The organism is Paenibacillus sp. FW101-FHT12H11 (assembly GCF_058790355.1).
This window is the reverse complement of record NZ_JBYTCO010000022.1, coordinates 1-55,741: the sequence shown is the minus strand read 5'-3', so window position 1 is coordinate 55,741 and position 55,741 is coordinate 1. Positions and strand designations below refer to the sequence as shown.

Sequence of the window (55,741 nt, the reverse complement as noted above, 5' to 3'; positions counted from 1 at the left end):
ATCCGGGATGCTAAAGCCGTAAATATCCGCATCGATGATGCCTACTTTTTTTCCTTGGCGTGCTAACGCAACAGCTAGATTCACCGTTACCGTTGATTTACCTACGCCCCCTTTACCACTGGCCACAGCAATAAACTGTACCTTGGACGCTTCACCCAATATGGGCTGGTCGATAGGAGGTTGTACGGGTTTAGTGTCATTAGGCTTATCAGAAGCACTTGAGTTTGGTTTATACAGCTCTTCAATCTGATTACGCTCGTAATCTGTCATCAGTCTAAATCGAATATGAACCTGAACGGCTCCTAGTTGTTCTATAGCTTCACGAATAAAATTCTTCGCCGTTTCTTTATAAGCTTCATCTTCCGTTGCAACAATCAAACTTAGTGAGACACTTTCTTCTTTTATTAAAATATCCCGAACCAAATTCAACTCGACAACACTTTGGTTATATCGAGGCTCTTGCAGAGGTTTTAAAGCTTCTAATAGCTGCTCTTTATTTATCATAGCCACTCACCTTTATTAAGAGATCGTAATTATATTAGTGGCCTTTATTATAACACATTATGATTCAGAACCCACTTTCTCACCGGCATAAAATCTAAGAACACCCTGATAAATGGCTGCCGCGACCATTTTCTGATATTTCTCGTCAGCAAGTAGTCTTGCTTCATCCGGATTAGAAAGGAAACCTACTTCTACGAGTGCACTTGGAATTTTTAATGTTTTTAACAAATAGACCGTTTTATCTGCAGGTTTGGCGATACGATCCGTATTTTCCAAATTTCTTTTTAGTTCGAGTTGAATTAACGTAGCAAGGTTGGAGTTATTAGGATTATTCGTGTAGTAGAACGTTTGTGCCCCTTTCCATTTGGGAGAAGGAATACTGTTCAAATGAACGCTCAGGAACATATCTGCATTTTTCTCATTAATCATATCCGCGCGATTGTGGAGATCTTCTGTTTTTCTTTTACTGTACCCTTTGGTACTTGGATCTGCTAAATCTGTATCTGTTTCTCTGGTCATTACAACGAGCGCCCCTGCTTGCTGTAAGTAGTCGCGCAATTGCAAAGTAATGGCTAAATTGATATCTTTCTCAATCACACCTTCTTTGCTTGAAGCCCCGCCGTCCGGACCACCGTGCCCGGCATCCAAAGCGATGGTTTTACCCGATAATGGCAAAGTCCAGTCTGACCATGTTTTCGTCGCCGGAAGCTCATAGGCATAGATAAAGACCACGAGCGCTACCAGTAAAGTCGAAAGTGCCAGCTTGAGGCTACTGTGAAAAGTCAGCCAGACAACCAACCGCTTCTTCCTTTTACGCATAAAAAATCCACCTCTGTTCCCCATAGACTCTGTATCATCTATATGGGACAGGGTGGACAAATATACCTTACTTACACGTGATAATCCGGATCGCGAAGCCCTTCAATTAAAACTTGAGCAACCTCTTGACGAGTAAACTCCGGCGGTGGACATTGACCATCTCTAAGAAGGCCGCGTACCTTAGTACCCGAGAGGTGCATGTGATATGACTTATCATGTGGGCAGGTTTTACTAGATGCCATGTTACCGCATTTGGAGCAGAAAAAGCTGTGCTCAAAAAATAGAGGGGTGATCCCCAATTCATCTGCCGTAAACCCGCTGAAAATCTCTTGCGCCTCATACGTACCATAGTAGTCGCCTACGCCCGCGTGGTCGCGTCCTACGATGAAATGAGTGCAGCCATAGTTTCTACGCACTATTGCGTGCAGAATCGCCTCACGGGGCCCTGCATAGCGCATAGCGGCCGGATAAACGCCAAGATGCGTGCGGTTCTTTGGATAGTAGTTCTCAAGGAGAACAAGGTAGCTTTTCATCCGAACATCAGCTGAAATGTCATCGGACTTTGTTTCACCAACAAGCGGGTTGAGAAATAAAGCGTCGACGATCTCCATCGCAGATTTCTGGATGTATTCATGTGCACGATGGACCGGATTACGTGTTTGGAAACCAACAACGGTTCTCCAGCCCTTTTCCTCAAAAATACGACGTGTCTCCGATGGATCATAGTAGAACTCTTCAAACTTCTTCGGCTTAGGACGGTTCAGCATCTGGATCGGTCCACCGATATTCGTAGAGGATCGAGAAAAAAGCTTATCTACTCCTGGATGTGCCATATCATCGGTTTTAAAAACTTTAACAGCTTCATTTACTTGGTCGACTTTGTAGATACTAGTCGTTTCTAATATAGCGTAAAGTACGCCATCTTCTTCGCCGACAAGCGCAACCTGCTCACCAATGGAGATGGAAGCAGCTACGTCTGGAGGAATGGACAATGTAATAGGAATGCTCCAAACCGTCCCATCTGTTAGACGCATAGTTTCTACAACCGTATTGTAATTTGCTTCATCAAGAAAACCGATTAGAGGGGAGAACGCACCTACTGCAATAAGATCAAGGTCAGAAATGGTCCATGAGTTTACACGAATTTGTTTCAAGGAAGCCGCGACTTTGAGAAATTCTTCTCTATGCTCTGCCGGTACCAAGCGGTTGATTAATTCGCCACCATGTGGTTTGATCCTCGTCATTGACGTAGTCCCCCCATCATCCCGCCATTCTTATTTATGGAGACCGCATTCCGTTTTCTCCGTATTTGCCCAACGGCCTGCGCGTGGATCTTCTCCTTCTGCTACTTGACGTGTGCAATGCGTGCAGCCAATGCTGGGATAGTTACGATCATGCAGCGGGTTATAAATTACATTATTCTCACGAATGTAATTCCATACATCTTCTGACGTCCAATTAGCTAACGGATTGAATTTTATCAAACCAAATTTCACATCATATTCTACTTTTTTAGCATTTGCACGAGTTGGAGCTTGATCGCGGCGGATTCCAGTAATCCAAGCATCATAGTTTTTTAGAATATCTGTGAGCGGATCGACCTTACGAATGTTGCAGCATTGGTTTGCATCGCTTTTCCAAAGCTCGTCGCCAAATTTCTCAGCTTGTTCTTCAAGCGTAAGTTTCGGCAGTACTTGAACGAATTTCGTTCCGTAATGCTGCTCAAGACGATCCCGAGTTTCATAGGTTTCTGGAAAATGAACATTCGTATCCAAGTAGAAAATATCTACGTTCGGATTGATCTTTTGAAGCATATCAACAAGCACAACATCTTCCGCTCCAAAGCTACATGCAAGTGTTAAACTAGGGAACTTTTCAACAGCTAATCTCAAAACAGCTTCAGCGGGCTGATTTTCAAATTCTTCAGCGGCTTTAGTAACAAAGGCTTCTTTTTCGAAAAGATTCATTGGTACGTTACCTCCATTTTTAATTCCGAGTTATATTGTATGATTTACACTTAATTATAGCTGAGTTATTCTTCCTGTCAATGACTTATCATCATTTTGGTATTAACTTTACCTTATTTACACACTTATATATATTTAAAACGGTAAAAATGGCGCGTATTGAGAATACTTTTCAACGAAAAAGATAAAAACCTGCGTAAAGACAGAAAAAACCTCCCCAGCAAGCTGCCAGGAAGGTTTCTTTCGAGCGCCAAAGCGCAAGATCTTAACGTTTGGAGAATTGAGGAGCGCGACGAGCCGCTTTCAATCCATATTTTTTACGCTCTTTCATACGGGAATCACGTGTTAGGAATCCAGCTTTTTTCAAGGATCCACGGTATTCAGGATCAGCTTTCAACAAAGCACGGGAGATACCGTGACGGATTGCTCCAGCTTGTCCGCTGATTCCACCACCATTAGCAAGAACCAAAACGTCGTATTTACCGACAGTTTCTGTCAAAGCCAAAGGTTGTTTAACGATAAGTTTCAAAGTTTCTAGACCAAAATACTCATCTAGATCACGTTTGTTGATAATGATGCGTCCTTCACCCGGTACTAGGCGCACACGCGCTACCGAATGTTTACGACGACCCGTTCCATAATATTGAACTTGTGCCACGAAACGTTCCTCCTTATATTAACCGCGAAGATTCCAAACTTCTGGTTGTTGTGCTAGATGTGGGTGTTCTGCTCCACCGTATACTTTAAGCTTTGTTTTCAAGCTGTCGCCAAGACGATTCTTGGGAAGCATACCGTGTACAGCGAATTCGATCATACGGTCAGGTTTGCTGTTAAGCAAGTCCTGAGCGGAAGTCACTTTCAAACCACCTTGGTACAAAGAGTGACGGTAGTACATTTTGTTTTGCATTTTTTTACCAGTAAGCTTAATTTGGGAAGCATTGATAACAACTACGAAATCACCAGTATCTACGTGTGGAGTAAACTCCGGTTTGTGCTTACCGCGGATAATGCTAGCAACTTCACTTGCAAGACGGCCAAGTGTTTGGCCTGCAGCGTCAACAATGTACCATTTACGCTCTACTTCATTTGGCTTCGCCATATATGTCGTGCGCATGCTGAATCCTCCTAAAAATATATCTCAAATACATATTTATTATAGTTAACTTACATAATCGATGGATGGTTGTGGCAGCTGCGGATCAGGGGCTGTGGGATAGCCGATCACGAAACGCCAAGTTATATTTTACACGAAACCTAGTGAAGAAGCAAGAAAAGTTTCAAGTTTTTTAATACTCTACTTTCCACAACATTAACCCCATCGCTTCGGCAGTAGGCCCTGCTTCAGACCGGTTTCTGGCCTCAAGAATGCGCTGCATATCACTGCTGGGTCTCTTACCTTCGCCAATCTGGATTAACGTGCCTACAATGATCCTAACCATGTTATAAAGGAAGCCGTTCCCCGTCACAATGATCCGAATCCTTTCAACCTGACCCCCACCGGTTAACTCATCGGTTTCAAGCACCATACGAGCCTCGTAGAGGGTTCTCACCTTTACTTCCTTATCCGTTCTCACCGTGCAAAACGAAGTGAAATCATGCTCTCCTAGCAAACAAGGGAGCGCCTCACTCATGGCTTCCACGTTTAAATGCGTAGGGTGATGGTATTCATAATTGCGGTGAAAGACATCAGGGAAGCGCACCGAACGAATCGTGTAACAGTAAGTCTTGCGTTTCGCGGCTTTGCGGGAGTGAAAAGATGGGGGGACCTCCTCCGCCGTATGAGCGACGATGTCCTTGGGTAGTCTAGCGTTTAGAGCTAAACACCAACGTTCCACAGGTATCTTGGAATTCGTGGTAAAATTAATAACTTGCGCTTTGGCGTGAACACCCGCGTCAGTGCGCCCCGAGGAGGCCACTTTCACTTGCTCACCAGTCAACAGATAAACAGCCTGTTCTAACCGCTGCTGGATCGTATCCGCATTGGGTTGAATCTGAAAGCCTGAGTATGCTGTGCCATCATAGCTTATGGTAAACCGTAGATTTCTCAAGGCTTGTTCCTCCATGAGTCATCCCTTCCTACCGTATAGGTCAGGTAAAAGACTGCAAAAAAAGGGCTTCACCAGAATCTATGATTCCGTCCACCCTTTCCCATCCGTCTTATGCGCGATCTACTAGCTCTAGGTATACCATTGGTGCTGCGTCACCGCGGCGTGGTCCCAGTTTAAGGATACGCGTGTATCCACCTGGACGCTCGGAGTAACGAGTAGCCAAATCGGAGAAAAGTTTTTGAATCGCATCTTGGTTTTCGTTTGCAGCCTCTCTACGAACAAAAGCAGCAACCTGACGGCGTGCATGAAGATCTCCGCGTTTCGCAAGAGTGATTAACTTCTCAGCGATGGAACGAATTTCTTTTGCTTTTGCTTCTGTAGTTTGAATGCGTTCATGTATGAACAAATCTGTAACCAGATCACGGAACAATGCTTTACGATTACTGGAATCGCGGTTCAACTTCCTGTAGTTCATTGAATTAACCTCCTTCTGACAAGACTATTCCTCGGTACGAAGACCCAAACCAAGCTCTTCGAGCTTTTCTTGAACTTCTTCAAGCGATTTGCGACCTAAGTTCCGAACTTTCATCATGTCTTCTTCTGTTTTGGTAATTAGCTCTTGTACGGTGTTAATCCCTGCACGCTTGAGGCAGTTGTAAGAACGAACAGATAGATCCAGCTCTTCGATAGTCATCTCCAGAACTTTCTCTTTCTTATCTTCTTCTTTCTCCACCATAATCTCAGCATCTTTGGCTTCGTCCGTCAAACCGACGAACAAGTTCAGATGTTCAGTTAAGATTTTGGCGCCCAAGCTTACTGCTTCTTCTGGTCTAATACTTCCATCGGTCCACACTTCGAGGGTCAACTTATCATAGTTCGTCACTTGGCCGACGCGAGTATTCTCGATACTGTAATTTACTCGGGTAATAGGCGTGTAGATCGAATCAATTGGAATCACACCAATTGGTTGCTCTTCATGCTTATTTTTGTCCGATTGGACGTAACCGCGTCCTCTGCCCGCATGAATCCTCATGTGAAGACGCGCATCCGGAGATAAGGTTGCAATATGCAGATCCGGGTTAAGAATCTCCACATCGCTATCACCGCGAATATCTGCCGCAGTAATATTACCTTCTCCTTCTGCATCAATTTCAAGCACTTTCTCCTCATCGGAGTGAATTTTCAACGAAAGTCCTTTAAGATTAAGGATAATTTCCGTTACATCCTCAAGCACGCCAGGAATCGTTGAAAACTCATGCAAAACGCCATCGATTTGGACAGAGGTTACTGCAGCCCCGGGTAAAGAGGACAGTAAGATACGACGTAGTGAGTTACCTAATGTTGTACCATAGCCACGCTCCAAAGGCTCTATGATAAATCTTCCATAAGCGCCGTCTTCACTTAATGCTACAGTTTCGATTTTTGGCTTTTCGATTTCGATCATGAAATGTACCCTCCATTCAATACGTCGTTTCCCTCTGGATACTTCGCTTCAAAATTTCATAGTATGCCTATCCTTCAAACCATTATTCACGTTTTTAAGATAATTATACTACAAAGTAATCCTGAATTATACGCGACGACGTTTTGGAGGACGGCAGCCATTGTGAGGAACCGGAGTCACGTCTTTAATCAGGTTTACTTCAAGACCTGCTGCTTGCAAAGAGCGGATTGCTGCTTCGCGGCCAGCGCCTGGACCTTTAACCATAACTTCAACAGTTTTCAAGCCGTGCTCCATAGCTGCTTTAGCTGCTTTTTCAGCTGCCATTTGTGCCGCAAAAGGTGTACTTTTACGGGAACCTTTAAATCCAAGGTTTCCTGAAGATGCCCAGGAAATTGCGTTGCCATGAGGATCCGTGATCGTTACGATCGTATTGTTAAATGTTGAACGGATGTGTGCAACTCCGGACTCAATATTTTTACGGTCACGACGTTTCGTACGGACTACTTTTTTAGGTTTTGCCATTAGCTCTAACCCCCTTTATTATTTCTTCTTATTAGCTACTGTACGACGAGGACCTTTACGTGTACGAGCATTAGTTTTAGTACGTTGACCACGAACAGGAAGACCACGGCGGTGACGAAGACCACGGTAGGATCCGATTTCGATTAGACGTTTGATGTTCAGGGAAATCTCACGGCGAAGGTCGCCTTCTACTTTAAGGGTTTTGTCAATTACATCACGGATTTTGCTCACTTCATCTTCCGTCAGGTCGCGAACGCGAGTGCTGCCGTCAATACCTGTTGAAGCGATGATTTTCTGAGCAGTTGTAGTGCCGATACCGAAAATGTAAGTCAACGCGATTACTACTCGTTTGTCACGAGGTAAGTCAACTCCAGCTAAACGTGCCATCTACAGATTGCACCTCCTTTTAACCTTGTTTTTGTTTGTGCTTTGGATTTTCGCAAATTACCATAATGTTACCTTTACGGCGAATAACTTTGCATTTCTCGCAAATCGGTTTAACCGATGGTCTAACTTTCATTTCTAAGCCCTCCTTATCATCGTAAGCAACCATGTTGCGTTTTCTGTTAGAAAACTTGCTTCGTAAGCATACGCCTTGAGAGAGTAACTTACATGTAAGCCGATCATTTATTTAAAGCGGTAGGTTATACGGCCTCTCGTTAAATCATAAGGCGATAATTCTACGGTAACCTTGTCTCCAGGTAAAATGCGGATAAAGTGCATTCTGATTTTACCAGATACATGGGCTAGGATTTTATGACCATTTTCCAATTCAACCTTAAACATTGCATTCGGAAGAGGTTCAATCACTGTACCTTCTACTTCAATTACATCTTCTTTGGCCACAGTCATTCTCCTTTCTCTTGTGCTTCAACTTGCTTGAGTTCAACGAATTTGGCAATTGCGAAGCGCAACTTTCCATTAGTAACACGACCTGTTTCCCTAATGCTTGACTCCACTTCACTACTAATCGTTTCTTGTATTTGAAGATGATTCAGGTTCTTCTTCTTCGGCTGATCGAATTTCCGATGTACGCCGTCTGCAAGCCAGACAAAGCGATCATCGACAATACCAATCACGACCGCATATTCTCCGGGGTCTCTACCGCGAAGCACCTTTACGATTTGACCCACCTTCGGCATCAACCTATCCATTCATCATCACCTACGATCTAGGCAAGGTTAATATTTCGTAACCAGAAGCCGTTATAGCAACCGTATGTTCAAAATGAGCGCATAATGTACGATCCGCGGTGACAACAGTCCAATCGTCTTCGAGTGTTTGGACGAATCTTTCGCCAACGACCACCATGGGTTCAATGGCTAGGACCATGCCTGGTTTGAGACGGGGACCTTTGTCAGGCACACCGTAATTCGGAATTTGTGGCTCTTCGTGAAGATCCGTTCCGATACCGTGACCGACATACTCTATAACCACGGAGAAGCCTGCGTCTTCAATACAAGTTTGGATTGCATGCGACAACGTGTAGAGTCTAGCATCCGGTTTAGCTTCTGCTATGCCTCGATACAGTGATTCTTCTGTTACGGCTAACAAACGTTTGGCTGTTTCAGATATCTCACCGACAGGATACGTCCAAGCAGAATCTCCATGATAACCTTTATACTGAGCGCCAATATCAATAGAGATAATATCGCCCTCAACCAGCTTTCTTGGACCAGGAATACCATGAACTAATTCTTCGTTGACTGAAGCACAAATGCTTCCAGGAAAACCGTTATAGCCTTTGAAAGATGGAATTGCTCCCTGACTGCGAATGTAATCCTCTGCGATCTGATCAAGTTCTTTCGTTGTAATGTTCGGACGAATTGCCCTTGCCAATAAGCGGTGCGTATCTGCTACGATACGACCTGCTTCTCGCATAAGGTCTAGTTCAACCTCGGACTTACAAATGATCATTACGCTAGACCTCGTAGCAGTGAACTAATTTGTTCGGTTACCGCATGAATGTCTTGTTCCCCGTTAACCTCACGCAATAATTCCCTCTTTTGGTAGTAATCCAGCAGCGGAGCGGTTTTGTTGATATACTCATCCAAACGCGTTCCGACTTTCTCTTCCGTATCATCAGATCGTTGGTACAACTCACCTGAACACTTATCGCATACGCCATCTTGCTTTGGTGGGTTGAAGATTACATGATACGTAGCACCACAGGATTTACAAATTCTTCGGCCGGTTAGTCGTGCGAGCAAAAAGCTGCGATCAACGGATAGATTGATTACTAATTCAATCTTCTTGCCTAAGGAATCTACAATTTCAGCCAAAGCATCTGCCTGAGCAACAGTTCTCGGGAACCCGTCAAGCAGGAAACCTTTATCGCAGTCCGGTTGAGCAAGACGCTCTCTTACAATACCGTTCGTGATTTCATCAGGAACAAGAAGACCCTTATCCACATAACCTTTGGCTTCAACACCAAGTGGTGTTCCTTGGCTCATCGCCAAGCGAAACGCATCTCCAGTTGAGATATGAGGAATTTGAAATTCACTTACGATCTTTTCAGCTTGCGTACCTTTGCCTGCACCAGGAGGCCCCATAAAAATTACGTTCAACTTTAAATCCTCCCATCGCACTCGGCATTACGAACAGCACAATAGGTGCCGATGTCGCATAATTTGCCCCATCAGAACCTATTTGCTATTTATTGATAAAACCTTTGTAATGCCGTTTAATCAATTGGCTCTCGATTTGTTTCATCGTTTCAAGACCAACGCCTACTACGATAAGTAAAGAAGTACCACCAATCCGAACCGAACTTGGCAAACCTGCAAGACCTCCAAAAAGCATAGGGAGAATCGAGATTGCTGAGAGAAACAGAGCTCCAGAAAGAGTAATTCTAGTCATTACACGAGTCAGATAAACAGAAGTTGTTTTACCAGGTCTGATCCCCGGTATGTAGCCGCCATTTTTCTTCATCTGATCAGCCATTTGAACTGGATTAATTTGTACGAAAGTGTAGAAGTATGTGAAACCGATAATCAACAGTACATACAGAACAATCGCTAACGGAGCAGTCTGGTTAATACTCAAGTTGTTAATAATCCATTCTGCAACGACATTACCTCTCCAGTAACTTGCAATGGTTGGAGGGAACATTAATAACGAAAGTGCAAAGATAACTGGGATTACACCAGCAGCATTCACTTTAAGTGGAATGTGCGTAGTTTGACCACCATACATTTTACGACCAACTACTCGCTTAGCATATTGTACAGGAATCTTACGAACCCCTTGTTGTACAAAGATGACACCAGCAATAATCAGCACAACAACGATAGCAATAATGATCAGTTTTACGATATTCAGGAACAAAGCTCCTTCGGTCGCAAACAGTGACTTGTAGATTTGCTGTATGCTTGTAGGAATCGCCGCGACGATACCTGCAAAGATGATAATGGAAATACCGTTGCCAATCCCAAATTCAGTGATTTGCTCCCCGAGCCACATCAAGAAAGCTGTACCAGCAGTCAGTACGATAGCAATCAAAGCAAATGTTGCGAAACCTGGATCAATAACGAGCCCGCTATATAAGCGGTTGAACCCGATTGAAAGACCGAATGCTTGCACAATACCTAGGATGATTGTACCGTAGCGAGTAACTTGCGTCATCTTCTTTCTTCCAACATCGCCTTCTTTCGCCCATTGCGCAAAGCGCGGGACTACATCCATGGACAAAAGCTGAACGATGATAGAAGCTGTGATGTAAGGCATAATTCCCATCGCAAAGATGGAGAACTGGAAGAGCGCACCGCCGGAAAACGTGTTAAGCAAACCAAAGACATCGCTCTGATTCGCTTGGTCTTGAAGTTTAAGAACATCTGTATTTATGTTAGGTACCGGAATGAAAGCACCTAAACGGTAGACGATTAACAAGATGAGTGTAAAAACAATCCTTCTACGCAAATCCTCTACCTTGAAGATGTTGGCTATGGTACTGAACATTAAATCACCTCGGTTTGACCGCCGGCAGCTTGGATTTTCTCAATCGCTGATTGAGAGAACTTATTCGCTTTAACGGTTAATTTTACTGTGATTTCACCGTTTCCTAAAATCTTGATGCCGTCTTTAGGAGCTTTAACAATACCAGACTCCATTAAAACTTCTGGAGTAACTTCGGTACCAGCTGCGAAATTGTTCAAATCTTCAAGGTTCACGATTGCGTACTCCGTACGGAAACGGTTCGTGAAACCACGTTTAGGTAAACGACGGTATAATGGATTTTGTCCACCCTCGAATCCAGGACGAACGCCACCACCGGAACGAGCGTTTTGACCTTTGTGTCCGCGAGTTGATGTTTTACCCATACCACTACTTGTTCCACGTCCAACACGTTTGCGAGTTTGACGAGCGCCTGTAGCAGAACTTAGTTCATGTAACTTCATCGTTGTACACCTCCTCTAGATCTTAATATCGTGCAATTATGCTTCGATTTCTTTAACTTCTACCAAATGGCTCACTTGATTAACCATACCTCTGATTGCTGCGTTATCTTGGTGAAGAACAGTTTGGTGCAGCTTGCGCAGACCAAGAGTTTTCACAGTAACACGTTGCGTTTCAGGGCGGCCAATCAGGCTGCGTTTTAGGGTAATTTGTAGTTGTTTCGCCATGTTTACCCCTCCTAACCTAGTAACTCTTGAACAGTTTTACCACGAAGCTTTGCAACTTCTTCCGCTTTTTTCAAACGGCTTAAGCCTTCAAGCGTTGCGTTAACCATGTTCATAGAGTTCGATGAACCCAGGGATTTTGTCAAAATATCGCCGATACCAGCAAGTTCAAGTACTGCACGAACTGGTCCGCCTGCGATAACTCCTGTACCTTGGGAAGCTGGTTTAAGCAGAACGCGTCCTGCTCCAAACTTACCAGTTACAAGGTGAGGAATAGAAGTGCCTACGATTGGAACATGAATCAAGTTCTTTTTCGCATCTTCAATTCCTTTGCGGATTGCATCAGGAACTTCGGAAGCTTTACCGATTCCTGCGCCAACCCAGCCATTGCCATCGCCAACGACAACAAGTGCGCTGAAGCTGAAACGACGTCCGCCTTTTACTACTTTAGCTACGCGATTAATATTAACAACTTTTTCTGTTAGCTCTAAAGTATTAGGATCTACACGCAAGTCTTTTACCTCCTTATATATCTATTTCCTAGAATTCTAGTCCAGCTTCACGAGCTGCATCAGCCAATGCTTGCACACGTCCATGATAAAGGTATCCACCGCGGTCAAATACCACTTGGTTTACACCTTTTTCTTTCGCACGTGCTGCGATCAATGCGCCAACTTTACGAGCAGCTTCTACGTTACCACCGTTACCGATATCGCTTTTCAGATCTTTATCTTGTGTAGATGCAGCAGCAATTGTAACACCAGTAGTGTCATCAATCAGTTGAGCATACATGTGTTTGGAAGAACGGAAAATGTTCAAACGTGGGCGAGCAGTAGTACCTTCAATTTTCTTACGAACGCGAAGGTGTCTTTTCAAACGTGCTTTGTTTTTATCGCCTTTAGTAATCATCTATACTTACACTCCTTTCATCACTTATGATGCGAGGCTTATGCTTAGATAGCAAGCTTTCTCACGAAAGCTCTTAGCTATTACCCGCGATCTAACGATCTTATTTCTTCTTACCAGCCTTACCTTCTTTACGAAGAATACGCTCGCCTTCATACTTGATACCTTTACCTTTATACGGCTCAGGCTCACGTACGGCACGAACTTTAGCTGCCATAGCACCAACGAGTTCTTTATCAATTCCGCGAACGATAATTTTAGTGTTCGAAGGAACTTCAAACTCAATACCGCCCTCTGGAGTGATTTCAACTGGGTGAGAGTACCCTACGTTAAGAACCAGTTTGTCACCGCTTTTGTTAGCACGGTAACCTACACCTACTAGATCCAAAGATTTCGCGAAACCTTCCGTTACACCACTTACCATGTTGGCAACAACACTACGTGTTGTACCATGCAAAGCACGGTGGAGTTTATTGTCGGAAGGGCGCTCAACGGAAATCTCGTTTTCTAGAACACTTACTTTCATATCTTTATGAAGTTCACGGGACAAAGAACCTTTAGGGCCTTTAACCGTGATTTGAGTATTCTCTAGTGTTACATTTACACCACTTGGAATGGTGATTGGTTTGCGACCAATACGAGACATGTTTGCACCTCCATTCAATTACAATTGTATTACCAAACGTAGCAGATAACCTCTCCGCCAGCTTTGGATTGACGAGCATCTTTATCCGTCATAACTCCTTTAGATGTGGAGATGATGGCAATCCCTAATCCGCCCAATACACGAGGGATTTCTTGTGATTTTGTGTAAACGCGTAGTCCTGGTTTGGAGATTCTCTTCAAACCGGAGATAACACGCTCATTGTTTGAACCGTATTTCAGGAACAAACGAATGATACCTTGTTTGCTATCTTCAACGTACTCAGCATCACGGATAAATCCTTCTTTTTTAAGGATTTCAGCGATTTCCCTTTTCACTTTTGATGCAGGGATTTCAACTGTTTCATGACGTACGATATTCGCATTACGAATGCGAGTTAGCATATCTGCAATTGGATCTGACATGACCATTTGTGTAAACCTCCTTCCCGAAAATAGGGTGATTACCAGCTTGCTTTTTTCACGCCTGGAATCTGACCTTTGTGTGCTAATTCGCGGAAACAAATCCGACAAATTTTGAACTTGCGAAGCACTGAATGCGGACGTCCGCAGCGCTCACAACGTGTGTATGCTTGCACTTTAAACTTCGGGGTACGTTGTTGTTTGACTTTCATCGAAGTTTTTGCCACTTAATATAACACCTCCTGATAGGTACGACCTGGAACCTATTTAACGAAAGGCGCTCCGAGTTGTGTTAAAAGCTCGCGAGCTTCCTCGTCGGACTTAGCCGTTGTTACGATAACGATATCCATACCACGAACTTTATCAACCTTATCATACTCAATTTCAGGGAAAATGAGTTGTTCTTTCAAACCTAGCGTGTAGTTCCCACGGCCATCAAAAGCCTTGTTGGAAATACCGCGGAAGTCACGTACACGTGGAAGTGATACGTTGAAAAGTTTATCCAAGAAATGATACATGCGCTCGCCGCGAAGTGTAACCTTCACACCGATTGGCATGTTCTCACGAAGTTTGAAACCCGCGATTGCTTTTTTGGATTTAGTTACAACTGGTTTTTGACCAGCGATTTTTTGAAGATCTTCTACTGCAGTATCAAGCACTTTGGAATTCGATACAGCCTCACCAACACCCATGTTGATAACGATCTTCTCGATTTTAGGAACTTGCATAACTGTTGAGTAGTTAAACTTTTGAATTAACGCTGGAGTAATTTCGTTCAAATAACGATCTTTCATTCTTACTGCCATGACTCAATTGCCTCCTTTCCATGCTTATTTGTATTAGTCGATAACTTCGCCGGATTTTTTCGCGATACGAACTTTCGTTCCGTTATCCAATACTTTGTATCCTACGCGAGTAGGTTTGCCGCTCTTAGGATCAATCAGCATCACGTTAGAAACGTGGATCGCAGCTTCTTGATTCAAGATACCGCCTTGTGGGTTTTGTTGGGATGGTTTCGCATGTTTCTTAACCATGTTTACACCTTCAACCAGTACACGGTTTTGACGAGGATAAGCAGCGATTACACGGCCCTTCTTACCTTTGTCTTTACCAGTGATTACAAAAACCGTATCGTCTTTTTTCACGTGCAGTTTATTGTTATGAGATTCTAATCTCTTTTTAGTTCTTGGCATTAGCTTCTACACCTCCTGAGGTTTCCCGTAAGGAAAACAGACTAACTGTTCTTAGATAACTTCTGGAGCCAAGGATACGATCTTCATGAAGTCTCTGTCACGAAGTTCGCGTGCAACTGGTCCAAAGATACGTGTACCACGTGGACTTTTATCTTCTTTCACGATAACAGCCGCATTCTCATCAAATGAGATATATGATCCGTCTTTACGGCGAGCACCGCTCTTCGTACGAACGATAACTGCTTTAACAACGTCACCTTTTTTGACAACGCCACCAGGTGTTGCTTCTTTTACTGAACATACGATCAAATCACCAATGTGACCAACGCGACGACCAGTACCACCCAAAACACGGATACACATCAATTGCTTAGCACCGGAGTTGTCAGCGACAGCCAAACGAGTAAATGGTTGAATCATCGTATTCCCTCCTTTCGGGGTTCATATCTAGATTATTAGATAACAACTGCTACTTCAAGAACTTCAACAAGTCTCCAAGATTTATCTTTGGACAATGGTCTAGTTTCGGAGATTTTCACAGTGTCACCGATTTTAGCTTGATTGTTTTCATCATGAGCTTTGAATTTCTTCGTATATTTGATTCTCTTGTGGTAGAGATCATGTTTTTTGTAAGTTTCAACAGCAACAACAATGGTTTTATCCATTTTATCGCTGACAACTTTACCGATCAGAACTTTACGATCGTTACGTTCAGCCATCTAAGGAAGCCTCCCTTCTAGATTTGGTTACCCAATACCCAATTCTCTTTCACGCAAAATAGTCTTGGCACGAGCGATCTCTTTACGCAAATCACGAATTTGAGTCGGATTGTCCAATTGACCAGTAGCTAGTTGAAAACGGAGGTTAAAGAGTTCTTCTTTAAAACCATTAACTTTTTGCTCGATTTCAGCAGTGGTTAAGTTCCGGAATTCACTACCCTTCATTTGCTTCACCGCCTACTTCTTCTCTTTTCACGAACTTCGTTTTGATTGGAAGCTTGTGAGCAGCAAGACGCATCGCTTCGCGAGCGACCTCTTCACTAACACCAGCAAGTTCAAACAAAATTTTGCCCGGTTTTACTACGGAAACCCATTTCTCCACGTTACCTTTACCGCTACCCATACGAACTTCAAGCGGTTTTTGTGTAACTGGTTTAGCTGGGAAAATTTTAATCCAAACTTTACCGCCACGTTTGATATAACGTGTCATGGCAATACGAGCTGCTTCGATTTGACGGTTGGTTACCCAAGCCGGTTCAACTGCTTGCAGACCATATTCGCCAAAAGCTACTTCCGTTCCGCCTTTAGCGCGACCTTTCATGCTACCGCGGTGTTCTTTACGGTGTTTTACACGTTTAGGTACTAACATGATTTAATTTCCTCCTTCCGGCTGAGCCTTTTTCTTAGCTGTCGGAAGCACTTCTCCACGATAGATCCATACTTTTACACCAATACGTCCGTAAGTAGTGTGCGCTTCTGCAGTACCGTAGTCGATATCAGCACGAAGCGTATGAAGTGGAACAGTTCCTTCGCTATATCCTTCCGTACGAGCGATCTCAGCGCCGCCAAGACGTCCGCTAGTTGCTACTTTGATACCTTTTGCTCCGGATCTCATTGTTCTTTGCATAGCTTGTTTCATTGCACGACGGAAAGAAACACGACGCTCCAATTGAAGTGCAACTGCCTCAGCTACTAGGATAGCATCAAGGTCAGGGCTTTTGATTTCAGAAATGTTGATGTGAACTTTTTTATTGGACAAGCCAGCGATGTAGTTGCGAATAACTTCAACTTCAGCTCCGCCTTTACCAATAACCATTCCTGGTTTTGCAGTATGAATCGTTACGTTCACACGGTTAGCCGCGCGTTCGATGTCGATATGGGAAACTGCAGAATCTTTAAGTTTATTTTTTAAGTATTCGCGGATTTTGACGTCTTCAAGCAACAGAGTTCCGAAATCTTTCTCTGCAAACCATTTGGACTCCCAATCACGAATAATACCAATTCTTAGGCCTACCGGGTTGACTTTCTGACCCACACGTTATCCCTCCTTATTTCTCAGATACCACGATTGTAATGTGGCTGGTACGTTTTTTGATCGCGCTAGCGCGGCCCATTGCACGTTGTTGGAACCTTTTCATTGTCGGTCCTTGGTTAACAAACGTCTCAGAAACCACTAGCTTATTAGGATCTAATGAGTAGTTATGCTCTGCATTGGCAATTGCGGAGTTTAGAAGTTTCTCCAGGATTGGAGAAGCTGCTTTAGGCGTATGACGCAGAATCGCGATCGCTTCACCTACCGCTTTTCCCCGAATCAAGTCAACAACTAGCTTTGCTTTACGAGGAGCAATCCGAGCGTGGTTCAATATTGCTTTAGCTTGCATGGTAGTACCTCCTCTCGGTTAAAAATTGAAATTAACGTTTACCGGTTTTCTTATCGTCATCGTGACCTTTGTAAGTACGTGTTGGAGCAAATTCACCAAGCTTATGTCCAACCATATCTTCTGTTACATATACAGGCACGTGTTTTCTTCCATCGTACACTCCGAAAGTGTGACCAACGAATTGCGGGTAAATCGTAGAACGACGGGACCACGTTTTGATAACCAACTTTTTGCTGGATGTGTTCAAGTCTTCTACTTTTTTCAGTAAGTATCCATCGATAAATGGACCTTTCTTTAAGCTGCGACCCATGGGTGTTCCTCCCTTCCTTGAACCTCAAGAAAATTCATATATCCTAGATTACTTCGTACGACGACGTACAATGTATTTATCGGATGCTTTACCTTTTTTACGAGTTTTGTAACCAAGCGTCGGTTTACCCCATGGAGACATAGGTGATTTACGTCCGATTGGTGCGCGTCCTTCACCACCACCGTGTGGGTGATCATTCGGGTTCATTACAACCCCACGAACTTGAGGACGATTGCCTTTCCAACGATTACGTCCTGCTTTACCGATTTTCACGAGTTCGTGATCTTCGTTACCAACAGAACCTACAGTTGCGCGGCAAACTTTAAGAACTTTACGAACTTCACCAGAGGATAGGCGAATTGTTACATAAGTTTCTTCTTTACCAAGAAGTTGAGCTTCCGTACCAGCAGCGCGCACTAGTTGTGCACCTTTACCCGGTTTCAACTCGATGTTGTGGATAACTGTACCTACTGGAATGTTTTCCAAAGGAAGAGCATTACCGATTTTGATATCGGATTGTGGTCCGGATACAATACGATCGTCCACTTTAAGACCTTTAGGAGCGATGATGTATCTTTTCTCACCATCAGCATAGTGGATCAATGCGATGTTTGCGGAACGGTTAGGATCGTACTCAATTGTAGCAACGCGTCCTGGTATTCCATCTTTAGTACGTTTGAAATCGATAATACGGTATTTACGTTTGTGTCCGCCGCCATGGTGACGAACTGTAATTTTACCTTGGTTATTACGACCAGCATGCTTGAACAAAGGAGCAAGCAATGATTTCTCCGGTGTTGATGTTGTGATTTCTTCAAAAGTAGAAACCGACATCGCACGACGAGCTGGTGAGGTTGGTTTATATTTTTTAATTGGCACTCTGATTTCCTCCTTACTTTAAGAAATGGTTTATACCGATTCAAAGAATTCCAATTCTTTGCTTTCTGCGCTTAGGGACACGATAGCTTTCTTCCAAATGGAAGTGTAACCAGAGTGACGACCATAACGTTTTGGCTTAGCTGGCATTCTGAGTGTGTTTACATTTGTAACCTTCACTTTGAAGATTGCTTCGATGGCTTGTTTGATTTCTGTTTTGTTAGCGCGAAGATCCACTTCGAAAACATACTTTTTATTAGCCATTAGGTCGCTTGTACGCTCAGTGATGATCGGGCGCTTGATAATGTCGCGTGGATTTTTCATTGTGCAAGCACCTCCTCAACTTTCTGTACAGCCTCTTGCGTAATGATCAATTTGTCATACAACATGACATCACGAACATTTACGCCATTAGCAGCAACGAATTTCACACCTGGGATGTTACGAGCAGACAAAGCTACGTTGGAGTCGTTATCTACGCCTACAACCAATACTTTGCGATCAACTTTCAGGTTGTTCAAGATTGCTACAAATTCTTTCGTTTTAGGAGCATTCAATTGAAGTTGATCCAATACGATCAAGTTGTTATCAAGAACTTTCGAGGACAAAGCGGATTTGATCGCTAAGCGACGAACTTTTCTTGGCAATTTGAAACCATAGCTACGAGGAGTTGGTCCGAATACGGTACCGCCGCCTTTCCACTGTGGAGCGCGGATACTACCTTGACGAGCACGGCCAGTTCCTTTTTGTTTCCAAGGTTTACGACCACCGCCGCGAACTTCCGAACGACCTTTTGTTTTGTGAGTTCCTTGGCGCACAGCTGCTTGTTGCAAAAGAACAGCTTCGTGAATCGCGTGAACGTGAGGCTCAATTCCGAAAACGACGTCAGACAGTTCAACTTCTCCTACCTGAGCACCTGTTACATTATATAAAGCTACTTTTGGCATCTGTCTTCCTCCTTTCTTACTTTTTAACAGCAGACTTCACGCTAACGTAGCTGTTTTTAGGACCCGGAATGGAACCTTTAACTAGCAATACATTACGCTCAGCATCTACTTTGATAATTTGAAGATTTTGTAAAGTAACAGTCTCGTTACCCATGTGTCCTGGCAACTTTTTACCTTTTGGAACGCGGTTCGCTTGAATGGAACCCATCGAACCTGGTCCGCGGTGGTAACGGGAGCCGTGAGCCATAGGGCCTGTTGACTGGTTATGTCTTTTGATATTACCTTGGAAACCTTTACCTTTGGAAGTACCCGTTACATCAACGAATTCGCCCTCTGTGAACAGATCTGCTTTCAATTCTTGGCCAACTTCATAGTCACCCAATTGAATGCCGCGAATTTCTTTAACGTAGCGCTTAGGCGTTGCCCCTGCTTTTTTCGCATGGCCAAGCTCTGGTTTAATGATACGGCTAGCTTTCACATCATCAAAACCGATTTGGATTGACTCATATCCGTCGTTATCCACATCTTTCTTTTGTAGAACCACACATGGTCCCGCTTGAATGACAGTTACCGGAACTACATTACCCTCCGGAGTAAACAACTGAGTCATCCCTAGTTTTTTTCCTAAGATACCTTTCATCGTTGACACCTCTTTTCCTTCCTAAACGTTCATTCTATAGTTGTTTTACAGTTTGATCTCGATGTCTACGCCAGACGGTAAGTCCAAACGCATTAGAGCATCAACTGTTTGTGGTGTTGGATTCACAATATCGATTAGACGCTTATGCGTACGCATTTCGAATTGCTCACGCGAATCCTTGTACTTGTGCACCGCACGAAGAATCGTGATGATTTGCTTCTCTGTCGGAAGCGGAATCGGACCGGATACACCTGCACCGGAACGCTTGGCAGTTTCCACGATTTTCTCAGCTGATTGATCAATGATTCTGTGATCATAAGCTTTCAAACGGATACGAATTTTTTGCTTTGCCATATAAGTCCCTCCTTCTATCGCCCAATTTAGTATCGGACATACTCCGCGAAAATTCTCCAACAACCTTTCCCATGGCAAAGGGTCCGGGTGTGTCGGCAACCTTTCGCATCATCGCAACGTCACAGACCAACGTTTTATATTATATAAAATTAACAAAGGAAATGCAAGCAAAACTTTAGGCATTCGCATAAAAAAACACTCATCGCCTAAACGATGAGTGTTTCTTCTATATAAAGGAATTACTTTTGAATTGTAGCAACCGCGCCCGCACCAACAGTACGTCCGCCTTCACGAATTGCGAAACGAGTTCCTTCTTCGATAGCGATTGGGTTGATCAGTTCAACTGTAACTGTGATGTTATCACCTGGCATAACCATTTCAGTACCTTCTGGAAGGTTGATGATACCTGTTACGTCAGTTGTACGGAAGTAGAACTGTGGACGGTAACCAGTGAAGAAAGGCTTGTGACGGCCACCCTCTTCTTTAGTTAGTACGTAGATTTGAGCTGTGAAGTTCGTGTGTGGTTTAACAGAACCTGGTTTCGCAAGTACTTGTCCACGCTCGATATCTTTACGGTCAACACCACGAAGAAGGGCACCGATGTTGTCACCAGCTTGAGCGGAGTCAAGCAATTTGCGGAACATCTCTACGCCTGTTACTACGCATTTGCGAGTTTCTTCAGCGATACCAACAATTTCAACTTCTTCTTGAACTTTAACAGTTCCACGCTCAACACGGCCAGTAGCAACTGTTCCACGACCAGTGATGGAGAATACATCCTCAACAGGCATAAGGAACGGTTTGTCAGTTTGACGCTCAGGAGTTGGGATGTAAGTGTCAACTTGTTCAAACAACTCAACAATTTTATCAGCCCATGCGCCATCTGGGTTTTGAAGAGCTTCACGAGCAGCACCGCGGATGATTGGAGTATCATCGCCTGGGAACTCGTATTCGTTAAGAAGGTCGCGAACTTCCATCTCAACCAATTCAAGCAACTCTTCGTCTTCAACCATGTCACATTTGTTAAGGAATACTACGATGTAAGGTACGCCTACTTGACGGGAAAGAAGGATGTGCTCACGAGTTTGCGGCATAGGGCCGTCGGCTGCGGATACAACCAAGATAGCTCCGTCCATTTGAGCAGCACCAGTGATCATGTTTTTAACATAGTCAGCATGTCCTGGGCAGTCAACGTGTGCGTAGTGACGGTTAGGAGTTTCGTACTCAACGTGAGCTGTAGAGATTGTGATACCGCGCTCGCGCTCTTCTGGTGCTTTATCGATTTGGTCGAAAGCTACTGCAGCTCCACCGTATCTTTTGGACAATACAGTTGTGATAGCAGCTGTCAAAGTTGTTTTACCATGGTCAACGTGACCGATAGTACCGATGTTAACATGCGGTTTATTACGTTCAAATTTAGCCTTTGCCATTTTAAACGATTCCTCCTTAGAGTGACTATTAGTTTTATATTAAGCGCCTTTGCCTTTTGCAATGATTTCTTCTGCAATGGACTTAGGTACTTCTTCATAATGTGAAAGTTCCATGGAGTAAACACCACGGCCTTGTGTTCTCGAACGAAGTGTTGTGGAATATCCAAACATTTCGGAAAGAGGTACCTTAGCACGGATGATTTGAGCGCCATGACGGTTATCCATACCTTCAATACGTCCACGACGGGAGTTAAGGTCACCCATAACATCGCCCATGTACTCTTCTGGCACAGTAACTTCAACCTTCATGATTGGTTCAAGAAGAACCGGTTTACATTTTTCTTTCGCAGCCTTAAGTGCCATGGAACCCGCAATTTTGAACGCCATTTCATTGGAGTCAACATCATGGTAAGATCCATCAACAACTGTAGCTTTAATGTCCACAAGCGGGAATCCTGCGATTACACCGTTTTTCATGGACTCTTCGATACCAGCTTGAATAGGTGCGATGTATTCTCTTGGAATAGAACCGCCCACTACTTTGCTTTCGAAAATGAAACCTGCACCCGCTTCTTGAGGTTCGAACTCAACCCAACAATGTCCGTATTGACCACGACCACCGGATTGACGAACGAATTTACCTTCAACTTTAGCCGCAGCGCGGAATGTTTCACGATAAGCAACTTGTGGTTTACCTACGTTGGTTTCTACTTTGAACTCGCGAAGCATACGGTCAACGAGGATTTCAAGGTGAAGCTCACCCATACCTGCGATGATCGTTTGTCCTGTTTCTTCGTCTGTGGAAGCACGGAAAGTAGGATCTTCTTCAGCAAGCTTTTGCAATGCGATACCCATTTTGTCTTGGTCGGCTTTCGTCTTCGGTTCAACAGCAAGCTGGATAACCGGTTCAGGGAAGACCATTTTCTCAAGAATAACTGGGTTTTTCTCATCACATAGTGTATCACCAGTCGTTGTATCTTTCAATCCAACGGCCGCGGCGATGTCACCAGCATATACAATGCTGATCTCTTGACGGCTGTTCGCATGCATTTGCAGAATACGACCAACGCGCTCACGTTTGCCTTTAGTCGCGTTAACGACATAGGAACCGGAGTTCAAGGTACCAGAGTACACACGGAAGAATGTAAGACGACCAACGAAAGGATCTGTCATGATTTTGAATGCAAGTGCTGAGAACGGTTGATCGTCAGCAGACTTACGAGTCACTTCAGTACCATCGTCAAGTACACCTTTAATGTCAGGTACATCAAGTGGGGATGGCAGGTAGTTAATAACTGCATCCAACATCAATTGAACACCCTTGTTTCTGTAAGAAGACCCTACGATAACTGGGAAGATTTTCACTTCACAGACACCTTTGCGTAGAGCTGCTTTGATCTCGTCGATAGTCAGTTCTTCACCTTCGAGATATTTCATTGTAAGCTCTTCATCAAGCTCAGCAACTTTCTCGATTAGTTCCAAACGAAGTTCTGCAACTTGATCTTTGAACTCAGCAGGAATTTCGACTTTCTCGATATCCTTGCCAAGATCGTCTTTGTACATATACGCCACTTCTTCAACCAAATCGATGATACCTTTGAAATCACTTTCAGCACCGATTGGAAGTTGAATAGCAACAGCATTTGCACCAAGTTTTTGACGCATGGAATCAACTACTTGCAGGAAGTCTGCGCCGATGATATCCATTTTGTTTACGTAAGCAATACGAGGAACGTTGTATTTATCAGCTTGTCTCCAAACTGTTTCCGATTGAGGCTCAACGCCCTCTTTCGCACTAAATACACCAACTGCTCCATCTAACACACGAAGGGAACGCTCTACCTCAACGGTAAAGTCAACGTGCCCCGGGGTATCGATAATATTGATGCGGTGACCTTCCCATTGCGCAGTTGTAGCGGCGGAAGTAATCGTGATTCCACGCTCTTGTTCTTGCTCCATCCAGTCCATCGTAGCAGCACCTTCGTGCACCTCTCCGATTTTGTGAACTTTACCAGTGTAGTACAGAATGCGCTCTGTAGTAGTAGTCTTACCAGCATCAATATGAGCCATGATCCCGATATTACGCGTGTTTGCTAAGGAGAACTCTCTAGCCATAGGTCGTTATGTCTCCTTTCTATAATCTGTTTTATTATTCTACCAACGATAGTGAGCGAACGCTTTGTTAGCTTCAGCCATCTTGTGTGTATCTTCACGTTTCTTAACGGAAGAACCTGTGCTATTGCTAGCATCGATAATTTCATAAGCCAATCTTTCTTCCATCGTCTTCTCACCGCGAAGACGGGAATAGTTGACCAACCAACGCAAACCAAGTGTCGTACGACGCTCTGGTTTAACTTCGATCGGCACTTGATAGTTCGCTCCACCTACACGGCGAGCTTTAACTTCAAGAACTGGCATGATGTTTTTGATAGCAGCTTCGAACACTTCCATCGGCTCTTTACCTGTACGATCTTTCACGAGGTTAAAAGCGTTATATAGAATGGACTGTGCTACCCCTCTTTTTCCATCGATCATAATACGATTGATAAGACGAGTAACAAGTTTGCTATTATAAATCGGATCTGGCAATACGTCTCTGCGAGTAACTGGACCTTTACGAGGCATAGTTATCCCCCTTTCTTATAAGAATCATCCCTGATTATTATTTCTTATTTTTTAACTTTCGGACGTTTAGTACCGTATTTGGAACGGGATTGCTTACGGTTGTTAACACCGGAAGTATCCAGCGCGCCACGCACGATGTGATAACGTACCCCTGGAAGATCTTTAATTCTACCTCCACGGATCAATACAACGCTGTGCTCTTGCAGGTTGTGACCGATACCTGGAATGTATGCTGTCACCTCTACACGGTTCGTTAAACGAACACGAGCATATTTACGAAGTGCGGAGTTAGGCTTCTTAGGAGTCATAGTACCTACACGCGTGCAGACACCACGTTTTTGAGGTGCACTCAAATCCGTTGCTTCTCTTTTCAAAGCGTTAAAACCTTTTTGCAAAGCTGGTGATTTAGATTTATCCACCTTCGCTTGACGACCTTTACGTACTAGTTGGTTAATTGTTGGCATATCGCCACCTCCTCCCTACATTCATAACATGATAAACTTCTTGCAAGCCCACAGATCCAGGCGAGTCATAAATGAGCAAAGAGAAAGTCTTTGCCAAGGGCAGCAGCAAAAAGTTACGAAAACTTATGTACGCCATCCCACTAACAAAAACGTCTTGAGCGTTTATTCATTTACAACAGCTGCTACCGCAGCTCCAACTTCAATTCCACATGCTTTACCTAGCATCTTCATAGAATCTACGTAGGTTATTGGCACACCCTTTTGATTACAGAGAGCTACCAGCTTTATCGTCAATCGCGGATCTGCATCTTTAGAAACAAAAACTTCAACAGCCCTGTCTTGCTCGACCGTCTTAGTAACTTTCTTCGTCCCTACACTTATATTCTTCGCCTGTTTGACTTTATCATAAGACATAAGGCACCCCCTCCAGAGAAAGGAAAGAATATCAACTTAGGCACACTACGATATATTAGCATTTTGGTGTTCCAGTGTCAAGGAAGAACTTCTTATCTTTTGGCATAATCATAGATTCGCAAGAAAAACCAAGAGGGACAGCGCATGTGGCCATCCCTCTTAGATAAATAGTCGTTATTCCACGGCTACTGTTTCTTTTTCGAGATCCTCATCTTGCACGATCACTTCGTTAGGATCCGTAATACGGATGTTCCGGTATCGAGGCATACCCGTTCCTGCAGGAATGAGCTTACCGATAATAACGTTCTCTTTCAGACCAAGCAATTGGTCGACCTTACCTTTGATGGCTGCATCCGTCAAGACACGCGTTGTTTCTTGGAAGGACGCCGCCGACAAGAAGGAATCAGTTTCAAGAGACGCTTTGGTGATACCGAGCAAGATAGGTCTTGCAACGGCTGGCTCATTGCCGGCGAACAAGGCTACTTTGTTGGCTGCTTCATATTCATGAATGTCTACGAAGGAACCTGGAAGCAGAGTTGTGTCTCCAGCATCAACGATGCGGATTTTACGCAACATTTGACGAACCATAACTTCAATATGCTTATCGTTAATTTCTACCCCTTGGTTACGGTAAACACGTTGAACCTCTTGCAGAATGTAGTTCTGCACGCCGCGGATACCTTTGATGCGAAGCATTTCTTTCGGATCGATTGATCCGTCTGTCAGCTCGTCTCCGGCTTCCACTTGTTGGTTCAGGGATACACGTACACGGGAACCGTAAGGAACTGCATATACTTTGGATTCCGCTTCACCTTGGACTTCAATTTCACGACGATCTTTGGCTTCGCGGATTTCTTTGACGACACCGTCGATTTCGGAAATGATCGCTTGACCTTTCGGATTCCGAGCTTCGAAAAGCTCTTGAATACGCGGCAAACCTTGCGTAATATCGTCTCCGGCAACACCACCGGTATGGAACGTACGCATTGTCAACTGTGTTCCTGGCTCACCGATGGATTGAGCGGCAATAATACCAACAGCCTCACCGATCTCAACGAATTGGCCAGTCGCCAAGTTGCGTCCATAACATTTCTTACAAACGCCGTGGTTCGTACGGCAGCTAAGAACAGAACGAATTTGAAGTCTTTCAATGCCAGCATCGATAATCGCATCCGCAATTTCAGACTCGATCAATTCGTTGCGTTGAACGATAACTTCGCCTGTTTGAGGATGACGAACAGTTTCAAATGCATAGCGCCCTTCAATACGGTCGTAGAGATCCTCAATGACCTCTTTGCCATCTTGGATTTTGCTAACCATGAAACCTTTGTCCGTACCGCAATCGTCTTCACGAACGATAACGTCCTGTGCTACGTCTACGAGACGACGAGTCAAGTAGCCCGAGTCAGCTGTACGAAGCGCTGTATCGGCAAGACCTTTACGCGCACCGTGCGTGGAGATAAAGTACTCCAAGATTGTCAGACCTTCACGGAAGTTCGATTTAATCGGCAACTCCATAATTTTACCGGATGGATTCGCCATCAAACCACGCATACCGCCAAGCTGTGTAATCTGAGATTTGTTACCCCGTGCTTTGGACTCAACCATCATAGAAATGGAGTTGTATTTATCAAGGGATTTCATCAGAATATCTGTGATTTCATCCTTCGCTTTACTCCAGATCGCGATAACACGGTCATAACGCTCTTCATCCGTAATCAAACCGCGGCGGTATTGGTTCGTTACTACGCGTACTTTCTCTTCGCAATCCTTAAGAATTCCTTCTTTTTCAGTCGGAACAACAACGTCAGAGACAGCTACGGTAATACCCGCTTTAGTGGAATACGTGAATCCAAGCTCTTTAATTTTATCAAGGATCATCGATGTTTGCGTCGTGTGGTATTTACGGAAGCACTCAGCAATGATGGAGCCAAGGTATTCCTTACCAACCGCTTTATTCTCAGGACGCTCAAGCATGATGGCTCTTAGATCAGCACCTTTATCAAACACAAAGTGAGAATCCGGAATACCATTCAGCAAGTTCGTTTTGGTAGGCTCATTGATGAATGGGAAATCACTTGGATAGATTTCGTTCATAATGATTTTACCGATAGTTGTAATCAACATTGCATTTTGTTGTTTTTCGGTAAAGCTAACTTTGTTCAACGCTTTAGCCGGAATTGCAACACGTGCATGTAACGCCATTTTGCCCGATTGGTAGGACGAAATCGCTTCGTGTACTGTTCTAATGATAGAACCAGCACCTTTGGCAAATTTGTTATCCGTTGTTAAGTAGAAGCTTCCAAGAACCATATCCTGTGAAGGCGTAACAACCGGTTTACCGTCTTTCGGATTCAAAATGTTACCTGACGCCAGCATCAGCAAACGAGCTTCAGCTTGAGCTTCAGATGATAATGGTACGTGGACCGCCATTTGGTCACCGTCGAAGTCAGCGTTATACGCTGTACATACGAGCGGATGCAGCTTGATGGCACGACCTTCAACGAGTATCGGCTCGAACGCCTGAATCCCGAGTCTATGCAATGTGGGGGCACGGTTCAGAAGAACCGGGTGCTCCTTAATGACTTCTTCTAGAACATCCCAAACATCTGGACTTACGCGCTCAACTTTACGTTTCGCACTCTTAATGTTATGGGCCAAACCTTTATTCACAAGCTCTTTCATTACGAAAGGCTTGAACAATTCAAGCGCCATTTCCTTCGGAAGACCACATTGGTACATCTTCAGGTTAGGACCTACTACGATAACGGAACGACCGGAGTAGTCAACACGTTTACCGAGCAAGTTTTGACGGAAACGTCCTTGTTTACCTTTCAGCATGTGGCTGAGGGATTTCAATGGACGGTTACCAGGACCTGTTACCGGACGGCCGCGACGACCGTTGTCGATTAGAGCATCTACTGCTTCTTGCAGCATGCGCTTCTCATTTTGAACGATGATGTCCGGTGCCCCTAGGTCAAGCAATCTTTTGAGACGGTTGTTACGGTTGATCACTCGGCGATAGAGATCATTCAAGTCGGAAGTCGCAAAGCGTCCTCCGTCAAGCTGTACCATCGGACGAAGCTCTGGCGGGATGACAGGAAGTACATCCAGAATCATCCAACCTGGAAGGTTCTTCGAGTTACGGAAAGCTTCCATAACTTCCAAGCGCTTGATCGCACGATTACGGCGTTGGCCTTGTGCTGTTTTCAATTCTTCTTTGAGTGTATCTACTTCACGTTCGATGTCGATATCGATCAGAAGCTTTTTAACGGCTTCAGCACCCATACCAGCTTGGAACGCGTAGCCATACTTCTCACGGTAGCTACGGTACTCTTTTTCGGAAAGCAACTGCTTTTTCTCCAAAGGTGTATCCCCTGGATCAGTTACCACGTAGGAAGCGAAGTAGATGATTTCCTCCAAAGATCTTGGAGACATATCCAACGCAAGACCCATGCGGCTTGGGATACCTTTGAAGTACCAGATATGGGATACAGGAGCAGCAAGCTCGATGTGTCCCATACGTTCGCGGCGCACTTTTTGGCGGGTTACTTCAACACCACAACGGTCACAAACGACGCCCTTGTAACGGACGCGTTTGTATTTACCGCAGTGACATTCCCAATCTTTGGTTGGCCCGAAGATCTTTTCACAGAAAAGACCTTCTTTCTCAGGCTTTAAAGTTCTGTAGTTAATGGTTTCCGGCTTCTTTACTTCCCCACGGGACCAAGAGCGAATTTTATCGGGTGATGCCAAACCGATTTTCATAAACTCGAAGTTGTTAACGTCCATCAAGGAGCAACCCTCCTTTAAGAATTTAAACCCACTATGCAGTGAATCGATCTCGATCTATTGTGGCGTTCTTTATTCGTTGACTCCTAATTCAGAGCCCTCTAAATTTAGGTTTAATTTATCGCTAGTGACTTCATCGTCATCATCGGCTTCTCGCATTTCGATCTCTTCTTCGTCGCCGGAAAGGATTTTGACATCCATACCCAAGCTTTGAAGCTCTTTGATCAAAACTTTGAATGATTCCGGAACGCCCGGTTCTGGAACATTCTCACCTTTGACAATGGACTCGTATGTTTTCACACGGCCTACGACGTCATCGGATTTCACAGTAAGAATTTCTTGCAGCGTATAGGCAGCACCGTATGCTTCAAGCGCCCATACCTCCATCTCCCCGAAACGTTGTCCACCAAACTGTGCTTTACCACCCAGCGGCTGCTGAGTAACAAGGGAGTAAGGTCCTGTGGAACGGGCATGGATTTTATCATCAACCATGTGTGCCAATTTGATCATGTACATGACGCCAACTGTAACTTCGCGTTCGAACGATTCCCCTGTACGACCATCGTACAGAATTGTTTTACCGCTGCGTTGCATGCCGGCTTCTTCCATTGCATCAAATACGTCGTACTCACGCGCTCCGTCGAATACAGGCGTTGCTGCGTGGATACCAAGGTACTTGGAGGCCATACCCAAGTGAACTTCAAGCACTTGACCAATGTTCATCCGAGAAGGAACCCCTAGTGGATTCAGTACAACTTCAACCGGCGTACCATCTGGAAGGAAAGGCATATCTTCTTCAGGGAGAATACGTGCTACTACCCCTTTGTTACCATGACGTCCCGCCATTTTGTCGCCTTCGGAAATCTTCCGTTTTTGTGCAATGTAGACACGTACAAGTTGGTTCACGCCTGGTGGCAGCTCATCGCCGTTCTCACGAGTAAATACTTTCACATCAACAACGATACCATCTGTACCATGCGGTACGCGAAGGGATGTATCACGAACTTCTCGAGCTTTCTCTCCGAAGATCGCATGCAGCAATCTTTCTTCCGCAGTAAGTTCAGTCACACCCTTAGGTGTTACTTTACCAACCAGGATATCGCCTGCGCCGATCTCGGCACCGACACGGATAATTCCGCGCTCGTCAAGATTCTTGAGTGCATCTTCCCCAACGTTCGGGATATCGCGAGTAATCTCTTCAGGTCCAAGCTTCGTGTCACGTGCTTCTGACTCATATTCCTCAATGTGAATAGATGTGTATACATCTTCTTTCACAAGCTTTTGGCTTAACAAGATCGCATCCTCGTAGTTGTAACCTTCCCAAGTCATGAAGGCAACGACAACGTTACGACCCAAAGCCAATTCGCCTTGCTCAGTCGATGGTCCATCAGCAAGTATATCTCCAGCTTTAATCAATTGACCCTTCTTCACGATCGGGCGTTGATTAATGCACGTACCTTGGTTGGAACGCATGAATTTGTGAAGCTTATATTTGACGATGTTGCCGCTGACCAATTTGCCGTCTACCATTTCCTGGCGGCGCAGCCAAATTTCATTTGCAGCAGCTTTCTCAATAATTCCATCAAATTTGGAGACAATACATACTCCCGAGTCCTTAGCGACTTTGTGCTCCATACCTGTACCAACAAGAGGTGCTTTTGGAATCAAAAGCGGTACCGCTTGACGCTGCATGTTCGAACCCATCAACGCACGGTTGGAGTCATCGTTTTCAAGGAACGGAATTAACGCAGTCGCAACGGATACAACTTGCTTCGGAGAAACGTCCATATAGTCGACACGTTCAACCGGCAGCGTTAAGTTATCATCCTTGTAACGAACGATAATCGCTGAATCAACGAACTTGTTATCTTCCGTCAACTGTGCGTTCGCTTGCGCGATAACGTAGTTATCTTCTTCGTCCGCAGTCAGGTAAGCGATTTGGTCAGTAACAGTTCCCGTCTTCGGATCTACCCAACGGTATGGAGCTTCAATGAAGCCATACTCATTAATACGGGCAAACGTTGACAAGGAGTTGATCAAACCAATGTTCGGTCCCTCTGGAGTCTCAATTGGACACATACGGCCATAGTGAGAGTGATGCACGTCACGAACTTCCATCCCTGCGCGCTCTCTCGTCAAACCGCCCGGTCCGAGTGCAGATAGACGTCTTTTGTGCGTAAGCTCAGCAAGCGGGTTCGTTTGGTCCATAAATTGAGAAAGCTGAGAACTACCAAAGAACTCTTTGATCGACGCAATAACTGGTCGAATATTGATCAAAGCTTGTGGCGTAATAACATTCGCGTCTTGAATGGACATACGTTCGCGAACAACACGTTCCATACGGGATAAACCGATACGGAATTGGTTCTGCAGCAATTCACCAACGGAACGAAGTCTACGGTTACCTAAGTGGTCAATATCATCCGTATTCCCGATCCCATGCAGCAAGTTGATGAAATAGTTAATGGATGAAATGATATCGGCAGGCGTGATGTTTTTAACTTGTTTGTCGATAACCCCGTTAGAGATTACTTTAACAACCTTGCCTTCTTCTGTAGGTGAGTACACATTAATGCACTGAACAGGGATTGTATCCGCGCCAGTTACACCTTTTGGAATGGAAAACTCTTTGTAGCCTGCTCCTTTTTCGATAAAAGGAAGGATTTCGTCTAATACACGACGATCCAGCAATTGCCCTGCTTCGGCGATGATTTCTCCCGTTTCGGAATCTACCAAAGTTTCAGCCAGACGTTGATTGAACAATCTATTTTTGATGTGTAATTTCTTGTTGATTTTGTAACGACCTACGTTAGCCAAATCATAACGCTTCGGATCAAAGAAACGAGCAACGATCAAGCTTCTTGCATTATCAAGCGTAGGCGGCTCACCCGGACGAAGACGCTCATAGATTTCGATTAACGCTTTTTCCGTAGAATCCGTGTTATCTTTATCGAGCGTATTACGGATATATTCATTGTCACCAAGCAAATCCAAAATCTCTGCATCTGTGCCAAATCCTAAAGAACGAAGCAATACCGTAACTGGAATTTTGCGCGTGCGATCGATACGAACATAGATAATGTCCTTCGCATCCGTCTCAAGCTCCAACCAAGCCCCACGGTTCGGAATAACCGTTGCCGTGTAAGTTTTTTTGCCGTTTTTATCCACTTTCGTGCTATAATAAACACTGGGGGAACGAACGAGCTGGGAGACGATTACACGCTCCGCACCGTTAATAATGAACGTTCCCGTATCGGTCATAATAGGGAAATCCCCCATGAACACTTCCTGTTCCTTGACCTCGCCGGTTTCCTTATTAATCAAACGGACTTTGACTCTTAACGGCGCCGCATAGGTTACGTCGCGTTCTTTGGATTCATCAACCGAATACTTAGGATCGCCTAAGCTATAGTCAATAAACTCCAGTACTAGGTTACCTGTGAAATCTTGAATCGGAGAGATATCCTGAAACATCTCACGTAATCCCTCTTCCAAAAACCACTCATACGATTTTTGCTGGATTTCAATCAGGTTTGGAATGCCCAGCACCTCATTAATTCGTGCATAAGTCCTGCGTTTACGTCGTCCAAATTGAACAAGATGTCCCGCCAACTTTCATTCACCCCTCAACTCTACTCAATAAATAAAAAGAAGAAGAAAAACTTCGACCGACGTACACTCAGGACGCCTCCGTTATTGGAGCCCGTCCGAATTAAGCGACTGTATGGATGAAGATTTTTCCCTGTAATCAATAAGACTTTCCAAATATTTCTTCCCATCCTGTTAGAGTTTCCTAAAATTCAAACATTATACGTTACAAGTTCAAATTTTATTCATCCTGGAGGAAAAAAAGACTTGACATTTTTGTTAACTAAAGACATGTGTCCCATCTTAATACTGACATTTTTTAATAATACCACATATGAAATATCAAGTCAAACTAATTTCCACGATTGTCAGATAAGACTTCCATTTACAAAATAATGGGGCCTTACTTTGTTGCCTTGAGTATTTTGTACCCTTTGTCCTTGGACACTTCAACAACTTCGCTGTAGATAGACTCAAGTTTCTTCATAGCTGAAGGCGCGCCTTGTTTTTTCTGAATGACAACCCATATCGATCCACCGTCAACCAAACAATCATAGGCATCTGTAAAAATGCGATGCACAACTTCCTTCCCGGCACGAATCGGAGGATTGGTGAGCACGACGTCAAAACGCTGATCTTTCACCTGCTCCAGAAGATCGCTCTGTAGGATCGACACGTTCGTAATTCCATTGCGCCGCGCATTTTCAGTACTTAGCTCAATAGCCCGTTCATTAATGTCGACCATTGTCACATGCCCCTTCGGACACATCACCGCTGCCGATAAACCAATCGGACCATAACCGCAACCGACATCAAGTACTTTCGCATCCTCTTTCAACTGCATCGTTTCAATCAAGTGCTTACTTCCATAATCCACACCTTTTTTCGAAAAAACGCCAGCATCCGTCAGGAATGTGTACTTTCTGCCACGCAGTTCCTCTTGCGCTACATTGACATCATGCTTAACTGTAGGACGCTGCGTATAATAATGCTCTGACACGTTAAGATTCCCTCCTCATTTTTACCAATAGGAAAATCAAATAACTGCGAGCGTTCCTAAGGCTTTCCTAAGGGTAAAAGCTTAGGTAAAAAAACCTCTTGAAGGCAAGCTTCAAGAGGTTTCCTGAAAAGAAATTACTTAACTTCTACAGATGCGCCAGCTTCTGTAAGCTTAGCTTTAACAGCTTCTGCTTCTTCGGAGCTTACTTTTTCTTTTACTGGTTTTGGAGCGCCGTCAACTAGGTCTTTCGCTTCTTTCAGGCCAAGACCTGTGATTTCGCGAACTACTTTAATTACGTTAATTTTGGAAGCACCAGCGCTAGTCAAGATAACATCAAACTCAGTTTGAGCTTCTTCAACTGCTACTGCTGCGCCACCGCCAGCTGCTACTGGAGCTGCTGCTGTTACGCCAAACTCTTCTTCAATTGCTTTAACCAGGTCGTTCAATTCCAAGATTGTCATGCCTTTGATTGCTTCTAGGATCGTTGCATTTGTGCTCATGGTTAAACCTCCATTATCATTAATAAATTAGTTTGTTGTTGTAAAACACTTCGTACACTGAAATTAAGCTTGACCTTCAGCTTCTTTTTTCTCAGCAACTGCTTTAACAGCAAGTGCAAAGTTACGAACAGGAGCTTGAAGAACGCTAAGCAACATGGAGAGAAGACCATCTCTGGATGGAAGTTCAGCAAGTGCTTTAATTTGATCGTATCCAACTACGCGGCCTTCGACCACGCCACCTTTTACGCTCAATTGATCATTCTTTTTCGCAAATTCAGTCAAGATTTTCGCTGGAGCAACTAGATCGTCTTTGCTGAAAGCAATGGCAGTAGGACCTGTTAGGTACTCATCCAATTCACTTAGTTCAGCATTTGCCGATGCGCGTCTAGCCAACGAGTTCTTGAGAACTACGAATTCAATACCAGCTTCGCGCAGGGTTTTACGCAGCTGAGTTACTTGAGCTACGTTCAAACCGCGGTAGTCAGCGATGATTGTAGAAGCACTAGCTTTGAACTTTTCAGTTACTTCAGCTACAGCTTGTTGTTTCTCTGCAAGAATTTTCGCGTTTGCCATAGTACACCTCACTTCTTATGCATTTATGATTCAATATCACAAACTGTAGGAGCATCAGCATTCCTTATAACAATAAGAAATGCCTTCGTAGACGCTACGAAGGCATGATGTGTTCACTTTTTCCCTGATGTACAAAGAAATCGCTATATATATCATAACACCTCGGTAGGAAATTAAGCACAAGGCACCTACTGTCTACGGTTTGCATATTCATTTTTATGACCTTTGATAGAGTATCACGCCCAGCTACCGAAGTCAACTGGAAGCTATTACTTATCTGAAGGAGCTTACGTTTACTCTAACACTTGGTCCCATTGTGGAGGATACAGCAATGTTTTTCAGGTAAACACCTTTAGCAGCTGCTGGTTTCGCTCTTACAAGCGCATCAACCAATGCTTTGAAGTTTTCGTTCAACTTGTCTGCATCGAAAGATACTTTACCAAGTGGAGCATGAATTTGTCCTGCTTTGTCAAGACGGTACTCGATTTTACCAGCTTTGATCTCCTGTACAGCTTTGGTAACGTCGAAAGTAACTGTTCCTGCTTTAGGGTTTGGCATTAAACCTTTACCCCCGAGGATACGACCCAGTTTACCAACTTCGCTCATCATGTCTGGAGTAGCTACGCAAACGTCGAATTCGAACCAACCTTGTTGAATTTTGTTGATCATGTCAGCATCACCAACAAAATCTGCACCAGCTGCTTCAGCTTCTTTCGCTTTCTCGCCTTTAGCAAATACAAGTACACGTTTCGTTTTACCAGTACCGTGTGGAAGTACTACAACACCACGAACAGCCTGATCTTGTTTTCTTGGGTCTACACCCAGACGAACTGCAACATCTACAGTTTCATCAAATTTAGCAGGAGCTGTTTTCTTAACAAGCTCGATTGCTTCTGACGGATCGTACAAAGTTTCAGCATTTACAAGCTGAGATACTTCGCGGTATTTCTTACCGTGTTTAGGCATAATGTATATCCTCCTTAGTGGTATTAGCGGATAATCCTCCCACCGAGCGACCTCAAAGTTTTCCAAGAAAACTTCTACGTAAACCGCGGTTTACACAGCCGCATTCCTTGCGGAATTAATCTTCGATAGTGATTCCCATGCTGCGAGCTGTACCTTCAACCATACGCATAGCAGCCTCAACGGATGCAGCATTCAGGTCAGGCATTTTTTGTTCTGCGATTTCACGAACTTTTGCACGTTTCACAGTTGCAACTTTCTTTTTGTTTGGTTCACCGGATCCTTTTTCGATACCAGCAACGACGCGAAGAAGAACTGCAGCCGGAGGCGTTTTAGTGATGAATGTAAAGGAACGATCCTCGAATACTGTGATCTCAACCGGAATGATAAGGCCTACTTGATCAGCAGTACGAGCGTTAAACTCTTTACAGAAAGCCATGATGTTCACACCTGCTTGACCCAATGCTGGACCGATCGGTGGTGCTGGATTTGCTTTCGCAGCTTGAACTTGAAGCTTCACGATTTTAATAACCTTTTTTGCCATGATAGACACCTCCTGTTTATAATATAGATCCCACTAACGAAGGTCTATCCCGAGGAATAGACCTGGCAGAAACCCTTGGTTGTCTTGTGTTATAGCTTTTCCACTTGGTCGAAATCGAGCTCAAGCGGGGTTTCCCTACCAAACATGTTGACATGCACCTTAAGTTTACCCTTGTCAGCCACAATTTCCTCAACAGATCCGACAAAGTTTGCGAAAGGTCCCACCTTGACGCGTACGGTCTCTTTGAGTTCGAAGTCGATCTTCGCCTTCGGCTCTTCCATTCCCATATGCTTCAAAATAGATTCAACTTCCTCAGGTAATAATGCAGTCGGTTTAGAGCCGGATCCCGTAGAGCCTACGAATCCGGTAACTCCTGGCGTATTACGAACTACGTACCAAGAATCGTCCGTCTGAATCATTTCTACGAGAACATACCCTGGATAAACTTTACGCATGACGACTTTTTTCTTGCCGTCTTTATTCACCAGTTCCTCTTCCATAGGCACAAGCACACGGAAGATCTTGTCCGTCATTTCCATGGATTCAACACGTTTCTCCAGGTTGGCTTTCACTTTGTTCTCATACCCTGAATAGGTATGTACGACGTACCATCTTTTTTCCATGAATAAATTCACCTATAGTCCTGTTTATTTAAAAACAAGGCGCAGCAACTCAGAAATTCCAAGATCCAGCACAAAAAAATAAATAGCAACAAAAGCTACAGTACCCAACACAACAAGCGTATAGGTAATCATCTCTTTGCGACTTGGCCACTTGACCTTTTTGAGTTCTGTCCAACTGTCGGTGAAGAAGGAAAAAGTGGATCCGAAGCTTTGTCTCATTCTAGCCAAGAACCCCACAAACTACACCTCCAAAGAACTACCTAGTCTCGCGATGAGCAGTATGTTCATTGCAAAATTTGCAATATTTCTTCAACTCAATACGGTCGGGATTGTTGCGCTTATTTTTAGTGGATGCATAGTTTCTTTGTTTGCAATTTGTGCACGCTAATGTGATGATGACCCGCATGATGTACACCTCCTACAGACACGTTCTAATTAAAGCCCTTCGAAGCGCGTCAAAAAGAAAGCGACTTTTAGGGCTACCTGAAATACTTTATCACAACCAGTTACAGAGTGTCAAGGCAGAAGTCTCACAATTGCAAGAGTAATATCAGTATAGACGCTCCGGTATGATAATAAACCTCGTACAAATAAAAGGCCCGCGCTGCCAAGACCAAGCAAGGCAGCGCGGGCACATTCTACAAATCTCTAACTTCCAAATAGCGTTCAAGCTTGCGTTTCACACGTTGAAGAGCATTGTCAATCGACTTGACATGACGATCCAGGTCTACCGCAATTTCTTGGTAAGATCTCCCATCGAGATAGAGCATAAGAACCCTACGCTCCAAGTCACTCAATATCTCTCCCATTTTATCTTCAAGTCCCGTAAATTCTTCTTGATTAATCACAAGCTCCTCAGGATCTGTGACCCTGGAACCGCTGATGACGTCAAGCAGCGTACGATCAGAATCTTCATCATAGATAGGCTTGTCCAGTGACACGTAGGAATTAAGAGGAATGTGCTTCTGACGTGTTGCTGTCTTAATCGCCGTGATGATCTGTCGGGTAATGCACAGTTCAGCAAAGGCTTTAAAAGAAGCAAGCTTGTCTCCTCGGAAGTCGCGGATAGATTTATATAAACCTATCATTCCTTCCTGCACAATATCTTCTCGGTCTGCACCTATCAAAAAATAAGAACGTGCTTTGGCACGCACGAAATTCTTATATTTGTTGATAAGATATTCCAACGCTTCGCTACTGCCTTCACGGACTGCCTCGACAATGTCTTCATCTGGCTTGAGGTCATAATCATACATTCTCAGTTCTTTGAGGTCGACACTCACCAACAATCCCTCCGGCCTGCAGGACTACCCAGATTCACATTAAAAGTTTAGGTTAAGTATACATGATGAAATCTCACACCGTCAACGGGGACCCCCACCATTTCTAGCATTTGGAGGATTACTCCCCTCTTCGCCAGCGTTCGAACTGCGCCTTTAACTCGTTGCTCAATTTGCCTTCAAACGGATTGCGTTTCGCTGTCGTCTCCGGTTGAATGCGATCTCGAACTTCTTTGCGATTCTGTTTGATTTTGATGAGAAGTTCACCAGCCGGCAATCGAAGAGCTCCTTTACCGAAAATAACATGCTGCTCAATCATATCGGAGGTGGCCACATAGATTTGCTTACGTCTTCCCATCAGATTCGTAACCAATCGTTCGATCCGTTCATCCGCGGTTTCCTTCTCTTTGGTGTAGAGGACGTTCAACTTGCTCTGTACATACTTCTTCCCAAGTCCAGGTACCATGTAAGCATCAAAAACCAGGTATACCTTCATACCTGAGTACGATTGGTATTCAGCCAACATATGAATTAACTTATCGCGGGCCCCTTCCAAGTCGGTATCCTTCAGCTTATTCAGTTCAGGCCATGCCCCTATGATATTGTAGCCGTCTACGATTAGAAACTCTTCCATCTGCTTTAACTCTTAGTTCGTTGGCGAACCACTTCATACATCAATACACCCGCGGCTACAGAGGCATTCAGAGAGTTCACGTGTCCCGCCATCGGTAGCTTAACCAGGAAGTCACATCTCTCTTTAATCAGCCTTCCAACACCTTTACCTTCATTGCCGATGACAAGAGCTATGGGCATACTGAAATTCGCTTTATATACATCTTGTGCTGCCGTCACATCTGTTCCCGCGACCCAAACTCCTTGCTCTTTGAGTTGTTCGATGGTCTGCGAGATATTCGTTACTCGAGCAACAGGAACATACTCTACCGCTCCCGCAGATGTCTTGGAAACCGTTGCTGTTAGCCCTACAGAGCGTCTTTTGGGAATAATGACACCATGAACTCCCGTGCAATCCGCTGTTCGCAGGATCGAACCCAGGTTGTGCGGGTCTTCAATTTCATCAAGAATAAGGATAAAAGGATCCTGGCCAAGCGCTTTGGCTTTAGCAAGAATATCCTCTACTTCTACGTATTCATAGGCTGCTACTTGCGCTATAACCCCTTGGTGCTGAAGCCCTTCTACCATTTGATCAAGCTTACGCTTATCTGTAAATTGTACAAGAATCCCTAAATTTTTGGCCTCCGCTACAATCGGGCCTGCGAATTGCTTCTGTGCATTCTCAGCAATCCAAATTTTGTTAATTGTTCGACCGGCACGGATCGCCTCCATTACGGAGTGCTTCCCGCCAATATATTCCTCATCCATCTCTTGCTTCCTCCTAAAAATTCCTCGTTTAACATAACTTACATCCGCAATGGACTAAGCTTTATTCTTGTGAGCCAGAACAAAATCCAATATTTCCTTCAACCGCTCAAAAGATTGCTTGTAATACAAGTATCCAATTAAGCACTCAAACGCGGTGCTGTGCCGGTATTCAAGCACATCCGCGTTCTTGGCTGTCGTTCCTGATTTGGCATTGCGTCCGCGCTTTACCATGTCAATTTCTTCTTCCGTCAGCATCGGCATCAGCGCATCCAACACCTTGGATTGCGCCTTAGCCGATACATAGCCGGTGGCTGCTTTGTGCAAATGATTAGGCCGATGGTTTCCGCCAGAAATCACATATTGCCGAATATAGACCTCATAGACCGCATCCCCAATATAGGCAAGCACAAGAGGATTCAGCAAATGAGGACTCTTGGACGGCGGAAAAACGAACAGATTCGTAGCATCAGTAAAAGTCTCACTCATTTGCGGCGCCAACGAATTCCCTGCGGTGTATCCTCAAGGAATATTCCTTTCTCTGTGAGCAGATCGCGGATTTCATCCGCACGCGCCCAGTTCTTCGACTTCCTCGCTTCCGTCCGGTCGACAATCAGCTGCTCAATCTCTTCGTCCAACAATTCGTCAGCCTTTTTCGACAAAATTCCCAACGTTTGATCAAAAACTTGCAGCTGATCCAAGAACAATTGCAAAGCGGCAGCATTCACCCGCTCCTGCTGCAAGTACAGGTTCGCTTCTGCAACGAGATCGAACACCGCCGTGATCGCATCCGGGGTATTGAAGTCGTCGTTCATCTTCTCGACGAACTGAGCGGCGATTGCTGCTACACGCTCCGTAAGAGCAGCTTCGATCTCGCCTGTTACTGAAGCTGTGGCCTGACGATGCTTCAGGTTATCATTTGCATTTTGAATGCGCTCCAACGCATTGGCCGCTTGCTTGAGACTCTCATCGCTGAAGTTCAGCGGATTGCGGTAGTGAGCGGATAACATAAAGAAACGGAAAACTTCCGGTTTGATTTGTTTCACAAGATCGCGGATGAGAATGCCATTCCCCAGCGATTTGGACATTTTTTCGTTATCAATGTTAAGAAAGGCATTGTGCAACCAGTAATTGGCCATTGGATGGCCAGTCACCGCTTCGGTTTGCGCGATTTCGCACTCATGATGCGGGAACGTCAGATCTTGACCGCCGCCGTGAATATCAATCGTTTCACCCAGATATTTGCGCACCATAGCGGAGCACTCAATGTGCCAGCCCGGACGGCCTTGGCCCCAAGGGCTATCCCAATAGATCTCTCCCGGTTTCGCCGCTTTCCAAAGAACAAAATCCTGCGGATTCTCTTTGCGGTCATCCACTTCAATGCGAATGCCGTATTGGAGTTCTTCCAGATTTTGATGTGAAAGCTTGCCGTATTCGGCGAATTTCGTCGTCCGGTAATAAACGTCGCCGCGGGCTTCGTAGGCGTAGCCTTTTTCAACCAAAGCAGCGATGAATTCAATGATTTCCTGAATATTGTCCGTTACACGGGGATTCAAAGTAGCCTCATGCACCCCAAGAGTTTGGATATCCTCCAAGAAGGCGGCAATAAAAGTTTCAGCCAGCTCCGGAACGGTAACAGCCATTTCCTCAGCTTTACGAATCATTTTATCATCCACATCGGTAAAGTTTGTAATATAAGTGACTTCATAGTTCTGAGACTCTAAAAAGCGGCGTACGACATCAAAGAAAATAACCGGTCTGCCATTTCCGATATGGATATAATTGTATACGGTCGGGCCGCAGACATACATCTTTACCTTACCTGGTTCTAAAGGTACAAACTCTTCCTTCTTGCGTGTTAACGTATTATACATTCTGAGCGTCATGTTCTCTCGCTCCTCCATTCTTAACCCGTTCTAGTTCTAGCTGTCTTCGCAATTCATTAATTTGCTGCTGCATTTCCTGGAATATATCAATAATGGGATCCGGCAAATTGCCATGGTCCAACCGGTTCACACGTACACCATCCCGCTTCACAAGCTTAGCCGGCATCGTTACAACGGTACTGTTCGAAGGAACCTCTTGAATAACCACCGCATTGGAGCCAATCCGTGAATTCTCGCCAACAAGGAAGGAGCCCAAAATCTTGGCACCCGAACCAATAACTACATTATTGCCAATAGTCGGGTGTCTCTTACCTTTCTCTTTCCCTGTTCCCCCCAGTGTGACCCCTTGATACAAGATAACATCGTCGCCAATCTCACAGGTTTCCCCAATGACGACACCCATCCCATGGTCAATAAACAATCTTTGCCCAATCGTAGCACCTGGATGAATCTCGATGCCTGTCATGAAACGGCTCCACTGGGAAACAACACGGGCAATCGTGAACATCTTTCTTTTATAAAACCAATGACCGACTCGATGTGCCCATATGGCGTGAAGGCCAGAGTAAGTAAACACAACCTCAAACCAGCTGCGTGCAGCCGGGTCGTTATCGAATACGGCGGAAATATCAGATTTGATCGTTCGCCACATGCTCTCACCTTCTTTTGTAGGAAATCATACTCCTGCGTATAATAAAAAGCCCCCGCAGCCGTATGGCTGCAGAGGCGTGATTAATCGCGGTTCCACTCTGCTTGGTGACTCGGAAGTCTCCCAACTCAAAAACCCGTAACGTGGGCATTTCGGCTGCGCCTACCCTACTCTGGATCCGAGTATTCGGCGCGGCAGCTCCCAGGTGCATTTCCGGTTAAAGGGAATGGATAACTCACAGCCAAAGCCTGACGGCTTCGATTATCCTCTCTGATAAATCCCTAAATAATCGTACTCTCCTGATCATTGCATTCCTTATTGAACTAAGTATAGCGAAAAGAACCCTCTATTACAACAAGTTCCGTAGACGCGAAGCGACTTTTTCTTTTCCAAGCAGGTAAAGCGACACATTGAGGTCAGGTCCATGCACTTGTCCTGTCAGCGCAGAACGGATCGACATAAACAATTGCTTCCCTTTATAGCCCGTATCCTTCTGAACTTGCTTCAACAAGGTAGGGATCGCCTCTACCGTGAATGACTCAGCTTGCTCGACTTGCCCCAAGAAGCTAGTCAATACAACAGGCACATGCTCTTCTTTCAAAACTGCTGCCGCTTCCTCGTCGATAACCAGCTCTTCCTTGAAGAAGATGCCCGACAGTTCGACAATTTCCGCCGCGAAGCGCATTCTCTCTTGATTGAGGCCGACTAGAGCCGTCACCCACGCCTGGCCCGCTTCATCCAATTGCGGCTCGATGTATCCGGCCTTTTGCAGGTGGGGTACACACAGCTCAACAACACGCGAGAGCGGAGCTTTTTTCAAATAGGTGTTGTTCATCCAGTTCAATTTATCCATATCAAACACAGCTGGACTTTTCGACACACGGTCGAGGTCAAACTGGGCGATCAATTCTTCCTTCGTAAACATTTCTTCTTCGCCGCCAGGAGACCATCCCAGCAGAGCGATAAAGTTCACAACGGCTTCCGGTAAATAACCTAACTCCCGATACTGCTCGATGAACTGGATAATGGACTCATCCCGTTTGCTCATCTTCTTCCGGTCCTGGTTAAGAATCAGCGCCAAGTGCGCAAACTCCGGAACAGGCATACCGAGAGCTTCGTACATCAGAATTTGTCTAGGCGTATTGGACAGATGCTCTTCCCCGCGAATAACCAAATTGATTTTCATCATGTGGTCATCTACGATAACAGCAAAGTTATACGTCGGAATCCCGTCAGGACGCGCGATAATAAAATCGCCGATGCCATTGGATTCAAACTCAACATGCTCGCGAACCTTGTCTTCGAAACCGATGATGCGGTCTGCCGGCACAAGAAACCGCGTCGAAGGCTTGCGGCCTTCCGCTTCAAATACGCCAATTTGCTCAGGCGTCAAGTGACGGCACTTCCCGGAGTAACCGCCCATCTCGCCGCGTGCTTCCTGCTCTGCCCGCTCCTGCTCTAGATCGGCTTCCGAACAGTAGCAAGGATACGCATGGCCGCTTTGAAGAAGCTGGTTAAGGTGGGTTTGATAAATATCAAGTCTTTCCATCTGGCGATAAGGACCGTATGGCCCCCCGATATCCACGCTCTCATCCCACTCTAATCCAAGCCATCTTAGACCATTCAATTGATCCTCGATGCCGGATTCTTTATGACGGGTTTGATCCGTATCTTCAAACCGCACAACGAATGCTCCGCCATGGCGACGCGCCAATAAATAATCAAAAAGTGCTGTACGAGCACCGCCTATATGTAAATGTCCCGTTGGACTTGGTGCATAGCGCACACGTAAAGGTTGGTTCATGACTATACCCTCTCTCCCCAATAATACCTGCTATTCTAGCACATCTCGAATTAAACAAACAACCGATTGCGCCGCAATCCCTTCGCCTCGGCCCGTGAAGCCTAGCTGCTCCGTCGTAGTAGCTTTCACATTGACTTGCTCCGGCTTCGCTTCTAGGGCATCGGCAATAATTTCAACCATTTGCGGGATGTACGGTGCCATCTTCGGCTTCTGGGCAATAATCGTGGAATCTGTGTTCCCCAGACGATATCCTCTATCTTTAGCAAGCTGCCACACGTGTTTCAAAAGGACCAGACTGTCCGCATCTTTGAATTCCGCCGCCGTATCCGGGAAGTGCTTCCCGATATCTCCTAAGCCCAGAGCTCCTAGAATCGCATCGCTGACCGCGTGCAAGAGCACATCCGCATCGGAGTGGCCGAGCAGCCCCTTTTCATAAGGAATCGTTACGCCTCCAATAATGCATTTACGGCCTTCCACCAACTGATGAACATCAAATCCTTGTCCTACACGAATCATTGTTGCTCTCCCCTTACGTTCTGTAGTATCCATTCTGCCCATGGCAAATCTTCCGGTGTCGTTATCTTGATATTGTAATAGTCCCCTTCAACAACATGCACCGTTGTTCCTATACGCTCTACCAGCATAGCATCGTCTGTCCCTAGGAAGCCCTCCTGAAGTGCACGCTGGTGCGCCTCCTGTAAAAGAGAAAGCCGAAAAGCTTGCGGGGTTTGGATGGCCCACAAGCTTCGTCTATCCGGTGTAGATTGTATTCGCTTTTCAGAATCTACGATTTTGATCGTATCCTTCACGGGTACCGCCAGCACAGCTGCGTCCTGTTCTTTCGCCTTTGACAGACAATCGAACACGTGTTCTTCTTTGACGAAAGGACGAACACCGTCATGTACGAGTACCCAAGCGGTATCCTGTTCAAGGGCTTCAAGACCCCGTCTAACGGAGTCCTGACGCTCCGCCCCGCCTGCCAGCACATGAGTGACCTTGGAAAGCGCATAGCTCTGCACATAGCCTGTACAGCGCTCTACGTCATTTCCGCCTACAACTAAAATGATTTCATTCACTTCATGTATGTTTTGAAATAATTGCAACGTATGTACCAGAATTGGCTTCTGTCCCAGTTGTAAATATTGTTTGCTTTCCGCCGTTCCCATGCGCGAGCCCTTGCCCGCCGCCACGAGGATAACCCCTAGCTTCCCCATAAGTCCTAAGCCCTCCAACTCCACCTGAGCGCTTTCTATTCGAAAGCTTTCCTAACAACTAGTAAGTGTTATGTTACATCTCCCTATCATACTGTTTTTATTGAGCTTTTTCCAATAATTTCGGTTTCGCGAAAATCATGCGGCCCGCCGATGTTTGCAGCACACTAGTCACCATTACTTCGAGCGTCATGCCAATGAATTCACGACCGCCTTCCACGACAATCATCGTGCCATCATCCAGATAAGCGACACCTTGTCCATGCTCTTTGCCATCTTTAATGACTTGAACAATAATTTCTTCACCAGGCAGAACAACAGGCTTCACGGCATTCGCCAAATCGTTGATATTCAGCACGGAAACACCTTGCAATTCACAGACTTTATTCAGGTTAAAATCGTTCGTGATCACTTTGCCTTGCAGCACCTTCGCCAGACGAACCAACTTGCTGTCTACTTCGGAGATCTCTTCGAAATCGCCTTCATAAATCAGCACCTTCACTTCGAGTTCCTTTTGAATTTTGTTTAAAATATCAAGTCCCCGCCGCCCGCGATTGCGCTTGAGCAAGTCTGATGAGTCCGCAATATGCTGCAGCTCTTCAAGAACAAACTCCGGTATAACGAGGGTTCCTTCGATGAAACCTGTTTTGCAAATATCCGCAATGCGCCCGTCAATAATGACACTTGTATCGAGAATCTTATGTTCCTCGTAAGGACGGTGTGTCTGCTTCTCTGGAGCGACTACCCGGCTCATCGCAATAATCTGAACCAGCTCTTCCCGCTTGCTGTAACCGATGCGAAACCCCATAACTGCTAGAACCCCCGAGACGACGAAGGGTAGAATAGGGCTTGCCCACTTCACCTGATCGAGTATAGGGAACACCAATACCGAAATAAGCAGTCCAATAACTAGTCCTAACGTACCTGAGAGCAGATCGGACACAGGAATGTCCGCAACGTTTCTTTCCCCTTTGACAAGCAGCTTCATCCCCTTGCCTGCCACCCATGCTGAAAGAATGAACATAACTACCGCGCATAAACTATTGATGACTATTGCTTTTCCTGACTCATTCATGAAACCTGTCGTTCGAAGGATGGCGTCACTCCAGCCAAATCCTAAACTAGCACCCATGATGGCCAAAATGAACTGTACCCATTTCCTCATCATAGATTCACCCCCTGCATCAACATATTAATAAAGCTACATTACAATTATGTTCCAATTTATCCATCGTTAATCACTTCTTCAGATGTAAAATTGAAATATTAAGGGCCTTCCATTATAATGGAATTGGAAGTTACCAACACACCCGAGGTGGATGGAATGAGCTCCTTGACTTTAAAGCAGTTTCAAGATCAAGTATCCGAATTATTGCTCCGTCACCGAAGTCTGCTTGATGTCTTATCCAAATTTCAACAGTCCGGTGCAGCTGCTAACCGTTCCGTGGTGAAATCCATTACAGAATGTGGATGTATTCAGGTCAACGCAGCGAAGCAAGAGTACCATCCAGAGATGACTTTGAATGAGGCTAAGGATGTGCTGGGCACTCATGTATCCGGTCACCTGTGTGAACAATGCATCGAGGTTGTCAGTAGTGAATTGGGCAGGAACTTGTTCTATATGTCCGCACTAAGCAACATCCTTGATGTTAACCTGGAACAAGTCGTTGAGAATGAATCCAAGAAATGCACAACACTAGGACTCTTCAACATGTCATGAACATGAAGATGAACAAACAAAAAAGCATTTATTTTCTCTGAGATCATCAGAAGAAAATAAATGCTTTTTATTTTTGCTAGTTGCCGATTAAACGTCGGACTTAACGGAATTTGAATCATCTACACCGCGGCGTTTGTTCTTTCTGCGGATTCGGATGAAAAAGCCATCAACGTTTTTTTTTAAGCCATAAAGCGCGTACAACAAGAGCGGTACGAAGATCATTTTGGAAATGGACTCAGGCCATTTGATTGCAATCAGGACAGCTACGGCAACGATAACAGGTGTAATCCAGATGGCCGCTTTAGGAATACCCGCTTTCTTGAAGTTCGGGTACTTCACAGTACTTACCATCAAGTATGACAACATGATCGTACTTACCAAAAGCACGTAGACGTTAATTTCATTAACGAACAACGCTAATGTACAAAGCACACCGCCAGCAGCCGGAATCGGCAAACCGATGAAATAACCAGGTGTACCAGCAACAACGTTGAAACGAGCCAAACGAAGCGCTCCACAAATGGGGAAGATCGCCGTGACGATCCAGGCAAATGCCGGACTGATCACACTCGGATCATTAAAAGCGACTACATACATGATAAAAGCTGGTGCTACACCGAAAGAAATAACGTCGGACAGCGAGTCTAGCTCTTTACCAAATTCACTTTGTGCATTCAATGCCCTTGCTACACGGCCGTCAAGACCATCAAGCAGCATGGCAACGATGACAAGTACAGCTGCGACTCCATGCTCACCACTGAAAGCAAGAATAATCGACAGAACACCTAGGAATAAGTTCCCTACTGTAAAAAGACTGGGAATTGATTTCGTTAACATATGTTTTTGTCCACCTCTGGATTTACTATGCCCTAAACTTGACTTTATAAAACCTCAACATTAGATACTTTATGATTGTATCCACTTTAAATATGTCTGTCAATGAACACTTGTTCTTGAATTCTTTTGAGGCCCTCTTTAATAGCGCGCGCCCTCACTTCACCGATTCCATCAACTTCATCCAGTTCTTCAATCGTTGCCATCATCATGTGCGGCAGGTAGCCAAACTTCTCTACAAGATTCGCAATAATGATCGAGGGAAGCCGCGGTATTTTCCCAAGAACCCTGAATCCACGCGGGGAAACCGGCTCTTCAACTATTGAATTCGTATGCGGATAGCCGAGTAATCGAATGATTTGGTGCGGTTCCAGCAACTCATCCGAAGATAACCGTTTCAAACCAGCTTGCATTTCTTTGACTCGGTCTTCAGATAATTCCCTTACATAATCTTTTACGAGCAAACGCGCTTCAAGTTCCGCATTGCCAACAAGTTCTTCCAATTGCATGCTAATTAAGCGGCCTTCATTCCCCAACTCGTTAATATAGCGATTGATTTCCGCCTTGATGCGCAGCACCATTTCAAATCGTGCAATGACATTGGTGACATCGTGCAGCGTAACCAGCTCTTCAAACTCCGACGCACTCAGGTTCGTCAGCGATTGATCCAAAACCACTTTGTACCGTTCCAACGTTTGGATGGCTTGATTAGCTTTCGTTAGGATAACGCCTATATCTTTGAGCGCATAGCGCAAGTTTCCTTGATAAAGGGTGATGACATTACGTCGTTGCGAGATCGAAACAACCAGCTTATTGGTTTGCTTCGCAACACGTTCAGCAGTCCGATGACGGATTCCAGTCTCCGACGAAGAAATGGAGGAATCCGGGATTAATTGCGTATTTGCATAGAGAATACGTTTGATATCTTCGCTGAGGATGATCGCTCCATCCATTTTGGCAAGCTCATATAAATAATTGGGTGAAAAATCACAATCGATTGAAAAGCCGCCGTCGACAATTTCTCTTACTTCCGCGCTATATCCAACAACAATAAGTCCGCCCGTTTTGGCGCGTAATACATTCTCCAAACCGTCGCGGAACGATGTGCCAGGGGCTACCATTTGCAGCAATTGGCTCATGACGTCTCGCTTTATCTCTTCTTTACTCATAGTTTCCTCCTGAAGGCTTGCAGGTTGAATGATTCAAGAGCTAATCCAGTGCCGCTTTCAATGCTTCCGACACCGTGTTCACCCCAATAATCTCCATACCGGGCGGATGCGTCCACCCCTTCAAACTTTTCTCTGGCATAATGACTCTGCGGAATCCTAGTTTCTCCGCTTCCTTCACCCGCTGATCAATCCGCGACACACCACGGACTTCACCGGTCAACCCGATCTCACCGAACACGACATCAAAAGGTCTCGTTGCATGATCCCGGAAGCTGGATGCGATACTAATCGCAATGGCTAAATCAACGGCAGGCTCATCAAGCTTGACGCCGCCAGCCACGTTCAGGTAAGCATCCTGATTCTGCAAGAACATGCCCATGCGTTTCTCTAAAACGGCGATGATCAAAGAAAGTCGGTTGTGATCGACACCAGTCGCCATCCTTCTTGGGGATGGGAAATTCGTCGAAGAAACCAACGCCTGAATCTCTACCAAAACCGGACGCGTTCCTTCCATACTCGCAACCACGGTGGAACCGGCAACACCGAGCGGTCTCTCGGACAAGAACAGTTCAGAGGGGTTGCTCACTTCGACAAGTCCTACTTCCTGCATCTCAAAAATCCCGATCTCATTCGTAGACCCGAACCGATTCTTGACTGCACGGAGCACGCGGTAGGAATGGTGACGCTCTCCTTCGAAATAAAGAACACAATCAACCATGTGCTCCAGCATCCTAGGTCCCGCAATGGCGCCTTCCTTCGTCACATGGCCGACAAGGACCGTTGCAATCCCTTTCCCCTTAGCTATTCTCATAAAGTGACCCGTGCATTCCCGAACTTGCGAAACGGTGCCCGGGGCCGATGTGATAGCAGGGTGGAAGACAGTCTGGATAGAGTCAATCACCAGGAAATCGGGTTCAATTTCTTGAATGGCTTCTTCAATAAGCTCAAGGTTCGTTTCACAAAGAACATACAGCAGAGGAGATGAGGCATTCAAGCGATCCGCACGAAGCTTCGTCTGTTTAACGGACTCTTCCCCCGATATATAAAGCACCTTCTGATGTGCTTGCGTCAGCTCGAAAGAAGTTTGGAGCAGTAACGTTGATTTCCCGATTCCCGGATCCCCACCTACGAGAATTAAAGATCCAGGCACAATACCTCCGCCTAAGACGCGATTCAATTCCTTGTTGCTGGTCACAACCCTAGGCTCCGGGCTACTTTCTATATGTATGATGGGGGTAGGTTTTTCTTTCGTGCGAGGGGCAGAAGAATTCATCCCCTTTGTACGTACGACCGTTTCAACTTCTTCCACCATCGTATTCCAAGACTGGCAACCTGGGCATTTGCCCATCCATTTTGGCGATTCATACCCGCATTCTTGACAGCAAAATTTCGTCTTCTGTTTACTCATGACGTAAGTGACTCCTTAGATCTTTAAATTCATTATTTGGCTATCCTTACCAATAAAGTTTACCATTTTTACGAAGTCCATGAAAGGTCATCTGAAAATAAAAAGCATTTTGCCACACCCAGGAACGGATGCAGCAAAATGCTTCTTTGCTTGCTTTTATTTAGCTGCTACGCCTTCGCCCTTCCGGACAACCAGCTCGCCTTCACTCTCATCAATCGTTAAGGAGTCGCCCTTCGCGATATTGCCTCTGAGAAGCTCCTCAGACAGACGGTCCTCAATATGCTTCTGGATTGCTCTGCGAAGCGGTCTTGCCCCGTAAGTCGGATCGTATCCTTCTTTAGCCAGGAAGGCTTTGGCTTTGTCTGTCAACAAGAAGTCCACCTCTTGTTCTTTCAGGCGTTTGCGAAGATCATCCGCCATCAGAGAAACGATTTCAGCGATATGTTTCTCATCCAAGGAGTGGAAGACGATGATTTCGTCAATCCGGTTAAGGAACTCAGGACGGAAACTTTTCTTAAGCTCGCCCATCACTTTATCTTTCATGTTGCTGTAGTCTTTACCAGCATCAAGAGCAGCAGTAAAGCCTAGTGAAGAGTTTTTCTTAATCATATCCGCGCCTACGTTGGACGTCATGATGATCAGTGTATTGCGGAAATCGACTGTACGTCCTTTGGAATCCGTCAGACGGCCATCTTCCAGCACTTGCAGAAGAATATTGAAAACTTCCGGATGTGCTTTCTCGATCTCATCGAGCAAGACAACCGAGTACGGTTTGCGGCGAACTTTCTCCGTCAATTGGCCGCCTTCTTCATAGCCAACATACCCTGGAGGCGCTCCGACCAAACGAGAAGTCGAGTGTTTCTCCATGTATTCCGACATGTCGATCCGAACTACCGCGTTGTCGTCTCCAAATAGAGACTCAGCTAATGCACGAGCTAACTCGGTTTTACCCACACCCGTAGGTCCCAAGAAGATGAAGGAGCCCATTGGACGCTTCGGATCTTTGAGGCCTGCTCTAGCACGGCGAATCGCGCGGCTGACGGCTTTTACCGCTTCTTCCTGTCCGATAACACGCTCATGGAGAATGTCTTCCATTTTGAGCAGACGATCTGTTTCTTCTTCCGCCAGCTTGCTCACAGGAATTCCTGTCCAGCTTGCTACGATTTGAGCGATATCATCCGGCGTTACTTCTGTATCCAAACGACCTTGTTTTTCTTTCCAGTCGTTTTTCGTTGTATCCAGCTCTTCACGAAGCTTCTGTTCGGTGTCGCGAAGCCCAGCTGCTTTCTCGAACTCCTGGCTTTGAACCGCGGCATCTTTCTCCTTGCGGATATCCTCCAGCTTGTTCTCCAGCTGTTTCAATGAAGGCGGTATAGTGTAGGAGCGAAGTCTTACTTTGGAACTAGCCTCATCAATCAAGTCAATCGCTTTGTCCGGCAAGAAACGATCCGTGATATAGCGATCAGAGAGCTTAACAGCCTCTTGAATAGCGGCATCCGTAATTTTCACACGGTGGTGAGCTTCGTAGCGGTCACGCAGTCCGTAGAGAATTTGGATAGCTTCCTCTGGGGACGGCTGATCCACTGTGATTGGTTGGAAGCGGCGCTCCAGAGCGGCATCCTTTTCGATGTATTTGCGGTACTCATCCAGCGTCGTAGCACCGATGCACTGCAGCTCGCCTCTCGCCAGAGCCGGCTTCAAAATGTTGGAGGCATCAATCGCACCTTCCGCACCACCAGCGCCGATCAAAGTGTGAAGCTCATCGATGAAGAGCACGATGTTACCTGCTTGACGAATTTCGTCCATGATTTTTTTGAGGCGATCCTCAAATTCACCACGATATTTGGTGCCTGCTACCACAGATCCCATATCGAGTGTCATTACTCTTTTATCCTTCAACGTTTCCGGGATTTCGTTATTAATGATTTTCTGAGCGAGGCCTTCAGCAATTGCCGTTTTACCAACCCCTGGCTCACCTATCAACACCGGATTATTTTTTGTTCTACGGCTCAATACTTGAATCACGCGTTCGATTTCTTTGCTACGTCCGATAACGGGATCCAAATGACCTTCTTTGGCGTAGGCGGTCAGATCTCTCGCTAAACCATCCAATGTAGGTGTATTCACATTCTGAGTGTTGCCGTGGCTTGGAGACACAGTCTCGCTGCTGCCTAGCAATTGAAGAACTTGCTGACGAGCCTTGTTCAAAGAAACGCCTAGATTGTTAAGGACTCTGGCAGCAACGCCTTCGCCTTCACGAATTAGCCCCAGTAAAATATGTTCAGTCCCCACATACGTGTGACCTAATTTTCTTGCCTCATCCATGGACAACTCAATGACTTTTTTCGCTCTAGGTGTATACGCAATGTTGGTAGGCTGCTCTTGTCCTCTGCCGATTAGGGATTCGACTTCATCTTGAATTTTTTCAAGACCTAAGCCCAAAGCAACCAGTGCTTTCGCGGCAATACCTTCCCCTTCACGAATAAGACCCAACAAAATGTGCTCAGTACCAATATTGTTATGCCCTAAGCGAACTGCTTCCTCTTGAGCCAAAGAAAGCACCTTTTGCGCACGTTCTGTAAATCTGCCAAACATCATAGAGAACACCTCCAAAAGTAGTATATCTATGGAAAACCTAAAGGATGAATCTTAACTGACTATATCCTGCCGAATTTCTCTCGAATCAGCTCGGCCCGGCGCATATCGCGCTCATCGGCATTCAGCTTCTCGCCAGCGAATTGCTGTAGAAAGCCAGGTTGTGTCATAACCAGCAGTTCATTCAAAACATTAGAAGAAACATTATTGATAATCCCCAAGTCTATGCCTAATCGCACGTCCGACAGGCGCTGCGCAGCCTCCTTAGAGTCCATAATTCCTGCATAAGACAAAATACCAAGCGAGCGGTTCACGCGATCAATGATACGCATTCTAGACTCTTGCATCAGCTTATGCCTTGCAGCACGCTCATGCTCAATAATTTGCCTTGCGACACTGTGTAAATTATCAATAATCTCGTCTTCGGATTGACCTAGTGTAATCTGATTCGAAATTTGGAACAGATTACCTAATGCTTCGCTGCCTTCCCCATATAATCCTCTAACCGTCAATCCAACTTGTGTAACAGCGGATAAAATCCGATTGATTTGTTGGCTGAGCACCAGAGCGGGCAAATGCATCATTACCGAAGCGCGAATGCCGGTTCCGACGTTCGTAGGGCAGCTTGTAAGGTAGCCCCTCTTTTCATCATAGCCGTAATCCAGCTGGGTTTCAAAAATATCATCAATCTGGTTCGCCAAGTCCCAAACTTCTTTGATTTGGAAGCCTGGGCACAAACATTGTATGCGAAGATGATCCTCTTCATTGATCATAATGCTGATGGATTCATTTTCGCTTAAAATAACAGCACCATTTCTGGATTCGTTAGCTAAGTTAGGGCTAATTAAATGCTTCTCAACAAGTACCATTCGCTCAAGCTCGTTAAGGTCAGACAGCGGAATAAGCGAAAAATTACTGATCGTCTCCAGCTCATCATTCTCCAGCACGCCGGACAACTGATCAAGTACTTCTTGTGATTGTTGATTGGTAGCTAGCATCGGGTAAGGGTAGTCTCTGAGGTTACGTGCAATGCGGATTCGACTGCTGATGACGATATCCGACTCCGGTCCCTCTCCCTTCATCCATTCGCTCAATGCATCTCCTGTAAACCGCTGTAGTGTCACTGGATTCACACCTTCCTTACAAAATCACAATCCGGCAATTTTCTTCTCTATCTCGCGAATTTGGTCCCTGATCTTCGCCGCTTGTTCGAATTCTTCTGCTTCAATGCAGGTCATCATATCCTTCTTCAGCGTATCAATTTCCCGCTTGCATTGGATAATGCCACCGCTTCGTTTGGGGACTTTCCCCACATGTACGGTGTTCCCGTGCACTCTTTTGAACAGAGGATCTAACTTTTCCGAAAAGCTCTGATAACAGGATCCGCATCCAAAACGGCCTAATTTACTAAACTGCGAGTACGTTAACCCACAATTCTCACAACGGATCGCTTGGGACTTCGCGGCGGATAAAGAAGATGGGTCGAAATCAAGTAATCCTGATAAAAGATTATGAATCGAAAACCCGCCAGATGTACCAGGAATCATTTCACCCTTCTCGCGGGCGCAATTCTCACAAATGTGGAACTCGTTCTTGTCTCCATTCACAATCTTCGTAAAATGAAGAGTCGCCGGTCGTTTCCCGCATTCCTGACAAATCATTTCAAATGCCTCCTCATCTGCTAAGCAAGGATATCAGCATCGCTTTAAGGATTCTAGCTCGAATTTCATCGCGCAGCGGGAGCTTGAAGGTCAACACATCTCTGGATATCGCTGCCCGAATCAAATTGGCTTCTCGTGTTGAAATATAGTGGCCCTCCAGCAGCTGGTAAATGAGTCCTTCAGAAGCGACTTGATCTATGTGTGTATGAATCGTTCGAAAGATATGATCCAATATCGATCCATGGCTCTTAAGCTCAATCTTCTGGATACGAATGTACCCGCCACCGCCACGCTTACTCTCCACGAGGTAACCCTTTTCCAGCGTAAACCTTGTGCTAATCACGTAATTGATTTGGGAAGGCACACACTGGAATTGATCGGCCAGATCGTTTCGTTGAATCTCGATGGCTCCTTCAGAGCTTTGTTGAAGGACATGCTTTAAATACTGCTCAATAATTTCTGATACGTTACGCATCAATTCATCCTCCCAGACTGCTAGAAGTAAATTGACTTTGATTGACTTTGACTTTCTTTGACCTTAACTAGATTATAATCATTTCCTTTCTTTTTGACAAGTGCTGCCGTTAAACATTGGCCGTATATAAGAAAACTGAGCATTTTCACAGCTTACTCTCAGTATTTACAAAAAAACCCCTGCTTAACGTCAGGGACTGTTCCTTTTTTTGGGGAGTAGGAGTGATGGGCTACGTTTCGCTATTTCTGGAAAAATCAAGAAATTCTCAGATTAAAGAAATCTACGATCCGTTATTTTATTTATTTTAGCTAAAAATCTGCCTTTTTAGGTCAAATAAGTCCCCGTAGTTCCACTCAAGATCTCAAAAGTCACAAATCCAATCAATTAATGGCCTATACTTCCCTTATGACACTTTTCGAGAATCTTACCTTAGAATTGTCGTAAGAGATGCAAAAAAGCCTTTCTGAGATCTCTCTCAAAAAGGCTTTTCTTCTGTGCTTGGCAACGTTCTACTCTCCCAGAACCCTGCGGTTCAAGTACCATCGACGCTGGAGGGCTTAAC

The 55,741-nt window shown here is 45.0% G+C and carries 71 protein-coding genes and 1 other annotated feature (1 of these 72 cut by a window edge); of the genes, 1 reads left to right on the top strand and 70 read right to left on the bottom strand.

The features are described from left to right. The 63 genes from AC3WTJ_RS37405 to AC3WTJ_RS37095 all read right to left on the bottom strand — a co-directional run. Positions 1-504, bottom strand: the 5' end (the start) of a protein-coding gene (locus AC3WTJ_RS37405; RefSeq protein WP_492526795.1) for an Mrp/NBP35 family ATP-binding protein. Its footprint begins 603 nt before the window's first position; only the first 504 of its 1,107 coding nucleotides appear in the window; the start codon lies at positions 502-504; its stop codon lies off the left edge, out of view. Between the two features lie 57 nt (positions 505-561). Then, positions 562-1,323, bottom strand: a complete 762-nt coding sequence (gene cwlD / locus AC3WTJ_RS37400) for an N-acetylmuramoyl-L-alanine amidase CwlD (protein ID WP_492526793.1) — start codon at positions 1,321-1,323, stop codon at positions 562-564. 71 nt (positions 1,324-1,394) lie between these two features. Continuing rightward, positions 1,395-2,567 (bottom strand): sulfate adenylyltransferase, encoded by a 1,173-nt coding sequence (gene sat / locus AC3WTJ_RS37395; RefSeq protein WP_492526791.1) that lies wholly within the window; start codon positions 2,565-2,567, stop codon positions 1,395-1,397. Positions 2,568-2,597: 30 nt separating this feature from the next. Further along, positions 2,598-3,290 (bottom strand): phosphoadenylyl-sulfate reductase, encoded by a 693-nt coding sequence (locus tag AC3WTJ_RS37390; RefSeq protein WP_127457524.1) that lies wholly within the window; start codon positions 3,288-3,290, stop codon positions 2,598-2,600. 265 nt (positions 3,291-3,555) lie between these two features. Next, positions 3,556-3,948: a 30S ribosomal protein S9 gene (gene rpsI, locus AC3WTJ_RS37385; RefSeq protein ID WP_090826682.1), complete on the bottom strand. Its 393-nt coding sequence runs from the start codon at positions 3,946-3,948 to the stop codon at positions 3,556-3,558. Positions 3,949-3,966: 18 nt separating this feature from the next. After that, a complete protein-coding gene (gene rplM / locus AC3WTJ_RS37380; RefSeq protein ID WP_127457525.1) occupies positions 3,967-4,404 on the bottom strand; it encodes a 50S ribosomal protein L13 in 438 nt (145 codons plus the stop codon). Between the two features lie 172 nt (positions 4,405-4,576). Further along, positions 4,577-5,338: a tRNA pseudouridine(38-40) synthase TruA gene (gene truA / locus AC3WTJ_RS37375; RefSeq protein ID WP_492526788.1), complete on the bottom strand. Its 762-nt coding sequence runs from the start codon at positions 5,336-5,338 to the stop codon at positions 4,577-4,579. Positions 5,339-5,447: 109 nt separating this feature from the next. Continuing rightward, positions 5,448-5,813 (bottom strand): 50S ribosomal protein L17, encoded by a 366-nt coding sequence (gene rplQ / locus AC3WTJ_RS37370; RefSeq protein ID WP_057304263.1) that lies wholly within the window; start codon positions 5,811-5,813, stop codon positions 5,448-5,450. Between the two features lie 24 nt (positions 5,814-5,837). Then, positions 5,838-6,782: a DNA-directed RNA polymerase subunit alpha gene (locus AC3WTJ_RS37365; protein ID WP_029196443.1), complete on the bottom strand. Its 945-nt coding sequence runs from the start codon at positions 6,780-6,782 to the stop codon at positions 5,838-5,840. A gap of 126 nt (positions 6,783-6,908) precedes the next feature. Next, entirely contained in the window at positions 6,909-7,304 is a 396-nt protein-coding gene (gene rpsK / locus AC3WTJ_RS37360; protein ID WP_028557470.1) for a 30S ribosomal protein S11, read from the bottom strand. Between the two features lie 18 nt (positions 7,305-7,322). Further along, positions 7,323-7,691 (bottom strand): 30S ribosomal protein S13, encoded by a 369-nt coding sequence (rpsM, locus tag AC3WTJ_RS37355; RefSeq protein ID WP_145669519.1) that lies wholly within the window; start codon positions 7,689-7,691, stop codon positions 7,323-7,325. Positions 7,692-7,710: 19 nt separating this feature from the next. Next, positions 7,711-7,824, bottom strand: a complete 114-nt coding sequence (rpmJ, locus tag AC3WTJ_RS37350) for a 50S ribosomal protein L36 (RefSeq protein ID WP_029196444.1) — start codon at positions 7,822-7,824, stop codon at positions 7,711-7,713. 107 nt (positions 7,825-7,931) lie between these two features. After that, positions 7,932-8,150, bottom strand: coding sequence for a translation initiation factor IF-1 (infA, locus tag AC3WTJ_RS37345; protein WP_009676800.1), 219 nt, complete (start codon positions 8,148-8,150; stop codon positions 7,932-7,934). 2 nt (positions 8,151-8,152) lie between these two features. Further along, complete coding sequence (locus tag AC3WTJ_RS37340) at positions 8,153-8,458, bottom strand: KOW domain-containing RNA-binding protein (protein ID WP_157326744.1); 306 nt, start codon at positions 8,456-8,458, stop codon at positions 8,153-8,155. A gap of 10 nt (positions 8,459-8,468) precedes the next feature. After that, positions 8,469-9,221 (bottom strand): type I methionyl aminopeptidase, encoded by a 753-nt coding sequence (gene map / locus AC3WTJ_RS37335; protein WP_157326745.1) that lies wholly within the window; start codon positions 9,219-9,221, stop codon positions 8,469-8,471. Then, complete coding sequence (locus AC3WTJ_RS37330) at positions 9,221-9,871, bottom strand: adenylate kinase (RefSeq protein WP_127457530.1); 651 nt, start codon at positions 9,869-9,871, stop codon at positions 9,221-9,223. The genes map and AC3WTJ_RS37330 overlap by 1 nt, the downstream gene beginning before the upstream one ends. 85 nt (positions 9,872-9,956) lie before the next feature. Further along, on the bottom strand, positions 9,957-11,261 hold the full coding sequence (secY, locus tag AC3WTJ_RS37325) for a preprotein translocase subunit SecY (RefSeq protein ID WP_157326746.1): 1,305 nt from the start codon (positions 11,259-11,261) through the stop codon (positions 9,957-9,959). Beyond that, positions 11,261-11,701, bottom strand: coding sequence for a 50S ribosomal protein L15 (gene rplO, locus AC3WTJ_RS37320; RefSeq protein WP_127457532.1), 441 nt, complete (start codon positions 11,699-11,701; stop codon positions 11,261-11,263). The genes secY and rplO overlap by 1 nt, the downstream gene beginning before the upstream one ends. A gap of 36 nt (positions 11,702-11,737) precedes the next feature. Further along, positions 11,738-11,926 carry a 50S ribosomal protein L30 gene (gene rpmD, locus AC3WTJ_RS37315; protein WP_079417994.1) on the bottom strand — a complete coding sequence of 63 codons (189 nt, stop codon included), beginning with the start codon at positions 11,924-11,926 and terminating at the stop codon, positions 11,738-11,740. Between the two features lie 11 nt (positions 11,927-11,937). After that, complete coding sequence (rpsE, locus tag AC3WTJ_RS37310; protein ID WP_029196451.1) at positions 11,938-12,435, bottom strand: 30S ribosomal protein S5; 498 nt, start codon at positions 12,433-12,435, stop codon at positions 11,938-11,940. 28 nt (positions 12,436-12,463) lie between these two features. Continuing rightward, positions 12,464-12,832, bottom strand: coding sequence for a 50S ribosomal protein L18 (gene rplR / locus AC3WTJ_RS37305; protein WP_157326747.1), 369 nt, complete (start codon positions 12,830-12,832; stop codon positions 12,464-12,466). Between the two features lie 100 nt (positions 12,833-12,932). Continuing rightward, positions 12,933-13,475, bottom strand: a complete 543-nt coding sequence (gene rplF / locus AC3WTJ_RS37300) for a 50S ribosomal protein L6 (RefSeq protein WP_315955990.1) — start codon at positions 13,473-13,475, stop codon at positions 12,933-12,935. A 29-nt stretch (positions 13,476-13,504) separates the two neighbouring features. Beyond that, complete coding sequence (rpsH, locus tag AC3WTJ_RS37295; RefSeq protein WP_029196454.1) at positions 13,505-13,903, bottom strand: 30S ribosomal protein S8; 399 nt, start codon at positions 13,901-13,903, stop codon at positions 13,505-13,507. A 32-nt stretch (positions 13,904-13,935) separates the two neighbouring features. Beyond that, complete coding sequence (locus AC3WTJ_RS37290; RefSeq protein ID WP_029196455.1) at positions 13,936-14,121, bottom strand: type Z 30S ribosomal protein S14; 186 nt, start codon at positions 14,119-14,121, stop codon at positions 13,936-13,938. Positions 14,122-14,157: 36 nt separating this feature from the next. Next, positions 14,158-14,700 (bottom strand): 50S ribosomal protein L5, encoded by a 543-nt coding sequence (gene rplE / locus AC3WTJ_RS37285; protein ID WP_157326749.1) that lies wholly within the window; start codon positions 14,698-14,700, stop codon positions 14,158-14,160. 33 nt (positions 14,701-14,733) lie between these two features. After that, a complete protein-coding gene (gene rplX / locus AC3WTJ_RS37280; RefSeq protein ID WP_209856245.1) occupies positions 14,734-15,087 on the bottom strand; it encodes a 50S ribosomal protein L24 in 354 nt (117 codons plus the stop codon). Positions 15,088-15,138: 51 nt separating this feature from the next. After that, a complete protein-coding gene (rplN, locus tag AC3WTJ_RS37275; RefSeq protein ID WP_028557485.1) occupies positions 15,139-15,507 on the bottom strand; it encodes a 50S ribosomal protein L14 in 369 nt (122 codons plus the stop codon). Positions 15,508-15,542: 35 nt separating this feature from the next. Then, positions 15,543-15,806, bottom strand: a complete 264-nt coding sequence (gene rpsQ / locus AC3WTJ_RS37270) for a 30S ribosomal protein S17 (protein ID WP_157326750.1) — start codon at positions 15,804-15,806, stop codon at positions 15,543-15,545. A 27-nt stretch (positions 15,807-15,833) separates the two neighbouring features. Then, a complete protein-coding gene (gene rpmC / locus AC3WTJ_RS37265) occupies positions 15,834-16,031 on the bottom strand; it encodes a 50S ribosomal protein L29 (protein ID WP_028557487.1) in 198 nt (65 codons plus the stop codon). Next, positions 16,021-16,455 (bottom strand): 50S ribosomal protein L16, encoded by a 435-nt coding sequence (gene rplP, locus AC3WTJ_RS37260; RefSeq protein WP_157326751.1) that lies wholly within the window; start codon positions 16,453-16,455, stop codon positions 16,021-16,023. The genes rpmC and rplP overlap by 11 nt, the downstream gene beginning before the upstream one ends. A gap of 3 nt (positions 16,456-16,458) precedes the next feature. After that, a complete protein-coding gene (gene rpsC, locus AC3WTJ_RS37255) occupies positions 16,459-17,121 on the bottom strand; it encodes a 30S ribosomal protein S3 (RefSeq protein ID WP_167067701.1) in 663 nt (220 codons plus the stop codon). 13 nt (positions 17,122-17,134) lie between these two features. After that, the gene (rplV, locus tag AC3WTJ_RS37250; RefSeq protein ID WP_028557490.1) at positions 17,135-17,467 is read right to left on the bottom strand and encodes a 50S ribosomal protein L22; all 333 of its coding nucleotides are present in this window, start codon (positions 17,465-17,467) and stop codon (positions 17,135-17,137) included. A gap of 31 nt (positions 17,468-17,498) precedes the next feature. Further along, a complete protein-coding gene (rpsS, locus tag AC3WTJ_RS37245) occupies positions 17,499-17,777 on the bottom strand; it encodes a 30S ribosomal protein S19 (protein ID WP_029196461.1) in 279 nt (92 codons plus the stop codon). A gap of 48 nt (positions 17,778-17,825) precedes the next feature. Continuing rightward, positions 17,826-18,656: a 50S ribosomal protein L2 gene (gene rplB, locus AC3WTJ_RS37240; RefSeq protein ID WP_492526775.1), complete on the bottom strand. Its 831-nt coding sequence runs from the start codon at positions 18,654-18,656 to the stop codon at positions 17,826-17,828. A gap of 30 nt (positions 18,657-18,686) precedes the next feature. After that, entirely contained in the window at positions 18,687-18,977 is a 291-nt protein-coding gene (gene rplW, locus AC3WTJ_RS37235; protein ID WP_127457540.1) for a 50S ribosomal protein L23, read from the bottom strand. Then, positions 18,974-19,600, bottom strand: a complete 627-nt coding sequence (gene rplD / locus AC3WTJ_RS37230; protein WP_127457541.1) for a 50S ribosomal protein L4 — start codon at positions 19,598-19,600, stop codon at positions 18,974-18,976. Before rplD ends, rplW begins: the two co-directional genes overlap by 4 nt. Positions 19,601-19,616: 16 nt before the next feature. After that, complete coding sequence (gene rplC / locus AC3WTJ_RS37225) at positions 19,617-20,240, bottom strand: 50S ribosomal protein L3 (protein WP_029196463.1); 624 nt, start codon at positions 20,238-20,240, stop codon at positions 19,617-19,619. Positions 20,241-20,285: 45 nt separating this feature from the next. Beyond that, the gene (gene rpsJ, locus AC3WTJ_RS37220) at positions 20,286-20,594 is read right to left on the bottom strand and encodes a 30S ribosomal protein S10 (RefSeq protein ID WP_028557496.1); all 309 of its coding nucleotides are present in this window, start codon (positions 20,592-20,594) and stop codon (positions 20,286-20,288) included. 239 nt (positions 20,595-20,833) lie between these two features. Then, entirely contained in the window at positions 20,834-22,024 is a 1,191-nt protein-coding gene (gene tuf / locus AC3WTJ_RS37215) for an elongation factor Tu (protein ID WP_145669490.1), read from the bottom strand. A gap of 39 nt (positions 22,025-22,063) precedes the next feature. Further along, positions 22,064-24,139 carry an elongation factor G gene (gene fusA, locus AC3WTJ_RS37210; RefSeq protein WP_157326752.1) on the bottom strand — a complete coding sequence of 692 codons (2,076 nt, stop codon included), beginning with the start codon at positions 24,137-24,139 and terminating at the stop codon, positions 22,064-22,066. Positions 24,140-24,178: 39 nt separating this feature from the next. Further along, a complete protein-coding gene (gene rpsG, locus AC3WTJ_RS37205; protein ID WP_127457544.1) occupies positions 24,179-24,649 on the bottom strand; it encodes a 30S ribosomal protein S7 in 471 nt (156 codons plus the stop codon). Between the two features lie 44 nt (positions 24,650-24,693). Next, a complete protein-coding gene (gene rpsL / locus AC3WTJ_RS37200; RefSeq protein WP_028557500.1) occupies positions 24,694-25,113 on the bottom strand; it encodes a 30S ribosomal protein S12 in 420 nt (139 codons plus the stop codon). A 162-nt stretch (positions 25,114-25,275) separates the two neighbouring features. Beyond that, the gene (locus AC3WTJ_RS37195; RefSeq protein ID WP_145669483.1) at positions 25,276-25,527 is read right to left on the bottom strand and encodes a ribosomal L7Ae/L30e/S12e/Gadd45 family protein; all 252 of its coding nucleotides are present in this window, start codon (positions 25,525-25,527) and stop codon (positions 25,276-25,278) included. A 174-nt stretch (positions 25,528-25,701) separates the two neighbouring features. Further along, on the bottom strand, positions 25,702-29,322 hold the full coding sequence (rpoC, locus tag AC3WTJ_RS37190) for a DNA-directed RNA polymerase subunit beta' (protein WP_492526770.1): 3,621 nt from the start codon (positions 29,320-29,322) through the stop codon (positions 25,702-25,704). Positions 29,323-29,391: 69 nt separating this feature from the next. Then, positions 29,392-32,931: a DNA-directed RNA polymerase subunit beta gene (gene rpoB, locus AC3WTJ_RS37185; protein ID WP_315955994.1), complete on the bottom strand. Its 3,540-nt coding sequence runs from the start codon at positions 32,929-32,931 to the stop codon at positions 29,392-29,394. 379 nt (positions 32,932-33,310) lie between these two features. Next, positions 33,311-33,907, bottom strand: a complete 597-nt coding sequence (locus AC3WTJ_RS37180; RefSeq protein WP_492526768.1) for a class I SAM-dependent methyltransferase — start codon at positions 33,905-33,907, stop codon at positions 33,311-33,313. A gap of 134 nt (positions 33,908-34,041) precedes the next feature. Next, positions 34,042-34,407, bottom strand: a complete 366-nt coding sequence (gene rplL / locus AC3WTJ_RS37175) for a 50S ribosomal protein L7/L12 (protein ID WP_127457549.1) — start codon at positions 34,405-34,407, stop codon at positions 34,042-34,044. Between the two features lie 63 nt (positions 34,408-34,470). Continuing rightward, positions 34,471-34,980, bottom strand: coding sequence for a 50S ribosomal protein L10 (rplJ, locus tag AC3WTJ_RS37170; protein ID WP_127457550.1), 510 nt, complete (start codon positions 34,978-34,980; stop codon positions 34,471-34,473). A gap of 65 nt (positions 34,981-35,045) precedes the next feature. Continuing rightward, positions 35,046-35,199: a sequence feature (ribosomal protein L10 leader region), on the bottom strand. Positions 35,200-35,253: 54 nt separating this feature from the next. Further along, positions 35,254-35,946, bottom strand: coding sequence for a 50S ribosomal protein L1 (rplA, locus tag AC3WTJ_RS37165; protein ID WP_127457551.1), 693 nt, complete (start codon positions 35,944-35,946; stop codon positions 35,254-35,256). A 115-nt stretch (positions 35,947-36,061) separates the two neighbouring features. Then, complete coding sequence (gene rplK, locus AC3WTJ_RS37160) at positions 36,062-36,487, bottom strand: 50S ribosomal protein L11 (RefSeq protein WP_029196472.1); 426 nt, start codon at positions 36,485-36,487, stop codon at positions 36,062-36,064. 89 nt (positions 36,488-36,576) lie between these two features. After that, positions 36,577-37,110, bottom strand: a complete 534-nt coding sequence (gene nusG, locus AC3WTJ_RS37155; protein ID WP_126144113.1) for a transcription termination/antitermination protein NusG — start codon at positions 37,108-37,110, stop codon at positions 36,577-36,579. 24 nt (positions 37,111-37,134) lie between these two features. After that, positions 37,135-37,347 carry a preprotein translocase subunit SecE gene (secE, locus tag AC3WTJ_RS37150; RefSeq protein ID WP_127457552.1) on the bottom strand — a complete coding sequence of 71 codons (213 nt, stop codon included), beginning with the start codon at positions 37,345-37,347 and terminating at the stop codon, positions 37,135-37,137. A 19-nt stretch (positions 37,348-37,366) separates the two neighbouring features. Further along, complete coding sequence (rpmG, locus tag AC3WTJ_RS37145; protein WP_079418041.1) at positions 37,367-37,516, bottom strand: 50S ribosomal protein L33; 150 nt, start codon at positions 37,514-37,516, stop codon at positions 37,367-37,369. A 232-nt stretch (positions 37,517-37,748) separates the two neighbouring features. Beyond that, positions 37,749-38,393 (bottom strand): RNA polymerase sporulation sigma factor SigH, encoded by a 645-nt coding sequence (gene sigH / locus AC3WTJ_RS37140; protein WP_028557511.1) that lies wholly within the window; start codon positions 38,391-38,393, stop codon positions 37,749-37,751. A gap of 118 nt (positions 38,394-38,511) precedes the next feature. Next, entirely contained in the window at positions 38,512-39,024 is a 513-nt protein-coding gene (locus AC3WTJ_RS37135; protein WP_157326755.1) for an NYN domain-containing protein, read from the bottom strand. 5 nt (positions 39,025-39,029) lie between these two features. Beyond that, positions 39,030-39,770: a 23S rRNA (guanosine(2251)-2'-O)-methyltransferase RlmB gene (gene rlmB / locus AC3WTJ_RS37130; protein WP_127457554.1), complete on the bottom strand. Its 741-nt coding sequence runs from the start codon at positions 39,768-39,770 to the stop codon at positions 39,030-39,032. Between the two features lie 54 nt (positions 39,771-39,824). Next, positions 39,825-40,256: a Mini-ribonuclease 3 gene (locus AC3WTJ_RS37125; RefSeq protein WP_492526762.1), complete on the bottom strand. Its 432-nt coding sequence runs from the start codon at positions 40,254-40,256 to the stop codon at positions 39,825-39,827. After that, positions 40,253-41,653, bottom strand: coding sequence for a cysteine--tRNA ligase (cysS, locus tag AC3WTJ_RS37120; protein ID WP_492526760.1), 1,401 nt, complete (start codon positions 41,651-41,653; stop codon positions 40,253-40,255). Before cysS ends, AC3WTJ_RS37125 begins: the two co-directional genes overlap by 4 nt. Next, positions 41,634-42,305, bottom strand: a complete 672-nt coding sequence (gene cysE, locus AC3WTJ_RS37115) for a serine O-acetyltransferase (protein WP_157326758.1) — start codon at positions 42,303-42,305, stop codon at positions 41,634-41,636. The genes cysS and cysE overlap by 20 nt, the downstream gene beginning before the upstream one ends. A 346-nt stretch (positions 42,306-42,651) precedes the next feature. Continuing rightward, entirely contained in the window at positions 42,652-44,106 is a 1,455-nt protein-coding gene (gene gltX / locus AC3WTJ_RS37110; protein ID WP_492526757.1) for a glutamate--tRNA ligase, read from the bottom strand. Between the two features lie 30 nt (positions 44,107-44,136). Then, positions 44,137-44,622: a 2-C-methyl-D-erythritol 2,4-cyclodiphosphate synthase gene (ispF, locus tag AC3WTJ_RS37105; protein ID WP_157326760.1), complete on the bottom strand. Its 486-nt coding sequence runs from the start codon at positions 44,620-44,622 to the stop codon at positions 44,137-44,139. Beyond that, positions 44,619-45,320: a 2-C-methyl-D-erythritol 4-phosphate cytidylyltransferase gene (gene ispD / locus AC3WTJ_RS37100; protein ID WP_492526755.1), complete on the bottom strand. Its 702-nt coding sequence runs from the start codon at positions 45,318-45,320 to the stop codon at positions 44,619-44,621. The genes ispF and ispD overlap by 4 nt, the downstream gene beginning before the upstream one ends. A 97-nt stretch (positions 45,321-45,417) precedes the next feature. Continuing rightward, the gene (locus tag AC3WTJ_RS37095; protein WP_492526753.1) at positions 45,418-46,485 is read right to left on the bottom strand and encodes a PIN/TRAM domain-containing protein; all 1,068 of its coding nucleotides are present in this window, start codon (positions 46,483-46,485) and stop codon (positions 45,418-45,420) included. A gap of 156 nt (positions 46,486-46,641) precedes the next feature. Between AC3WTJ_RS37095 and AC3WTJ_RS37090 the strand changes: the two genes are divergently transcribed. Continuing rightward, positions 46,642-47,037, top strand: coding sequence for a DUF1573 domain-containing protein (locus AC3WTJ_RS37090; RefSeq protein WP_127457569.1), 396 nt, complete (start codon positions 46,642-46,644; stop codon positions 47,035-47,037). A gap of 87 nt (positions 47,038-47,124) precedes the next feature. On the opposite strand, the gene pssA is transcribed toward AC3WTJ_RS37090, so the two are convergent. The 7 genes from pssA to AC3WTJ_RS37055 form a co-directional block, all read right to left on the bottom strand. Then, positions 47,125-47,874: a CDP-diacylglycerol--serine O-phosphatidyltransferase gene (pssA, locus tag AC3WTJ_RS37085; RefSeq protein WP_127457562.1), complete on the bottom strand. Its 750-nt coding sequence runs from the start codon at positions 47,872-47,874 to the stop codon at positions 47,125-47,127. A gap of 86 nt (positions 47,875-47,960) precedes the next feature. Next, on the bottom strand, positions 47,961-49,040 hold the full coding sequence (gene disA, locus AC3WTJ_RS37080) for a DNA integrity scanning diadenylate cyclase DisA (RefSeq protein WP_407869844.1): 1,080 nt from the start codon (positions 49,038-49,040) through the stop codon (positions 47,961-47,963). A gap of 40 nt (positions 49,041-49,080) precedes the next feature. Further along, positions 49,081-50,448, bottom strand: coding sequence for a DNA repair protein RadA (gene radA, locus AC3WTJ_RS37075; protein WP_157326762.1), 1,368 nt, complete (start codon positions 50,446-50,448; stop codon positions 49,081-49,083). A 156-nt stretch (positions 50,449-50,604) separates the two neighbouring features. Next, positions 50,605-53,046, bottom strand: a complete 2,442-nt coding sequence (gene clpC, locus AC3WTJ_RS37070) for an ATP-dependent protease ATP-binding subunit ClpC (protein WP_157326763.1) — start codon at positions 53,044-53,046, stop codon at positions 50,605-50,607. A 59-nt stretch (positions 53,047-53,105) separates the two neighbouring features. Beyond that, the gene (gene mcsB, locus AC3WTJ_RS37065; protein ID WP_157326770.1) at positions 53,106-54,125 is read right to left on the bottom strand and encodes a protein-arginine kinase McsB; all 1,020 of its coding nucleotides are present in this window, start codon (positions 54,123-54,125) and stop codon (positions 53,106-53,108) included. Positions 54,126-54,191: 66 nt separating this feature from the next. After that, positions 54,192-54,704 (bottom strand): protein-arginine kinase activator protein McsA, encoded by a 513-nt coding sequence (mcsA, locus tag AC3WTJ_RS37060; RefSeq protein WP_127457567.1) that lies wholly within the window; start codon positions 54,702-54,704, stop codon positions 54,192-54,194. 13 nt (positions 54,705-54,717) lie between these two features. After that, positions 54,718-55,179, bottom strand: coding sequence for a CtsR family transcriptional regulator (locus AC3WTJ_RS37055; protein ID WP_127457568.1), 462 nt, complete (start codon positions 55,177-55,179; stop codon positions 54,718-54,720). Positions 55,180-55,741: the final 562 nt, after the last annotated feature.

What these genes read in the sequence shown, in the direction of transcription:
- cwlD (WP_492526793.1), bottom strand. Translation starts at nt 1,323, where the DNA reads ATGCGTAAAAGGAAGAAGCGGTTGGTTGTCTGGCTGACTTTTCACAGT.
- sat (WP_492526791.1), bottom strand. Translation starts at nt 2,567, where the DNA reads ATGACGAGGATCAAACCACATGGTGGCGAATTAATCAACCGCTTGGTA.
- AC3WTJ_RS37390 (WP_127457524.1), bottom strand. Translation starts at nt 3,290, where the DNA reads ATGAATCTTTTCGAAAAAGAAGCCTTTGTTACTAAAGCCGCTGAAGAA.
- rplM (WP_127457525.1), bottom strand. Translation starts at nt 4,404, where the DNA reads ATGCGCACGACATATATGGCGAAGCCAAATGAAGTAGAGCGTAAATGG.
- rplQ (WP_057304263.1), bottom strand. Translation starts at nt 5,813, where the DNA reads ATGAACTACAGGAAGTTGAACCGCGATTCCAGTAATCGTAAAGCATTG.
- AC3WTJ_RS37365 (WP_029196443.1), bottom strand. Translation starts at nt 6,782, where the DNA reads ATGATCGAAATCGAAAAGCCAAAAATCGAAACTGTAGCATTAAGTGAA.
- rpsK (WP_028557470.1), bottom strand. Translation starts at nt 7,304, where the DNA reads ATGGCAAAACCTAAAAAAGTAGTCCGTACGAAACGTCGTGACCGTAAA.
- rpsM (WP_145669519.1), bottom strand. Translation starts at nt 7,691, where the DNA reads ATGGCACGTTTAGCTGGAGTTGACTTACCTCGTGACAAACGAGTAGTA.
- rpmJ (WP_029196444.1), bottom strand. Translation starts at nt 7,824, where the DNA reads ATGAAAGTTAGACCATCGGTTAAACCGATTTGCGAGAAATGCAAAGTT.
- AC3WTJ_RS37340 (WP_157326744.1), bottom strand. Translation starts at nt 8,458, where the DNA reads ATGGATAGGTTGATGCCGAAGGTGGGTCAAATCGTAAAGGTGCTTCGC.
- map (WP_157326745.1), bottom strand. Translation starts at nt 9,221, where the DNA reads ATGATCATTTGTAAGTCCGAGGTTGAACTAGACCTTATGCGAGAAGCA.
- secY (WP_157326746.1), bottom strand. Translation starts at nt 11,261, where the DNA reads ATGTTCAGTACCATAGCCAACATCTTCAAGGTAGAGGATTTGCGTAGA.
- rplO (WP_127457532.1), bottom strand. Translation starts at nt 11,701, where the DNA reads ATGAAGTTACATGAACTAAGTTCTGCTACAGGCGCTCGTCAAACTCGC.
- rpmD (WP_079417994.1), bottom strand. Translation starts at nt 11,926, where the DNA reads ATGGCGAAACAACTACAAATTACCCTAAAACGCAGCCTGATTGGCCGC.
- rplR (WP_157326747.1), bottom strand. Translation starts at nt 12,832, where the DNA reads ATGATTACTAAAGGCGATAAAAACAAAGCACGTTTGAAAAGACACCTT.
- rplF (WP_315955990.1), bottom strand. Translation starts at nt 13,475, where the DNA reads ATGTCTCGTATTGGTCGCAAACCAATCACCATTCCAAGTGGTGTAAAT.
- rpsH (WP_029196454.1), bottom strand. Translation starts at nt 13,903, where the DNA reads ATGGTCATGTCAGATCCAATTGCAGATATGCTAACTCGCATTCGTAAT.
- rplE (WP_157326749.1), bottom strand. Translation starts at nt 14,700, where the DNA reads ATGGCAGTAAGAATGAAAGATCGTTATTTGAACGAAATTACTCCAGCG.
- rplX (WP_209856245.1), bottom strand. Translation starts at nt 15,087, where the DNA reads ATGCCAAGAACTAAAAAGAGATTAGAATCTCATAACAATAAACTGCAC.
- rplN (WP_028557485.1), bottom strand. Translation starts at nt 15,507, where the DNA reads ATGATTCAACCATTTACTCGTTTGGCTGTCGCTGACAACTCCGGTGCT.
- rpsQ (WP_157326750.1), bottom strand. Translation starts at nt 15,806, where the DNA reads ATGGCTGAACGTAACGATCGTAAAGTTCTGATCGGTAAAGTTGTCAGC.
- rpmC (WP_028557487.1), bottom strand. Translation starts at nt 16,031, where the DNA reads ATGAAGGGTAGTGAATTCCGGAACTTAACCACTGCTGAAATCGAGCAA.
- rplP (WP_157326751.1), bottom strand. Translation starts at nt 16,455, where the DNA reads ATGTTAGTACCTAAACGTGTAAAACACCGTAAAGAACACCGCGGTAGC.
- rplV (WP_028557490.1), bottom strand. Translation starts at nt 17,467, where the DNA reads ATGCAAGCTAAAGCAATATTGAACCACGCTCGGATTGCTCCTCGTAAA.
- rpsS (WP_029196461.1), bottom strand. Translation starts at nt 17,777, where the DNA reads ATGGGTCGCAGCTTAAAGAAAGGTCCATTTATCGATGGATACTTACTG.
- rplW (WP_127457540.1), bottom strand. Translation starts at nt 18,977, where the DNA reads ATGAAAAATCCACGCGACATTATCAAGCGCCCGATCATCACTGAGCGT.
- rplD (WP_127457541.1), bottom strand. Translation starts at nt 19,600, where the DNA reads ATGCCAAAAGTAGCTTTATATAATGTAACAGGTGCTCAGGTAGGAGAA.
- rplC (WP_029196463.1), bottom strand. Translation starts at nt 20,240, where the DNA reads ATGAAAGGTATCTTAGGAAAAAAACTAGGGATGACTCAGTTGTTTACT.
- rpsJ (WP_028557496.1), bottom strand. Translation starts at nt 20,594, where the DNA reads ATGGCAAAGCAAAAAATTCGTATCCGTTTGAAAGCTTATGATCACAGA.
- tuf (WP_145669490.1), bottom strand. Translation starts at nt 22,024, where the DNA reads ATGGCAAAGGCTAAATTTGAACGTAATAAACCGCATGTTAACATCGGT.
- fusA (WP_157326752.1), bottom strand. Translation starts at nt 24,139, where the DNA reads ATGGCTAGAGAGTTCTCCTTAGCAAACACGCGTAATATCGGGATCATG.
- rpsG (WP_127457544.1), bottom strand. Translation starts at nt 24,649, where the DNA reads ATGCCTCGTAAAGGTCCAGTTACTCGCAGAGACGTATTGCCAGATCCG.
- rpsL (WP_028557500.1), bottom strand. Translation starts at nt 25,113, where the DNA reads ATGCCAACAATTAACCAACTAGTACGTAAAGGTCGTCAAGCGAAGGTG.
- AC3WTJ_RS37195 (WP_145669483.1), bottom strand. Translation starts at nt 25,527, where the DNA reads ATGTCTTATGATAAAGTCAAACAGGCGAAGAATATAAGTGTAGGGACG.
- rplL (WP_127457549.1), bottom strand. Translation starts at nt 34,407, where the DNA reads ATGAGCACAAATGCAACGATCCTAGAAGCAATCAAAGGCATGACAATC.
- rplJ (WP_127457550.1), bottom strand. Translation starts at nt 34,980, where the DNA reads ATGGCAAACGCGAAAATTCTTGCAGAGAAACAACAAGCTGTAGCTGAA.
- rplA (WP_127457551.1), bottom strand. Translation starts at nt 35,946, where the DNA reads ATGCCTAAACACGGTAAGAAATACCGCGAAGTATCTCAGCTTGTAAAT.
- rplK (WP_029196472.1), bottom strand. Translation starts at nt 36,487, where the DNA reads ATGGCAAAAAAGGTTATTAAAATCGTGAAGCTTCAAGTTCAAGCTGCG.
- nusG (WP_126144113.1), bottom strand. Translation starts at nt 37,110, where the DNA reads ATGGAAAAAAGATGGTACGTCGTACATACCTATTCAGGGTATGAGAAC.
- rpmG (WP_079418041.1), bottom strand. Translation starts at nt 37,516, where the DNA reads ATGCGGGTCATCATCACATTAGCGTGCACAAATTGCAAACAAAGAAAC.
- AC3WTJ_RS37135 (WP_157326755.1), bottom strand. Translation starts at nt 39,024, where the DNA reads ATGGAAGAGTTTCTAATCGTAGACGGCTACAATATCATAGGGGCATGG.
- rlmB (WP_127457554.1), bottom strand. Translation starts at nt 39,770, where the DNA reads ATGGATGAGGAATATATTGGCGGGAAGCACTCCGTAATGGAGGCGATC.
- AC3WTJ_RS37125 (WP_492526762.1), bottom strand. Translation starts at nt 40,256, where the DNA reads ATGAGTGAGACTTTTACTGATGCTACGAATCTGTTCGTTTTTCCGCCG.
- cysS (WP_492526760.1), bottom strand. Translation starts at nt 41,653, where the DNA reads ATGACGCTCAGAATGTATAATACGTTAACACGCAAGAAGGAAGAGTTT.
- cysE (WP_157326758.1), bottom strand. Translation starts at nt 42,305, where the DNA reads ATGTGGCGAACGATCAAATCTGATATTTCCGCCGTATTCGATAACGAC.
- gltX (WP_492526757.1), bottom strand. Translation starts at nt 44,106, where the DNA reads ATGAACCAACCTTTACGTGTGCGCTATGCACCAAGTCCAACGGGACAT.
- ispF (WP_157326760.1), bottom strand. Translation starts at nt 44,622, where the DNA reads ATGATTCGTGTAGGACAAGGATTTGATGTTCATCAGTTGGTGGAAGGC.
- ispD (WP_492526755.1), bottom strand. Translation starts at nt 45,320, where the DNA reads ATGGGGAAGCTAGGGGTTATCCTCGTGGCGGCGGGCAAGGGCTCGCGC.
- AC3WTJ_RS37095 (WP_492526753.1), bottom strand. Translation starts at nt 46,485, where the DNA reads ATGATGAGGAAATGGGTACAGTTCATTTTGGCCATCATGGGTGCTAGT.
- AC3WTJ_RS37090 (WP_127457569.1), top strand. Translation starts at nt 46,642, where the DNA reads ATGAGCTCCTTGACTTTAAAGCAGTTTCAAGATCAAGTATCCGAATTA.
- pssA (WP_127457562.1), bottom strand. Translation starts at nt 47,874, where the DNA reads ATGTTAACGAAATCAATTCCCAGTCTTTTTACAGTAGGGAACTTATTC.
- disA (WP_407869844.1), bottom strand. Translation starts at nt 49,040, where the DNA reads ATGAGTAAAGAAGAGATAAAGCGAGACGTCATGAGCCAATTGCTGCAA.
- radA (WP_157326762.1), bottom strand. Translation starts at nt 50,448, where the DNA reads ATGAGTAAACAGAAGACGAAATTTTGCTGTCAAGAATGCGGGTATGAA.
- clpC (WP_157326763.1), bottom strand. Translation starts at nt 53,046, where the DNA reads ATGATGTTTGGCAGATTTACAGAACGTGCGCAAAAGGTGCTTTCTTTG.
- mcsB (WP_157326770.1), bottom strand. Translation starts at nt 54,125, where the DNA reads ATGAAGGGAGAGGGACCGGAGTCGGATATCGTCATCAGCAGTCGAATC.
- mcsA (WP_127457567.1), bottom strand. Translation starts at nt 54,704, where the DNA reads ATGATTTGTCAGGAATGCGGGAAACGACCGGCGACTCTTCATTTTACG.
- AC3WTJ_RS37055 (WP_127457568.1), bottom strand. Translation starts at nt 55,179, where the DNA reads ATGCGTAACGTATCAGAAATTATTGAGCAGTATTTAAAGCATGTCCTT.